The 56,694-nt window shown below is 70.9% G+C and carries 56 protein-coding genes (1 of these 56 only partly in view); 8 read left to right on the plus strand and 48 right to left on the minus strand.

The window, feature by feature from the left end; all coding sequences use genetic code 11:
* Positions 1-414 precede the first annotated feature (414 nt).
* From tyrS to infC, 15 genes are all read right to left on the minus strand, one after another.
* Positions 415-1,743, minus strand: coding sequence for a tyrosine--tRNA ligase (gene tyrS, locus ACO0E0_RS08065; RefSeq protein ID WP_422870900.1), 1,329 nt, complete (start codon positions 1,741-1,743; stop codon positions 415-417).
* A gap of 9 nt (positions 1,744-1,752) precedes the next feature.
* Positions 1,753-2,415, minus strand: a complete 663-nt coding sequence (locus tag ACO0E0_RS08070; protein WP_422870901.1) for a DNA-3-methyladenine glycosylase — start codon at positions 2,413-2,415, stop codon at positions 1,753-1,755.
* Entirely contained in the window at positions 2,412-3,854 is a 1,443-nt protein-coding gene (gene argH / locus ACO0E0_RS08075) for an argininosuccinate lyase (RefSeq protein ID WP_422870902.1), read from the minus strand. The genes ACO0E0_RS08070 and argH overlap by 4 nt, the downstream gene beginning before the upstream one ends.
* 102 nt (positions 3,855-3,956) lie before the next feature.
* Entirely contained in the window at positions 3,957-5,168 is a 1,212-nt protein-coding gene (locus ACO0E0_RS08080; protein WP_422870903.1) for an argininosuccinate synthase, read from the minus strand.
* A gap of 4 nt (positions 5,169-5,172) precedes the next feature.
* On the minus strand, positions 5,173-6,105 hold the full coding sequence (gene argF, locus ACO0E0_RS08085; protein ID WP_422870904.1) for an ornithine carbamoyltransferase: 933 nt from the start codon (positions 6,103-6,105) through the stop codon (positions 5,173-5,175).
* Complete coding sequence (locus tag ACO0E0_RS08090; RefSeq protein ID WP_422870905.1) at positions 6,102-7,334, minus strand: acetylornithine transaminase; 1,233 nt, start codon at positions 7,332-7,334, stop codon at positions 6,102-6,104. The genes argF and ACO0E0_RS08090 overlap by 4 nt, the downstream gene beginning before the upstream one ends.
* Positions 7,331-8,338, minus strand: coding sequence for an acetylglutamate kinase (gene argB / locus ACO0E0_RS08095; RefSeq protein ID WP_422870906.1), 1,008 nt, complete (start codon positions 8,336-8,338; stop codon positions 7,331-7,333). The genes ACO0E0_RS08090 and argB overlap by 4 nt, the downstream gene beginning before the upstream one ends.
* Positions 8,338-9,615, minus strand: coding sequence for a bifunctional glutamate N-acetyltransferase/amino-acid acetyltransferase ArgJ (gene argJ, locus ACO0E0_RS08100; RefSeq protein ID WP_422870907.1), 1,278 nt, complete (start codon positions 9,613-9,615; stop codon positions 8,338-8,340). The genes argB and argJ overlap by 1 nt, the downstream gene beginning before the upstream one ends.
* On the minus strand, positions 9,612-10,670 hold the full coding sequence (gene argC / locus ACO0E0_RS08105; RefSeq protein WP_422870908.1) for an N-acetyl-gamma-glutamyl-phosphate reductase: 1,059 nt from the start codon (positions 10,668-10,670) through the stop codon (positions 9,612-9,614). Before argC ends, argJ begins: the two co-directional genes overlap by 4 nt.
* 78 nt (positions 10,671-10,748) lie before the next feature.
* Positions 10,749-13,253, minus strand: a complete 2,505-nt coding sequence (pheT, locus tag ACO0E0_RS08110) for a phenylalanine--tRNA ligase subunit beta (protein ID WP_422870909.1) — start codon at positions 13,251-13,253, stop codon at positions 10,749-10,751.
* A complete protein-coding gene (pheS, locus tag ACO0E0_RS08115; RefSeq protein WP_422870910.1) occupies positions 13,253-14,293 on the minus strand; it encodes a phenylalanine--tRNA ligase subunit alpha in 1,041 nt (346 codons plus the stop codon). The genes pheT and pheS overlap by 1 nt, the downstream gene beginning before the upstream one ends.
* A 61-nt stretch (positions 14,294-14,354) precedes the next feature.
* Complete coding sequence (locus ACO0E0_RS08120) at positions 14,355-15,230, minus strand: TrmH family RNA methyltransferase (RefSeq protein WP_422870911.1); 876 nt, start codon at positions 15,228-15,230, stop codon at positions 14,355-14,357.
* Between the two features lie 142 nt (positions 15,231-15,372).
* Positions 15,373-15,756 (minus strand): 50S ribosomal protein L20, encoded by a 384-nt coding sequence (rplT, locus tag ACO0E0_RS08125; RefSeq protein ID WP_422870912.1) that lies wholly within the window; start codon positions 15,754-15,756, stop codon positions 15,373-15,375.
* 32 nt (positions 15,757-15,788) lie between these two features.
* Positions 15,789-15,983 carry a 50S ribosomal protein L35 gene (gene rpmI, locus ACO0E0_RS08130; RefSeq protein ID WP_422870913.1) on the minus strand — a complete coding sequence of 65 codons (195 nt, stop codon included), beginning with the start codon at positions 15,981-15,983 and terminating at the stop codon, positions 15,789-15,791.
* Between the two features lie 97 nt (positions 15,984-16,080).
* On the minus strand, positions 16,081-16,728 hold the full coding sequence (infC, locus tag ACO0E0_RS08135; protein ID WP_422871263.1) for a translation initiation factor IF-3: 648 nt from the start codon (positions 16,726-16,728) through the stop codon (positions 16,081-16,083).
* A 328-nt stretch (positions 16,729-17,056) separates the two neighbouring features.
* Between infC and ACO0E0_RS08140 the strand changes: the two genes are divergently transcribed.
* Entirely contained in the window at positions 17,057-17,416 is a 360-nt protein-coding gene (locus ACO0E0_RS08140) for a DUF1844 domain-containing protein (protein ID WP_422870914.1), read from the plus strand.
* Between the two features lie 6 nt (positions 17,417-17,422).
* Here the strand turns inward: ACO0E0_RS08140 and ACO0E0_RS08145 are convergent, their stop codons facing one another.
* The 6 genes from ACO0E0_RS08145 to ACO0E0_RS08170 form a co-directional block, all read right to left on the minus strand.
* Positions 17,423-18,244, minus strand: a complete 822-nt coding sequence (locus ACO0E0_RS08145; RefSeq protein WP_422870915.1) for an SseB family protein — start codon at positions 18,242-18,244, stop codon at positions 17,423-17,425.
* Positions 18,241-18,990 carry a bifunctional 1-(5-phosphoribosyl)-5-((5-phosphoribosylamino)methylideneamino)imidazole-4-carboxamide isomerase/phosphoribosylanthranilate isomerase PriA gene (gene priA, locus ACO0E0_RS08150; protein ID WP_422870916.1) on the minus strand — a complete coding sequence of 250 codons (750 nt, stop codon included), beginning with the start codon at positions 18,988-18,990 and terminating at the stop codon, positions 18,241-18,243. The genes ACO0E0_RS08145 and priA overlap by 4 nt, the downstream gene beginning before the upstream one ends.
* Positions 18,991-19,081: 91 nt before the next feature.
* A complete protein-coding gene (gene hisH / locus ACO0E0_RS08155; RefSeq protein WP_422870917.1) occupies positions 19,082-19,717 on the minus strand; it encodes an imidazole glycerol phosphate synthase subunit HisH in 636 nt (211 codons plus the stop codon).
* Positions 19,714-20,316 (minus strand): imidazoleglycerol-phosphate dehydratase HisB, encoded by a 603-nt coding sequence (gene hisB, locus ACO0E0_RS08160; protein ID WP_422870918.1) that lies wholly within the window; start codon positions 20,314-20,316, stop codon positions 19,714-19,716. The genes hisH and hisB overlap by 4 nt, the downstream gene beginning before the upstream one ends.
* Complete coding sequence (locus tag ACO0E0_RS08165) at positions 20,313-21,437, minus strand: histidinol-phosphate transaminase (RefSeq protein WP_422870919.1); 1,125 nt, start codon at positions 21,435-21,437, stop codon at positions 20,313-20,315. The genes hisB and ACO0E0_RS08165 overlap by 4 nt, the downstream gene beginning before the upstream one ends.
* 58 nt (positions 21,438-21,495) lie before the next feature.
* Entirely contained in the window at positions 21,496-21,873 is a 378-nt protein-coding gene (locus tag ACO0E0_RS08170) for a LysM peptidoglycan-binding domain-containing protein (RefSeq protein WP_422870920.1), read from the minus strand.
* 218 nt (positions 21,874-22,091) lie between these two features.
* On the opposite strand from ACO0E0_RS08170, the gene lexA reads away from it, so the two are divergent.
* Complete coding sequence (gene lexA, locus ACO0E0_RS08175; RefSeq protein ID WP_422871264.1) at positions 22,092-22,754, plus strand: transcriptional repressor LexA; 663 nt, start codon at positions 22,092-22,094, stop codon at positions 22,752-22,754.
* A 36-nt stretch (positions 22,755-22,790) separates the two neighbouring features.
* Here lexA and hflX read toward each other — a convergent pair whose 3' ends face one another.
* Complete coding sequence (gene hflX, locus ACO0E0_RS08180; protein WP_422870921.1) at positions 22,791-24,341, minus strand: GTPase HflX; 1,551 nt, start codon at positions 24,339-24,341, stop codon at positions 22,791-22,793.
* A 60-nt stretch (positions 24,342-24,401) separates the two neighbouring features.
* Between hflX and ACO0E0_RS08185 the strand changes: the two genes are divergently transcribed.
* Entirely contained in the window at positions 24,402-25,013 is a 612-nt protein-coding gene (locus ACO0E0_RS08185; protein WP_422870922.1) for a class I SAM-dependent methyltransferase, read from the plus strand.
* A gap of 171 nt (positions 25,014-25,184) precedes the next feature.
* On the opposite strand, the gene dapF is transcribed toward ACO0E0_RS08185, so the two are convergent.
* The 17 genes from dapF to ACO0E0_RS08270 all read right to left on the minus strand — a co-directional run bounded on the left by dapF (position 25,185) and on the right by ACO0E0_RS08270 (position 43,443).
* Positions 25,185-26,099, minus strand: a complete 915-nt coding sequence (gene dapF / locus ACO0E0_RS08190; RefSeq protein WP_422870923.1) for a diaminopimelate epimerase — start codon at positions 26,097-26,099, stop codon at positions 25,185-25,187.
* Positions 26,096-27,046 (minus strand): tRNA (adenosine(37)-N6)-dimethylallyltransferase MiaA, encoded by a 951-nt coding sequence (miaA, locus tag ACO0E0_RS08195; protein ID WP_422870924.1) that lies wholly within the window; start codon positions 27,044-27,046, stop codon positions 26,096-26,098. The genes dapF and miaA overlap by 4 nt, the downstream gene beginning before the upstream one ends.
* 10 nt (positions 27,047-27,056) lie before the next feature.
* Positions 27,057-28,565: a tRNA (N6-isopentenyl adenosine(37)-C2)-methylthiotransferase MiaB gene (gene miaB / locus ACO0E0_RS08200; RefSeq protein ID WP_422870925.1), complete on the minus strand. Its 1,509-nt coding sequence runs from the start codon at positions 28,563-28,565 to the stop codon at positions 27,057-27,059.
* 70 nt (positions 28,566-28,635) lie between these two features.
* Complete coding sequence (locus tag ACO0E0_RS08205; protein ID WP_422870926.1) at positions 28,636-29,271, minus strand: regulatory protein RecX; 636 nt, start codon at positions 29,269-29,271, stop codon at positions 28,636-28,638.
* Positions 29,272-29,708: 437 nt separating this feature from the next.
* Positions 29,709-30,791, minus strand: a complete 1,083-nt coding sequence (gene recA, locus ACO0E0_RS08210; protein WP_422870927.1) for a recombinase RecA — start codon at positions 30,789-30,791, stop codon at positions 29,709-29,711.
* A 347-nt stretch (positions 30,792-31,138) separates the two neighbouring features.
* On the minus strand, positions 31,139-31,363 hold the full coding sequence (locus tag ACO0E0_RS08215) for a DUF3046 domain-containing protein (protein WP_422870928.1): 225 nt from the start codon (positions 31,361-31,363) through the stop codon (positions 31,139-31,141).
* Positions 31,364-31,513: 150 nt separating this feature from the next.
* Positions 31,514-31,822 carry a helix-turn-helix domain-containing protein gene (locus ACO0E0_RS08220; protein ID WP_055952973.1) on the minus strand — a complete coding sequence of 103 codons (309 nt, stop codon included), beginning with the start codon at positions 31,820-31,822 and terminating at the stop codon, positions 31,514-31,516.
* 154 nt (positions 31,823-31,976) lie between these two features.
* Positions 31,977-32,504, minus strand: a complete 528-nt coding sequence (locus ACO0E0_RS08225) for a CinA family protein (protein WP_422870929.1) — start codon at positions 32,502-32,504, stop codon at positions 31,977-31,979.
* Positions 32,505-32,529: 25 nt separating this feature from the next.
* Positions 32,530-33,168, minus strand: coding sequence for a CDP-diacylglycerol--glycerol-3-phosphate 3-phosphatidyltransferase (gene pgsA, locus ACO0E0_RS08230; protein WP_422870930.1), 639 nt, complete (start codon positions 33,166-33,168; stop codon positions 32,530-32,532).
* Between the two features lie 2 nt (positions 33,169-33,170).
* A complete protein-coding gene (locus tag ACO0E0_RS08235) occupies positions 33,171-36,089 on the minus strand; it encodes a DNA translocase FtsK (protein WP_422870931.1) in 2,919 nt (972 codons plus the stop codon).
* 68 nt (positions 36,090-36,157) lie between these two features.
* Entirely contained in the window at positions 36,158-37,384 is a 1,227-nt protein-coding gene (locus tag ACO0E0_RS08240) for an ABC transporter permease (protein ID WP_422871265.1), read from the minus strand.
* On the minus strand, positions 37,384-38,082 hold the full coding sequence (locus ACO0E0_RS08245; protein WP_422870932.1) for an ABC transporter ATP-binding protein: 699 nt from the start codon (positions 38,080-38,082) through the stop codon (positions 37,384-37,386). The genes ACO0E0_RS08240 and ACO0E0_RS08245 overlap by 1 nt, the downstream gene beginning before the upstream one ends.
* 11 nt (positions 38,083-38,093) lie before the next feature.
* Entirely contained in the window at positions 38,094-39,209 is a 1,116-nt protein-coding gene (locus tag ACO0E0_RS08250) for an efflux RND transporter periplasmic adaptor subunit (protein ID WP_422870933.1), read from the minus strand.
* A 175-nt stretch (positions 39,210-39,384) separates the two neighbouring features.
* Positions 39,385-41,061, minus strand: a complete 1,677-nt coding sequence (locus ACO0E0_RS08255; RefSeq protein WP_422870934.1) for a ribonuclease J — start codon at positions 41,059-41,061, stop codon at positions 39,385-39,387.
* A 44-nt stretch (positions 41,062-41,105) separates the two neighbouring features.
* Positions 41,106-42,083: a 4-hydroxy-tetrahydrodipicolinate synthase gene (dapA, locus tag ACO0E0_RS08260; protein ID WP_422870935.1), complete on the minus strand. Its 978-nt coding sequence runs from the start codon at positions 42,081-42,083 to the stop codon at positions 41,106-41,108.
* Positions 42,084-42,109: 26 nt separating this feature from the next.
* The gene (locus ACO0E0_RS08265; protein WP_422870936.1) at positions 42,110-42,601 is read right to left on the minus strand and encodes a dihydrofolate reductase; all 492 of its coding nucleotides are present in this window, start codon (positions 42,599-42,601) and stop codon (positions 42,110-42,112) included.
* Positions 42,601-43,443, minus strand: a complete 843-nt coding sequence (locus ACO0E0_RS08270) for a thymidylate synthase (protein WP_422870937.1) — start codon at positions 43,441-43,443, stop codon at positions 42,601-42,603. Before ACO0E0_RS08270 ends, ACO0E0_RS08265 begins: the two co-directional genes overlap by 1 nt.
* Positions 43,444-43,565: 122 nt before the next feature.
* Here ACO0E0_RS08270 and ACO0E0_RS08275 point away from each other — a divergent pair, with 122 nt between their 5' ends.
* The gene (locus tag ACO0E0_RS08275) at positions 43,566-44,468 is read left to right on the plus strand and encodes a TIGR01777 family oxidoreductase (protein ID WP_422870938.1); all 903 of its coding nucleotides are present in this window, start codon (positions 43,566-43,568) and stop codon (positions 44,466-44,468) included.
* Positions 44,469-44,554: 86 nt separating this feature from the next.
* On the opposite strand, the gene ACO0E0_RS08280 is transcribed toward ACO0E0_RS08275, so the two are convergent.
* Both ACO0E0_RS08280 and dapB read right to left on the minus strand, forming a co-directional pair.
* Positions 44,555-45,001 (minus strand): tetratricopeptide repeat protein, encoded by a 447-nt coding sequence (locus ACO0E0_RS08280; protein ID WP_422870939.1) that lies wholly within the window; start codon positions 44,999-45,001, stop codon positions 44,555-44,557.
* Positions 44,998-45,744, minus strand: coding sequence for a 4-hydroxy-tetrahydrodipicolinate reductase (gene dapB / locus ACO0E0_RS08285; RefSeq protein WP_422870940.1), 747 nt, complete (start codon positions 45,742-45,744; stop codon positions 44,998-45,000). Before dapB ends, ACO0E0_RS08280 begins: the two co-directional genes overlap by 4 nt.
* A gap of 44 nt (positions 45,745-45,788) precedes the next feature.
* On the opposite strand from dapB, the gene ACO0E0_RS08290 reads away from it, so the two are divergent.
* Positions 45,789-46,271, plus strand: a complete 483-nt coding sequence (locus ACO0E0_RS08290) for a GNAT family N-acetyltransferase (protein WP_422870941.1) — start codon at positions 45,789-45,791, stop codon at positions 46,269-46,271.
* 332 nt (positions 46,272-46,603) lie between these two features.
* Here ACO0E0_RS08290 and ACO0E0_RS08295 read toward each other — a convergent pair whose 3' ends face one another.
* Positions 46,604-47,206, minus strand: a complete 603-nt coding sequence (locus ACO0E0_RS08295) for a histidine phosphatase family protein (protein ID WP_422870942.1) — start codon at positions 47,204-47,206, stop codon at positions 46,604-46,606.
* Positions 47,207-47,211: 5 nt separating this feature from the next.
* Positions 47,212-48,582, minus strand: a complete 1,371-nt coding sequence (locus ACO0E0_RS08300; protein WP_422870943.1) for a M16 family metallopeptidase — start codon at positions 48,580-48,582, stop codon at positions 47,212-47,214.
* 411 nt (positions 48,583-48,993) lie between these two features.
* Here ACO0E0_RS08300 and ACO0E0_RS08305 point away from each other — a divergent pair, with 411 nt between their 5' ends.
* Positions 48,994-49,602 (plus strand): TetR/AcrR family transcriptional regulator, encoded by a 609-nt coding sequence (locus tag ACO0E0_RS08305; RefSeq protein WP_422870944.1) that lies wholly within the window; start codon positions 48,994-48,996, stop codon positions 49,600-49,602.
* An 89-nt stretch (positions 49,603-49,691) separates the two neighbouring features.
* Positions 49,692-50,213, plus strand: coding sequence for a YbhB/YbcL family Raf kinase inhibitor-like protein (locus ACO0E0_RS08310; RefSeq protein ID WP_422870945.1), 522 nt, complete (start codon positions 49,692-49,694; stop codon positions 50,211-50,213).
* An 85-nt stretch (positions 50,214-50,298) separates the two neighbouring features.
* On the opposite strand, the gene ACO0E0_RS08315 is transcribed toward ACO0E0_RS08310, so the two are convergent.
* Positions 50,299-52,590 (minus strand): polyribonucleotide nucleotidyltransferase, encoded by a 2,292-nt coding sequence (locus tag ACO0E0_RS08315; protein ID WP_422870946.1) that lies wholly within the window; start codon positions 52,588-52,590, stop codon positions 50,299-50,301.
* A gap of 355 nt (positions 52,591-52,945) precedes the next feature.
* On the opposite strand from ACO0E0_RS08315, the gene ACO0E0_RS08320 reads away from it, so the two are divergent.
* Positions 52,946-54,223 carry an aggregation-promoting factor C-terminal-like domain-containing protein gene (locus ACO0E0_RS08320; RefSeq protein WP_422870947.1) on the plus strand — a complete coding sequence of 426 codons (1,278 nt, stop codon included), beginning with the start codon at positions 52,946-52,948 and terminating at the stop codon, positions 54,221-54,223.
* A 218-nt stretch (positions 54,224-54,441) separates the two neighbouring features.
* Here ACO0E0_RS08320 and ACO0E0_RS08325 read toward each other — a convergent pair whose 3' ends face one another.
* The 4 genes in view from ACO0E0_RS08325 to ACO0E0_RS08340 are tightly spaced (each overlapping or abutting the next) and all read right to left on the minus strand, a layout consistent with a single transcriptional unit that may run on beyond the window.
* Complete coding sequence (locus ACO0E0_RS08325) at positions 54,442-54,696, minus strand: hypothetical protein (RefSeq protein ID WP_422870948.1); 255 nt, start codon at positions 54,694-54,696, stop codon at positions 54,442-54,444.
* A complete protein-coding gene (locus tag ACO0E0_RS08330; protein WP_422870949.1) occupies positions 54,675-56,147 on the minus strand; it encodes a PH domain-containing protein in 1,473 nt (490 codons plus the stop codon). The genes ACO0E0_RS08325 and ACO0E0_RS08330 overlap by 22 nt, the downstream gene beginning before the upstream one ends.
* Positions 56,144-56,614, minus strand: coding sequence for a PH domain-containing protein (locus ACO0E0_RS08335; protein ID WP_422870950.1), 471 nt, complete (start codon positions 56,612-56,614; stop codon positions 56,144-56,146). The genes ACO0E0_RS08330 and ACO0E0_RS08335 overlap by 4 nt, the downstream gene beginning before the upstream one ends.
* Positions 56,611-56,694, minus strand: the final stretch of a protein-coding gene (locus ACO0E0_RS08340; RefSeq protein WP_422870951.1) for an ABC transporter ATP-binding protein. 801 nt of this gene lie beyond the right edge of the window; 84 of the gene's 885 nt are visible here — the last part of the coding sequence; the start codon falls outside the window, past its right edge; the stop codon is at positions 56,611-56,613. The genes ACO0E0_RS08335 and ACO0E0_RS08340 overlap by 4 nt, the downstream gene beginning before the upstream one ends.

Here is a 56,694-nt window from a genome sequence, read left to right on the forward strand (position 1 = left end):
GAAACACCCATCGCACGAGGTCAATAAATTGGCATTGACAATGTGCACGCTGTTGAGTTCTCAAGGACCAGACGCACTCGACCATCCACCCGCAGGCTTCAGCACCGAGGCTGTGTCTTCGTTGCCACCGATTCGCATCGCCCACGCCGATCGGCGTGGTCACTGGCTCATCCCGGAGGAGAGGATCGGTGGACTTTACATCCTAAGCGTCGAAGCCAGCCAGCACAAGGCCGGATCTGAACTTCGGTGGAGGATGGTCCCCTCTTCAGGCCGACGTGCTCCGAGACTTGCATCTCAGCCGCTCCGCCGCACCTTTGGGGTGACGAGTAAGAACTCTACGCGGCAGCCCCGGACCGGTCGAATCATGCGCGCAGCCCGGGCGTGTCGTGGGCCCGATGCCCGCAGCCGCGCGGATCAGGCGGTGACGGTCACGCCGGCGAGTGTCTTCTTGCCGCGACGGAGCACGACCACGCCCCCAGCGAGCACCGAGGACGACAGGAGCGTCACCGGATCGGTGACCCGCTCGTTGTTGACCGAGACACCGCCCTCGGCGATCGCGCGCCGCGCCGCGCCGAGCGACGCCACGAGGCCGGTCTCCACCAGCGCGCGCGCGACGTCGACGTCCGGGCCGACCGTGGCGGAGGGCAGCTCCGAGATCGCCGCGCGGAGGGTGTCCGCATCGAGGGCACGGAGGTCGCCGTTCCCGAACAGCGCGGCCGCGGCATCGATCGCGGCCTGCGTCGCGGTCTCGCCGTGCACCAGGGCGGTGACCGCGAACGCGAGCGCTCGTTGTCCTTCGCGGCGGAACGGTTCGTCCGCGACGGCGCGCGCGAGCCGGTCGATCTCGGTGCGGGGCAGGAACGTGAACGCCTTGAGGCGCTCGACGACGTCGTCGTCGGCCGTGTTGAGCCAGAACTGGTAGAAGGCGTACGGCGTCGTCATCGCGGGGTCGAGCCAGACGGCGTTCCCTTCGCTCTTGCCGAACTTCGTGCCGTCGGTGTTCGTGATGAGGGGCGTGCCGAGCGCGTGGACGGTGGCGCCCTCGGCTCGTCGGATCAGCTCCGTGCCGCTCGTCAGGTTCCCCCACTGGTCGCTGCCGCCGGTCTGCAGCGTGCACCCGTACCGGAGGAACAGCTCCCGGTAGTCCATGCCCTGCAGGATCTGGTAGCTGAACTCCGTGTAGCTGATCCCCGCGTCCGAGTTCAGCCGCGCGGAGACGGCGTCCTTCTTGATCATCGTGTTCACGCGGAAGTACTTGCCGATGTCGCGGAGGAAGTCGATCGCGGACATCGGCGACGTCCAGTCGAGGTTGTTCACCATGCGGAGCGCGTTGTCCGCGCCCGGCTCGGTCTCCGTCGCGCTCAGGAACCGGGACACCTGGTCGCGGAGACGGACGACCCAGTCCTCGACCGTCGCCCGGTCGTTCAGGGTCCGCTCCGCCGTCGGCCGCGGGTCGCCGATCAGGCCAGTCGAGCCGCCGACGAGCCCGAGGGGGCGGTGGCCCGCGAGCTGCAGTCGCCGCATGAGCAGCAGCTGGTAGAGGTTGCCGCAGTGCAGGCTCGGCGCCGTCGGGTCGAACCCGCAGTAGTACGTGATCGGCTCGCCGTCGAGGGCGTCCTTCAGTGCGGTCTCGTCGGTGGAGACCTGCACGAGACCCCGCCAGGCGAACTCGTCCCAGATCGAGGGGAAGGACGGGTCGTTCTGTTGCCGCGTCAGGACGTCGGGAGCGGTGTCACTGGACATCCGCCCATGTTAGTGGCCAGCCGGTGCGGGGTCGGGAGGCCCGTCGAGCGCCTGTGGATGACGCCGGTACGCCGACACCGTCGGGTCCCCCGCCAGCCAGAACCGCCACGGGAACCCGGCACCGCCGGCGAGACCGCGGATACCGGTCCGGGGACCGGTGCTGATGCCGGACGGGAGGTCCTGGGCGGCCGCGAGGCGTGCCTCCAGACCGTCGACCGGCGACAGCCGGACCGTGTACGGGCCGGTCCCGTCCACCGTGCTCGACCCGTCGTCGTCGAGCAGCGCGCCGAGCGCCTGGCCGAGGTTGCCCGGCCCGCGGGCCAGGCCGACGTCGGTGACCCGGTCGCCACGTCGCTCGCGTGCGACGTCGAGTCCGTCGACCACCTCGCCGGCGCGCAACAGCGATCCCGACGCGACCCCGTCCGGACCACTCACGATGTTGCAGCAGGTGTGGATCCCGTACGAGCGGTACGCGTACAGGGTTCCCGGCGGCCCGAACAGGTGCCGGTTGCGCGTCCGCACCCCGCGGAAGGCGTGCGATCCGGGGTCGGTCTCGCCCATGTACGCCTCGACCTCGGTGATCCGGATCGTCACCCCACGGCCGGAGATCGTCGCACCGAGGAGCGCCGGTGCCACGGCGAGCGCCGGCAGGTCCAGGAGACTGAGGTTCATCGGGCCAGCGGAGGGACCTCGGTGAGTGCCTTCACCTGGGCGGTGAGGGACTGCAGCTGCTCGGCGACGCGCTCGGGTGCGGTCCCACCGACCCCCGACCGGCTCCGGACGCTGCCCTCGGCGGTGAGGACCTCGCGCACCGCGGGCGTCAGGTGCTCCGAGACGCCGCGGTAGTCCTCGTCGGTCGGCTCGTCGAGCTCGATCCCCCGCGACTCGCAGAACTGCACGAGCGCTCCGGAGATCTCGTGCGCGTCCCGGAACGCGACCCCCTGCCGGACGAGCCACTCGGCGACGTCCGTGGCCAGCGAGAACCCCTGGGGTGCGAGGTCGGCCATCCGCTCGGTGTCGAAGGTCAGTGTCGCGACCATCCCGGCGAACGCGGGCAGCAGGACCTCGAGCTGTGTCACGGAGTCGAAGACGGGCTCCTTGTCCTCCTGCAGGTCGCGGTTGTACGCCAGCGGCAGCCCCTTGAGCGTCGCGAGGAGGCCCGTCAGGTTCCCGATGAGCCGCCCGCTCTTGCCGCGTGCGAGCTCGGCGATGTCCGGGTTCTTCTTCTGCGGCATGATGCTCGACCCCGTGGAGAACGCGTCATGCAGTCGGACGAACCCGAACTCCTTCGTGTTCCAGGCGATGATCTCCTCGGCGAACCGGGAGAGGTCGATGCCGACCTGCGCCGTGACGTAGGCGAACTCGGCGACGACGTCCCGCGACGCCGTCGCGTCGATCGAGTTGTCCGTCGGACGGTCGAGTCCCAGTTCGCGCGCGACGAGCGCCGGGTCGAGCCCGAGCGAACTGCCGGCGAGCGCACCCGCGCCGTACGGACTCGAACCCGCGCGGGAGGCCCAGTCCCGGAACCGCTCGAGGTCGCGGACGAGCGGCCAGGCGTGCGCGAGGAGGTGGTGCGCGAGGAGCACCGGTTGGGCGTGCTGCAGGTGTGTGCGACCGGGCATGATCGCCGAGCCGTGCGCCGTCGCCTGGGCGGTGACCGCGTCGATGAGCCCGACGACCTGGTGGCCGATGGTCCGAGCGTGGTCGAGCAGGTACAGCCGGACGAGCGTCGCGATCTGGTCGTTCCGGCTCCGTCCCGCCCGCAGCTTGCCGCCGAGTTCCGGACCGAGGTCCGCGATGAGCAGGCCCTCCAGTGCGCCGTGGACGTCCTCGTCGTCCGGACCCGGCTGCAGGGAGCCGTCGGCGAACGACGCCGCCAGCCGGTCGAGCCCCTGCAGCATCTGATCGAGCTCGTCGCTCGTCAGGTACCCCGCCGCGGCGAGCGCCCGTGCATGGGCCCGACTGCCCGCGATGTCGTACGGCGCCAGCTGCCAGTCGAACTGGGTCGAACGGCTGAGGGCTGCGAGCTCGGCGGACGGACCGTCGGCGAAGCGCCCGCCCCAGAGGGAGCCCGCGTTCGTGGCCGGCCGGTCGTCGTGCTGTTCCGTCATGGTCTCTGCTTCCGTGGTGGTGCGTTCGTGCGGGTGTCGGTGGTGCTGGGTCTCGGGAGTCCGGTCCGGCTGCCTGCCGGGTCGCGGACCTGCTCGGCCGGGTCAGTTCGCCCGGTCCCGTCGCGCCGCGATCCTGCCCGGCAACGACCAGATGTCGGCGAACCCGCGGGATGACGAGTGGTCGAGGGAGCCGTCGGTGTCGTGCGTCGCGAGGTCGAAGTCGTACAGGCTCTGGTCGCTCCGCCGGCCGATGATGGTCACCTGGCCGGCGTGGAACCGCATCCGGACTTCCCCGGACACGTACTGCTGCGTCGACTCGATGAACGCGTCGAGGCCGCGCTTCAGCCCGGAGAACCAGCGTCCGTCCGAGACGAGGTCCGCCCAGTCGCCGTCGACACCCCGCTTGTACCGGATGACGTCCCGCTCGAGCGTCAGGCTCTCGAGTGCCTCGTGCGCCGCGACCAGGGCGATCGCCGCCGGTGCCTCGTGGACCACGCGGCGCTTGGAGCCGACGAGACGGTCCTCGACGACGTCGACGCGGCCGACGCCGTGGCTGCCGCCGAGTGCGCTCACCTCCTGCACCAGTCGCAGCGGGCTGAACCGCTGACCGTCGAGCGCGACCGGGACGCCCTGCTCGAACGTGACGGTGACCTCGTCCGCCGGATGCCCCGTCGCCGGGTCCTGGGTGATCGTGTACAGGTCCTCGTCCGGGGCGACCCATGGGTCCTCGAGCAGGGTGGTCTCCACCGAACGGCCCCAGACGTTCTGGTCGCTCGACCAGTACCCGTCGACGCCCTCGGACCGGTCGAGCCCGGCGACCGGGAGACGATGCTCGCGGGCGTAGGCGACCGCCGCCTCCCGGGTCAGCGACAGGTCGCGGACCGTGGAGACCGATGCCAGGTCGGGAGCGACCGCCGCGACCGCCGCCTCGAACCGCACGTGGTCGTTGCCCGTGCCGCTGCACCCGTGCGCCACCGTGTCGGCGCCGAGCTGCTGCGCGGTCCGGGCGACGTGCCGCGCGATGAGCGGACGGCTGAGCGCCGACACGAGCGGACAGCCCTCCCGGGTGGACGCGTTCGCCTTGAGCGCCGGCATGAGGTACTCGTCGGCGAGCTCGTCCTTGGCGTCCACGACCATCGACTCCACTGCGCCGCAGTCCAGGGCGCGCTGACGGACGGACTCCATGTCCGCACCGCCCTGGCCGACGTCCACGGCGAGCGCGACGACGTCCTTGCCGGTGACGTCACGGAGCCAGCCGATCCCGACGGAGGTGTCGAGACCCCCGGAGTACGCGAGCACGACGCGGTCCGCCATCGGGTCAGCCGGCGTCGTTGTTCGCCAGGAGCCAGGCGAGCAGGGCCTTCTGGGCGTGGAGTCGGTTCTCCGCCTCGTCCCAGATGATGCTCCGCGGACCGTCGATGACCTCGGCGGTCACCTCGTACCCCCGGTCGGCCGGCAGACAGTGCATGAACACGGCGTCCTCCGCCGCGTGCGCGAGCAGGGCGTCGTCGACGCGGTAGTCCCGGAAGATGCTCACACGGAGCGCCTTCTCGTCCTCGCGGCCCATCGACACCCAGGTGTCCGTCACCACGACGTCCGCACCGGCGACCGCGGCGACCGGGTCCGTGACGACGAGCGCCGAACCCCCGGTCGTCGCCGCGATCCGCTCCGCGTCCGCGACGACGGCGGCCGACGGCGCGAACTCCTCCGGTGCGGCGACCCGGACGTGCATGCCCGCGGTCGTCCCGGCGAGCAGGTACGACTGCGCCATGTTGCTCGCGCCGTCGCCGACGAACGCGATCGTCTGGCCGGCGAGCGTCCCGCGGTGCTCCCGGATGGTCAACAGGTCGGCGAGGAGCTGGCAGGGATGGAAGTCGTCGCTCAGGGCGTTGACGACGGGCACCGTGGTGCCGTCCGCCATCTGCTCCAGTCCCGACTGCCCGTAGGTGCGCCAGACGATCGCGGACACCATCCGCTCGAGCACCCGCGCGGTGTCCGACGGGGTCTCCTTGCCGCCGAGCTGGCTCGATGCGGTGGCGATGGTGAGTGGGCTGCCGCCGAGGTCCGAGATGCCGACGTGGAACGAGACGCGCGTCCGGGTGGACGACTTGTCGAAGATCACGGCGACGGACTGCGGACCGGCCAGTGGCTTCCGCCCCCAGCGGTCCTCCTTCATGGACTCGGCGAGGTCGAGGACGGCGGTCTGCTCGGCCTGGGACAGGTCGTCGTCCCGGAGGAAGTGACGGGTCATGCGGAGGCTCCCTGGGTGTCGTGCTCGGCGGCCACGGCCTGCATCGCGTCGGCAAGGATGGCGAGGAACCGGTCGATCTCCGCGTCGGTGACGATGAGCGGCGGCGCGATGCGGAGCGACGACTCGTTCGGGGCGTTCACGATGAGCCCCCGCTCGAGCGCCGCGGTGTTGATCGCCGGACCGACCGGCCCGGTCAGTCCGACACCGACGAGCAGTCCCTCGCCTCGGACCTCCTCGACGAGTGGGCTCCGGATCGCGGCGATGCCAGCGCGGATGCGCTCGCCCTTCGTCGTCGCGGCCTCGACGAGCCCGCTCGCCTCGATCTCCTCGAGCACCGCGTTCGCCACGCGGGTCGCGAGGGGGTTGCCGCCGAAGGTCGAGCCGTGCTGCCCGGCGGAGAAGAGCTCGGACGCCCAGCCGAAGGTGACGAGCGCGCCGATCGGGAACCCACCGGCGATGCCCTTCGCGATGGTGATCGCGTCCGGGGTGATCCCGTGGTTCTGGAACGCGAACCACGAACCGGTCCGTCCGACGCCGGTCTGGATCTCGTCGAGGACGAGCAGCACGCCGTGGCGTTCGGTGATCTCCCGGGCTGCCCGGAGGTACCCGGCCGGCAGGTCGACGACGCCGGCCTCGCCCTTGATCGGTTCGAGCACCAGCGCCGCGACGTCGTCGCCGATCGCCCGTTCGAGCGCGTCGACGGTGGAGTCGATGTGCTCGACCCCGGGGAGCATCGGCAGGAAGTCCTCTTGCAGCGCGGGCTTGCCGGTCAGTGCGAGGGACCCCATGGTCCGTCCGTGGAACGAGTTCTTCAGCGCCAGGATGCGGGTCTTCCGGCCGTCCGCGCCGCGGTTCAGGCGGGCGAGCTTGACCGCGGCCTCGTTCGCCTCGGCACCGGAGTTGCCGAAGTACACGCGGCCGGCGTCCCCGGCCCCGGTGATCCGCTTGAGACGCTCGGCGAGCTCGAGCTGCGGTGGCGTCGCGAAGTAGTTCGAGACGTGCATGAGCTTCGACACCTGATCGGTGACCGCGGCGATGACGGCCGGGTGTGCGTGGCCGAGGGAGTTCACCGCTATGCCGGCGAGGAAGTCGAGGTACTCGTTGCCGTCGACGTCCCACACCCGGCACCCGTCGCCGCGCTCGAGCATGATCTTCGGCGGCGTCAGCGATCGCATGAGCGATGCACCGAACCGGTCGTTCCAGGCTGCGGTCGTCGTGCTCGTGCTCATGATGCCGTCCGTTCGTTCGTCGTGGGGGTCTCGTCAGCGGGAACTCCGGCACGGCGACCGACCTCGGCCTGCACGTGCTCGTTCTCCGTTCGTCGTCGGGGGTCCGGGATCACCTCGGTGCCCGCCCCGCGGAGGGTGAACACCTCGAGCAGGATCGAGTGCGGGATCCGCCCGTCGATGATCGTGGCCCCACCGACACCGCCGACCACGGCGTCGAGGCACGCGGTCATCTTCGGGATCATCCCCGACTCGAGGGTCGGCAGGAGACCACGCAGCTCCTCGACCGCGATGAGGTCGATGACGGAGTCGCGGTCCGGCCAGTTCCGGTAGAGGCCGGGGACGTCGGTGAGCATGATGAGCTTCGACGCGCGCAGGGCGATCGCGAGCGCTGCCGCCGCGGCGTCCGCATTGACGTTGAGCGCCTGGTCGGGGTCGGCCTCGTCGATCGCGATGCTCGACACCACCGGGATCAGGTTGGCGTCGAGGGCCGCGAGGACCCCGCTCGGGTCGACGTCGGTGATGTCCCCGACGTGCCCGAGGTCGAACTCCTCGCCGTCGATCACGACGCCACGCTTCTCACCGGTGAACATCGAGCCGCCGTCCCCGAACACGCCGACCCCGAGGCCGGCGCCGTGCTCGTTGACGAGGTCGACGATCTCCCGGTTGACCTCGCCGGCCAGGACGTCGCGGACGACGGAGATCGCCTCGGTCGTGGTCACGCGGTAGCCGCCGCGGAACTCGGAGTCGATGCCCTGCTCCGCGAGCGCGGCCGAGATCTGCGGGCCGCCGCCGTGCACCACCACGGGGTGCAGGCCCGCGTACCGCAGGTACACCATGTCCTCGGCGAACGCACGCTTGAGGTCGTCGTCGACCATCGCGTTCCCGCCGAACTTCACGACGACGACGGTGCCGGCGTGCCGTTTCAGCCACGGGAGCGACTCGATGAGCGTCGCGGCCTTGACGGCGGCGAGCTCCTGGTCCTCGTTCATCAGTCCGCCCGCCATCAGCTGGAGTACGCGCTGTTCTCGTGGACGTAGTCGTGCGTCAGGTCGTTCGTGAGGATCGTCGCCGCGAACGGCCCGACCTGCAGGTCGATCGTCACGTGCGTCTCCCGCGGCGTCAGGTCCACGAGGTCACTCGGCTGGTCCGGAGCGCCGGCGTGGCAGACCCGGACACCGTTCATGCTGACGTCGACGGCGTAGGGGTCGAACCGCGCGTCGGTCGTGCCGATCGCCGCGAGCACCCGGCCCCAGTTCGGGTCGTTGCCGAACACCGCCGCCTTGAACAGGTTGTTCCGCGCGACGCTCCGACCGACGGTCACGGCCTCGTCCTCGCTCGCGGCGCCGACGACCTCGATCGCGATGTCGTGGCTCGCGCCCTCGGCGTCCTGCTGGAGCTGCTTGGCGAGGTCCGCGCACACGGCGGTCAGGGCCTCCTGGAAGTCCCCCACCTCCGGAGCGATCCCCGAGGCGCCGGACGCCATCAGCACGACGGTGTCGTTCGTCGACATGCAGCCGTCCGAGTCGACCCGGTCGAAGGTCACACGGGTCGCGGCGCGGAGCGCGTCGTCGAGCTGCTCCGACGGCAGCGCGACGTCCGTGGTGAGGACGACGAGCATGGTGGCGAGCCCCGGTGCGAGCATCCCCGCACCCTTCGCCATCCCGCCGATGGTCCACGTGCCGACGTCGTCGGTCTCGGTGACGACGCTCTGCTTGGCATGGGTGTCCGTCGTGATGATCGCGTCGGCTGCGTCCGCGCCCCCGTCGGTGCTGAGCGCTGCGCTCGCCATGGCGACACCGCGCAACACGCCGTCCCGGAACGTCTGGTCCCCGACACCGATCAGGCCCGTGGAGCAGACGACCACGTCGCCGGCACCGATGCCGAGCGCGGCGGCGACGGCCTCGGCGGTCTGGTGGGTCGTCTGGAAGCCGAACGCTCCCGTGAAGCAGTTCGCGCCTCCCGAGTTGAGGACGACGGCGCGCGCCGCGCCGTCCGCGACCACCTGCTGCGACCAGACGACGGGGTGCGCCTTCGCACGGTTGCTCGTGAACACCGCCGCGACGGCGTCCGACGGACCGTCGTTCACGACGAGCGCCACGTCGGGCTTGCCGCTCGCCTTGAGTCCGGCGGTCACGCCCGCCGCGCGGAAGCCCCGAGCGGCGGTGACGCCGGAGGCGTTCGTCTCGTCGGTCGGGCCGGTCCCGTCGGTCGGGCCGGTCCCGTCGGTCGGGCCTGCATGGAGGCTCGGGGCGCCCTGGTGCTGTTCGCCTGCGTCGGTCACGGTGCGACTCCGTCCATGCTGAGGCCCAGGGTCTCCGGGAACCCGAGCGCGATGTTCGTCGACTGGACCGCGGCGCCCGCGGTGCCCTTCGCGAGGTTGTCGAGGGCCGAGATCGCGACGACCCGGCCGGCCGCGTCGTCGACGGCGAGCCCGACGAGCGCGGTGTTCGCACCGATCGTGTCCGCCACCCGCGGGAACTCGCCCTCCGGCAGGAGGTGCACGAACGGCTCGTCCGCGTACGCCTGCTCCCATGCGGCCCGGACGTCCGCCGCGCTGACCCCCGGTGCGGTCCTGGCCGTCGTCGTCGCGAGGATGCCCCGCGACATCGGCACGAGCACCGGCGTGAACGAGATGCCGACGCCCGTCGCACCCGCCACCCGGAGGTTCTGCCGGATCTCCGGGACGTGACGGTGGCCCCCGCCGACCGCGTAGGCCGAGGCGGACCCCATGATCTCGGCCGCCAGGTACGTGTTCGCCAGTTTCTTGCCGGCACCGGACGGCCCGACGCTGAGCACGGCGACGATGTCGTCCGCCTCCACGACGCCGGCTGCCACACCGGGCGCGATCCCGAGGGTGACCGCCGTGACGTTGCACCCCGGGACGGCGATCCGCTTGGTGCCCTCGAGTGCGGTCCGCTGCTTGACGCCGGCCCCGCTGTCCGTCGAGTGCACCAGCTCGGGGAGGCCGTAGGTCCAGGCGCCGAAGTACTCGCCGCCGTAGAACGCGGCCCAGTCGTCCGGGTCGGTGAGCCGGTGGTCGGCGCCGCAGTCCACGACGAGTGTGTCGGCGTCCAGTTGGGCGGTGATCGCCCCGGACTCACCGTGCGGCAGCGCCAGGAACACGACGTCGTGACCGCGGAGGTTCTCCGGCGTCGTGTCCACCAGGGTGAGGTGCGCGAGCGAACGCAGGTGCGGCTGGGTCGTGACGAGCGGTTGTCCCGCGTTCGAGAACGCGGTCACCGTCCGGACCTCGAACTCGGGATGCGCGGCGAGGATGCGGAGCAGCTCACCGCCCGCGTAACCGCTGGCTCCCGCCACGGCGACGGATACGGACATTCGGTTCCACCTTGGATTCGGACTTGACGTCGAGGAAGTCGGAGGAGGCGGCCCCGGGCGAGGCTGATCGGTCGCCGATCAGTCGCGCAGGGTCGCCCCGAATCGCTCGCCGGCACGTCGGACGGCGCCGTCACGGGCCACGGAGGCCTCGGCGGCGGTCAGCGTGCGGTCCGTGGCACGGAAGCGCAGCGCGAACGTCAGGGACTTCTGTCCCTCGTCCACACCCGTGCCCCGGTAGTCGTCCACGAGGCGAGCATACTCCAGCAGGTCGCCCGCGCCGGTCCGGACCGCGTCGAGGACGGCACCCGCGGGGACGTCGGCACCGACGACGAGGGACAGGTCCTGCGTCGCGGCGGGGTACGTGACGATGGGCGTCGACACGACCGACGTGGGTGCCGCCGCGATGAGCGCATCGAGGTCGATCTCGACCACGGCGACCACACGGGGCAGGTCGACGCGCTCCGTGAACGCCGGCAGGAGTTCGCCCGCGACCCCCACCGGGACGGACTCCCCGTCCGCGACGACGGACAACGAGGCCGCCCGACCCGGGTGCAGCGACGGATGGCTCGTCTGGGTGACCTCGAGTTCCGCGCCCACGGCCCAGGCGATCAGCCGGGCGGTGTCGAGCGCGTCCGCGAGCCCGAACGGCTCCGCCGCGACACCCGGCTGCTTGACGACACGCGAGCCGGCGAACAGCGCCGACACGTGGTTCGGCTGTGCGGGGAGCGCGGCGTCCATCCCCACGATGACGGCATCCGTCGGCCGGACGGCACCCGGCGCGATCGAGTCCGTCCCGAGTGGGGCGTCCGCGGTGGGCAGGAACACCCGCGCCGTCTCGTACAGGGCGATGTCGACGAGACCGCGCGCGACGTTGCGCCGCGCGACGTCGACGAGCGCCGGCAGGCCACTGCGGCGCAGCAGGGCCAGCTCGGTGTCGAGGGGGTTCGCGAGCACGACGCTCGGGCCGCCGTCCGGGTCGATGCCGGGGAACTCGGCCTGCGTCGCCGCGGACACGAACGGCGCGCTGAGGATCTCGACGAGCCCGTCGGCGGCGAGCGCGGCAGCGACTCGTCGGCGCGCTCGTTGGGACGCCGACAGCCCGCGACCGGGGGGCGCGACGGGCAGGATGCTCGGGATGCGATCGTAGCCGACGATGCGCGCGACCTCCTCCACCAGGCTGACGTCGTCGACGAGATCGGGCCGCCACGACGGCGGGGTGACGTGCAGCAGGCGGTCGTCCTGCTCGACGGTGGCTCCGACGGCGCGGAGGGTGTCGATGACGTCGGCGTCGCGGTAGTCGACCCCGACCACCGCTGCGGGACGATCGAGCGGGAGCGCGACGGCGGCACGTGGCCGGTCGTCGACGAGCGTCGAGCCCAGGGTGTCGGCGGTCCCCCCGGCGAGCTCGACGAGGAGCTCGACGGCACGGGCGGCAGCGGCTTCGGCCACGAGCGGGTCGACACCCCGCTCGAACCGGCGGGAGGCCTCGCTCGGCAGCTTGTGTCGGCGGGCGGTGCGCGCGATCGACACCTGGTCGAACCCGGCCGCCTCGATCAGGACGTCGGTGGTGCCCGCCCCGATCTCGGTCCGGGCACCGCCCATCACACCGGCGAGACCAACGGCGCCCGTGGCGTCCGCGATGACGAGGTCTTCGGGGTCGAGCGTCCGTGTCCGGTCGTCGAGGGTGACGAGGGTCTCCCCCGCCGTGGCACGCCGGACCGTCAGACCGCCGTCGACACGCGCGAGGTCGTACCCGTGCAGCGGCTGACCGAGCTCGAACATGACGTAGTTCGTGATGTCGACCGGCAGCGAGATGCTCCGCACACCGACGAGTGACAGCCGCGCCGTCATCCACGCCGGCGTCGGACGGGTCGGGTCGATGCCGCGGACCACACGCGTCACGAAGGTGTGTGCGCCGACGTTGCCGCGGATCGGGGCGGCATCGGCGATCGTCACGGGGAAGCCGTCGCCGGTGCGGGGCGTCGGCCTGGTCGCCGGGTCGGTGAAGGTCGCCCCGGTGGCGTGCGCGTACTCGCGGGCGACACCACGGACGCTGAGGGCGTACCCGCGGTCCGGGGTCACGTTGATCTCGACCGCGGCGTCGTCGAGGCCGAGCAGCCCGATCGCGTCCGCCCCCACCGGTGGCTCCATCCCGAGGTCGGCGAAGCGCAGGATGCCGTCGTGGTCCTCGCCGAGACCGAGCTCGCGCGCCGAGGCGATCATGCCGTCGGACACGTGGCCGTACGTCTTCCGCGCGGCGATCGGGAACGGCCCGGGCAGGACGGCACCCGGCAGCGTCACCACCACGAGGTCGCCGACGTCGAAGTTGTGGGCACCGCAGACGATGCCGCGCGGTTCCGGCTCGCCGACGTCCACGCTGCACCAGTTGATCGTCTTGCCGTTCGTCTGCGGCTCCGGCTCGCGCGAGAGCACCCGTCCGACGACGATCGGTCCGGTGAGGTCGAAGGTGTGGACGGATTCTTCCTCGAACCCGACGGAGACGAGCGCGGCGTGCACGTGCTCGAGGGTCGTGTCCTCGGGGAGGTCGACGGACTCGCCGAGCCAGCGGAGTGGGACGCGCATCAGACCACCGTTCCGAACTGCTGCGAGAAGCGGATGTCGCCCTCGACCATGTCGCGCATGTCATTGAGGTCGTTGCGGAACTGGAGCGTCCGCTCGATCCCCATCCCGAAGGCGAAGCCCTGGTACTCGGCGGGGTCGATGCCCGCCGCCCGGAGCACGTTCGGGTTCACCATGCCGCACCCGCCCCACTCGACCCAGCGCGCGCCGCCCTTGGCGTTCGGCTGCCAGACGTCCATCTCGGCGGAGGGTTCGGTGAACGGGAAGTAGTTCGGGCGCAACCGGATCTCGGCGGCGTCGCCGAACATCTGCCGCGCGAAGTGCTCGAGCGTCCCGCGCAGGTGCGCCATCGTCAGGCCCCGGTCGATCGCGATGCCCTCGACCTGGGTGAAGACGGGGGTGTGGGTCGCGTCGAGTTCGTCCGAACGGTAGACGCGCCCGGGGGCGATCACGTAGAGCGGGAGGTCGCGCTCGAGCAGGGAGCGGATCTGCACCGGTGACGTGTGTGTGCGCATCAGGAGGTGACGGTCCACCGGCTCGACGAACAGGGTGTCCTGCATCGCCCGCGCGGGGTGGTCCTGGTCGAAGTTCAGCGCGTCGAAGTTGAACCACTCGTGCTCGAGCTCGGGCCCTTCCGCGATCTCCCACCCCATGCCGACGAAGATGTCGCCGACGGTCTCCTGCAGCAGCGAGAGCGGGTGGCGCGCACCGGGGTGCCGACGACTCGGCAGCGCTGTGACGTCGAGACGCTCGGCATCGATGCGCGCGGATTCTTCGGCTTCGGCCAGGACGGACTCCTGTGCGGCGACGGCCTGGTTCACCCGAGCGCGGGCCTGGCCGACGAGCTTGCCCGCGGCCGCCTTCTGGTCCGGAGCGACCGAACGCATCGTGGCGTTCATCCGGGCGAGCGTCGACTGCTCCCCGGTGTGCTCGGCGCGCGCCTGCTTGAGCTCCGCGACCGTGGTCGCGGCCTGGACGGCGGTCAGCGCGGAGTCCACCGCGGCGGCGACGGCCGGTTCGCTGATCTCGAGTGGTTCTGACACGGTTGTCAAGCCTACCGGCAGGTGGGATACCGCCTCTCCCGTCCGGGCGGACTGTGGAGGACTAGCGCGAGGCCGTGCGCTGTGCGAAGGCCGACTCGTAGAGGCACACGCTCGCCGCGGTCGCCAGGTTCATCGACTCCGCGAGGCCGTAGATCGGCACCTTCACGGCACGGTCGACGAGACGCAGGTCGTCCTCGGTGAGCCCACGCGCCTCGTTGCCGAACACCCACACGGTCGGGCCGTCGAGCATGCCCTCGGCGCGGACGGTCAGCAGGTCGTCACCGGAGACGTCCGCCGCGAGGACCGTGTACCCGGCGGCCTTCGCGCGGCTGATGGCGTTCGGGAGCTCGACGCCGACCGCCACCGGGAGGTGGAACAACGAGCCGGTGGTGGACCGCACCACCTTCGGGTTGTACGGATTGACGCTCCGGCCCGTCATGACGACCGCGTCCGCGCCGGCCGAGTCCGCAGCGCGGATGATGGTGCCGGCGTTCCCCGGGTCACGCACCTGCTCGAGGACCACGACCAGGCCGGGCCGCGCCTCCCGTCCGGCGGCGTCGGCGTCGGCGCCGTCGCCCGGCGCGGACTCCTCCACCGCACGGAAGACGTCCTTGACCGACGTCGGGAACTGCTCGCACACCGCGACGACCCCCTGGGGCGTCACGGTGTCGGCCATTGCGTCGAGCACGGCCTCGGTGACGAAGACGAGCTCGAGGCCCACGGCGTCCGCGGCCTCACCGATCTGCGCGTGCCGCTCGAGGGCCGTCGGCGTCACGAAGAGCTCCTGCAGGAGGCCGGGTCGGTACTGCAGCGCCTCGGACACCGCCTGCGGGCCCTCGAGCAGGAACAGACCGGTCTCGGCGCGGACGTCCTTCTTGCCGAGTGCGGCGACGGCCTTGACGCGGGCGGAGCGGGGGTTCTCGAGGAGTTCTGGCACGGGCTCAGTCTGACAGCCTCCGGGCGGAGCCTCACTCCACCGGGACGACGAAGGACCCGATCCCATGGCGGGATCGGGTCCTTCGTGGACATCCGGACTCCGCGGCCTCCGAGGCCGAGGGGTCCTTCGTGGACGTCCGGGACTACGCGGCCTTCGGGGCCGAGGTGTCGGCCGGGAGCGCTGCCTTGGCGGTGGCCACGAGCGACGCGAACGTCTCCGGGTTGTTCACCGCGAGGTCCGCGAGGATGCGACGGTCGACCTCGACACCCGCGAGCCCGAGGCCCTGGATGAGGCGGTTGTAGGTCAGGCCGTTCGCGCGCGACGCAGCGTTGATGCGCTGGATCCAGAGGCGGCGGAACTCGCCCTTCTTCGCGCGGCGGTCGCGGTACGCGTAGACGAGGGAGTGGGTGACCTGCTCCTTCGCCTTGCGGTACAGGCGCGAACGCTGGCCGCGGTAGCCCTCGGCGCGCTCGAGGATGACCCGACGCTTCTTGTGGGCGTTGACGGCCCTCTTGACTCTAGCCATGACGTGTTTTCCTTACGATCCGGGTCGGCGGCTCAGCGGCCGAGGAGCTTCTTGATGACCTTGGCGTCGGCCGGAGCCAGGACCTGGTCGGTGTTCAGGCGGGCCTTGCGCTTGGCGGCCTTGACCTCGAGGTTGTGACGCATACCGGCCTGCTGCTTCATGAGCTTGCCGGTACCGGTGACCTTGAAGCGCTTCTTGGACCCGGAGTGGGTCTTCTGCTTGGGCATGTGGGTGCCTTTCCGTACGGGGTGGTGGTCGCGCTGCTCACACGGATGTGATGTCGCGGGGTTCATGTGCCGCGGCGGTGCGACGGGTGCTGTGGTGCTACTCGGCCGGGGCCGTGGCGCTGTCCGCGGGGGTCGTGCTCGTCGCGGTGGTGCCGGCGCCGTCCGCGTGCGCCTGCGCACGCTTCTCTTCCTTCTGGGCGGCCTTCTTCGCGTTCGCCTCGGCCTTCGCGTCGGACTTGTTCTTGAGCGGCGACACGACCATGGTCATGTTGCGGCCGTCCTGGGTCGGGCGCGACTCGACGACACCGAACTCGGCGATGTCCTCGGCGAACCGCTGCAGGAGGCGAACGCCCTGGTCGGGACGCGACTGCTCACGCCCACGGAACAGGATCATGGCCTTGACCTTGTCGCCCGCCGCGAGGAACCCCTCGGCGCGCTTGCGCTTGGTCTCGTAGTCGTGCGCATCGATCTTCAGGCGGAAACGGACCTCTTTCAGGATCGTGTTCGCCTGGTTGCGTCGGGCCTCCTTGGCCTTCTGCGCAGCTTCGTACTTGAACTTGCCGTAGTCCATGATCTTGGCCACGGGCGGCTTCGAGTTCGGAGCAACCTCGACCAGATCCAGGTCTGCCTCTTGTGCGAGACGCAGTGCGACGGCGATGGGGACAACGCCGACCTGTTCACCACCGGGTCCGACGAGGCGGACTTCGGAGACACGGATTCGGTCGTTGGTACGGGGATCGCTGATGCGGAACTCCTCTTGTCTGCGGGTGTCCGACCGGCCGAACGGCTGGGCGGAGGCGGCGATGCAAGGAGGTTCGTACGTACGGATCTGACCCGCTGTACCCGCCCGGTGTCGGACCGCTCGGACACCGTGGGGTGTCCTGCAGTCCGACCGACCCACGTCGCGTGCAGCGGACTGCCGGACGTCGGGCGGAGCGGTGGTGACCCGGTAACCTGTGGTGCGTGGTCGCGGGTGGGAGAAACTCCTCTTTCGCGCTGCTGTGTGCGGCTGTCCACCTGCGTGGACGGCGCGCGACAGCAACTGCCGCCGAGAAGTCTAGCAGAGGAGCACCATGACCGACAGCCCGTACGACGACGAGCCCGTGTTCTCCGGGGACGAGGCCCGCGACATCGCCGAGGTCCCGGCCGTCGAGCTCATCAACACCGTCAGCATCCACCTCCTGAGCGCCGCGGCGGTCAAGGTCGGACTCGCCGACGACCCGGACTCGCAGACGGACCTCGACGAGGCCCGGAAGCTCATCTCCGCGCTCGCCGGGCTCGTCACCGCGGCGGCCCCGGAGATCGGCGACCACCACGCGAGGCCGCTCCGCGACGGGCTCCGGAGCGTGCAGCTCGCGTTCCGCGAGGCGTCGACGATCCCGGACGCGCCGGGCAAGGGCCCTGGGGAGAAGTACACCGGCCCGGTGAACTGACCGGCGTCAGCCTGCCGGGCGCAGCGCGATCCCGAGACTGTCGACGCGCTCGGCGACCCGCGGGTCGGTCCCCCAGCTCCGCTGCAGCCGACCGAGGAGTCCGAGCACCTCGTCCTCGGTCAGCCCGGGGACGAGCACGAGGCCGACGGTGAGCTCGGGCCCCGCGAACCGCGACTGCGGGTCACCCGGCGCGAGCTCGACACGGACGACGGCGGGCTCGTCCGCGACGGCGTCCGCGATCGCCTCCCCGACACGCGGGTCCTCGAAGCACGGTGTCCACGAACGGTCCTGACCGAGCGCCCACACCGCGGGTCGGCGGAGCACGAACTCGGTCGGCGAGGTCGGGTCCAGGACGACGACCTCGGTCCCCTCGCTGGCTGCGGCCATCGCCACGCGGCGCGACTCCACCGGGACCGGGCGGGCTCCGGGGTCCCAGGCGCGCATCGCGTCCACCGAGGTGAACGCCGGCATGACACGGCGACCGTCGGGGCCGGCGACCGTCACGATCGACAGTTCCTGGGTCTTGTCGACGAGCCGCCCGTCCTCGGTCGCGCCGACGTCCCCAGCATGGGCGACGAGCGGGACGAGGAGTCGGGCAGGGCGGACGGCGTCGAGGACGGCGGCGTGCGAGCCCGATCCGGACCTGACGGCCCGGATGGCGGCGAGGAGGGCCGGGTCGGCGGATCCGTCGTCGCCGGCGAAGGTCGTGTCGTGTGCCTGGAACGTCCGGCCCGCCCACGGGAGGCCGGCGCTGTCGTGGCCATGCCCGTGCGGGTCCGGACGCTCGTCGGCGGGCCCGTGCGGGTCCGGACCCTCCTGCGCGGTCACTCGGAGGCCACGTCGAGCGCCGCCGCGAGCGTGAAGGCACCCGAGTACAGCGCCTTGCCGATGATCGCGCCCTCGAGGCCGGACGGCACGAGTTCGCGGAGCGCCCGGAGGTCGTCGAGCGTCGAGATGCCCCCCGACGCGACCACCGGCCGGTCGGTCCGTGCCGTCACCTGGCGGAGCAGGTCCACGTTCGGGCCCTGCAGCGTGCCGTCCTTCGTGACGTCGGTCACCACGTAGCGGGCACACCCCGCGTCCTCGAGCCGGTCGAGCACGGTGAAGAGGTCGCCCGCGTCCTCCGTCCACCCCCGGCTCGCGAGCGTCGTGCCCCGGACGTCGAGCCCGACGGCGATGCGGTCCCCGTACGTGCCGATCACCCGGGCGGCCCAGTCCGGGTCCTCGAGCGCCGCCGTCCCGAGGTTCACCCGGGCGGCACCGGTGGCGAGGGCCGCTTCGAGCGACGCGTCGTCGCGGATGCCGCCGGAGAGCTCCACGGCGATGCCGTCGACCCGGCGGATGATCCGCCCGATGACGTCGCGGTTCTCCCCGCGGCCGAACGCCGCGTCGAGGTCGACGAGGTGGATCCACTCGGCACCCTGGTCGTGCCACGCCGCGGCGGCGTCGACCGGGTCGCCGTAGCCCGTCTCACTGCCCGCCTCGCCCTGGGTCAGGCGCACCGCGGTGCCGTCGACGATGTCGACGGCGGGCAGGAGGACGAGGGGCGGGACGCTGGCGAGTTCGTCGGTCATGGGGCCTTCCGGGAGGATCGGGGCGGTCGCTCGGGACCGGCTGCGGTCACAGGCGCTGATCGGGTTCGTCGGTGGCGCAGAGCCCGGCCGTTCAGAGGGTGCGGAGCCAGTTCGCGAGCAGCGCGATCCCGGCGGCACCGGACTTCTCCGGGTGGAACTGCGTGGCCGAGAGCGGACCGTTCTCGACCGCCGCGAGGAACCGCTCCCCGTGGGTGGCCCAGGTGGTCCGCGGACCGGCGAACGGTCCGTGTGCGTCGATGTCGAGGCTCGTCGCCGCGTACGAGTGCACGAAGTAGAACCGCTCGTCGTGCAGACCGTCGAAAAGCACCGAGTCCGCCGGTGCCTCGACCTGGTTCCACCCCATGTGCGGGACGACGTCGGCGTGCAGCTGCTCGACGGTGCCCGGCCACTGCCCGAGCCCTTCGACGTCCGCGCCGCGCTCGATCCCACGTTCGAACAGGACCTGCATGCCGACGCAGATCCCGAGGACCGGTCGGCTCCCCGCGAGACGTCGGTCGACGATCTCACCGCCCTGTACGGCTGCGAGCTGGTCCATCACGGCACGGAACGCTCCGACACCGGGCACGAGGAGACCGTCCGCGTGGAGTGCGGCCTGCTTGTCCCCGGTCACTGTCACGTCCGCGCCGGCGTGCTCCAGGGCCTTGGCCGCCGAGTGGATGTTGCCCGATCCGTAGTCGAGCACCACGACACCGGGGCGTGTCGTCACAGCGACCCCTTCGTCGACGGGATGCCGTCGATGCGGGGGTCCAGCGCGACCGCTGTGCGGAGGGCCCGGGCGAACGCCTTGAACTCGGCCTCGGCGACATGGTGCGGATCGCGACCCCCGAGCACCCGGACGTGCACCGTGAGTCCGGCGTGCATGGTGATCGCCTCGAACGCGTGCCGGACGAGCGACCCGGTGAAGTGTCCGCCGATGCGGTGCAGGGCGAAGCCGTCCGGCTCCCCCGTGTGCACGAGGTACGGCCGTCCTGAGACGTCGACGACGGCCTGCGCGAGCGCCTCGTCCAACGGGACCAGGGCATCGCCGTACCGGCTGATCCCCGCACGGTCGCCGAGCGCCTGGCGGATCGCCTGACCGAGCACGATCGCGGTGTCCTCGACCGTGTGGTGGGCGTCGATCTCGGTGTCACCGGTCGCCACGACGTCGAGGTCGATCAGCGAGTGCTTCGAGAACGCGGTGAGCATGTGGTCGTAGAACGGCACCGACGTCGAGATCGAGGAGGTCCCCGTGCCGTCGAGGTCCAGCGAGAGGGACACCGAGGACTCGCTCGTGGTCCGCGTGATCGAAGCGGTGCGCGCGGTCATGCGTCAACCCTAACGGCGGGACGGTCCGCGGTGATCGCACGCATGGCGTCCAGGAACACGGTCGTCTCGGCGGCGGTCCCGGCGCTGACGCGGAGGTGCCCCGGGATCCCGAGGTCCCGGACGATGACGTCGTGCTCCAGGAGGCGCTCGAAGACGGCGTTCGGGTCGTCCACGCCGCCGAAGAGGACGAAGTTCGACCAGGTCTCGTACGGGTGGTAGCCCATGGACCGGAGGTCGGTCACCATGCGGTCGCGCTGCACGACGATGTCGTCCACCATCCGGAGCATCTCCGGCGCGTGCCGGAGGGCCGCGGTCGCCGCCGCCTGTGTGAGCGCGGACAGGTGGTACGGCAACCGGACGAGCCGCAACGCATCGACGACTGCCGGGTGTGCGGCGAGGTAGCCGACCCGGGCACCGGCGAACGCGAACGCCTTGCTCATCGTGCGGGAGACGACGAGCCGTTCCCGACCCGGCAGGAGCGTCACGGCGCTGCGCCGGTCCTTCGGCATGAACTCGGCGTAGGCCTCGTCGACCATCACGATGCCGTCGGTGGCGTCGTACGCGGCCTCGATGGTCTCGAGGTGGAGCGGCGTCCCCGTCGGGTTGTTCGGACCGCAGAGGAACACGATGTCCGGGTGGTGTGCCCGGACAGCCGCCGCTGCCGTGTCGGGACCGATCGTGAAGTCGGCGTCTCGCTGTGCGGGGACCCACCTGGTCCCGGTGCCCGCCGCGATGATCGAGTGCATCGAGTAGGTGGGCGGGAACCCGAGGACGGAGCGGCCCGGACCGCCGAACGCCTGCATGAGCTGCTGGATGACCTCGTTCGACCCGTTCGCGGCCCAGATCTGCTGTGGGACGAGCTGCTGCTCGGGTGGCAGACCGCCGTTCAGGTAGCCGGCGAGGGCGTCGCGGAGACCGGTGAACTCGCGGTCCGGGTACCGGTTCACCGTGAGGAGCGCGGTCCGGACCGACTCGAGGATGTCATCCGCGACGTCCGCAGGAACCGAATGCGTGTTCTCGTTGACGTTGAGGGCCACACTGACGTGCATCTGCGGTGCGCCGTACGGGTTCTGCCCACGGAGATCATCGCGGATGGGGAGGTCTTCAAGAGTCAATGCCACGGACCCATGCTAGGGCGACCCCACCTGGCGGTCGGGCTGCCCGGACCGTCCGTGGACGCTACTCGGCGTCGGCGAGGGGGATGGCAATCCGCTGCCCGGCCTGGACTGCCGAACCGTCGAGGTTGTTCAGCGTCACGACGTCCTGGACGAAGTCACGCGGATCGGTGTTCGGCGCCTGTTCCTCGGCGACCTGCCAGAGGGACTCGCCCGGCTGGATGGTCACGGTCTGGAAGGCCGTCCGGTGCGTCGACGCGGTACCGGCGCCGGCCGAGGCCTGCCCGCCGTTCAGCATCACGAGCCCGACGAACAGGAGCAGCGGGATCGCCGCCAGGACCGTGAACACGACACGACCGCGGCGGGTCAGCCGGAGCCTGGGACGCGGGGCCCCGGTCGGCCGAACGGTGGTGCTGCGCTGGGAGATCATCGCTGTGCTCATGTCGTCTGCCTCTCTGAGAGTGTTCCTGCGTCGGGTGCATCGGCAGGTCCTGGTCGAACCCGTGTACCGAACATACGTTCGAACCGCCGGACATGCAAGCCCCTCGACGAGATCTGGGAGGAGAATCCATGCGACACGCTCGAACATGTGTTTGTCCGCGGTCAGTCGGCCGGATACAGTTTCGATCGACTGACACCAGTCAAGACGGCACCACCGACATTCCCGACGGAAGGCACGACGTGGCAGACGAGCTGCGGGCGCAGAAGGCCCTCACGGCCAAGCAGCAGTCGATCCTCGACGCGATCCGCGCGTCGATCGCCACGCGGGGCTACCCGCCGAGCATGCGGGAGATCGGCGACGCGGTCGGGCTGTCCTCGCTCTCGAGCGTGACCCACCAGCTCGGTCAGCTCGAGCTCGGCGGCTGGATCCGCCGCGACCCGAACCGCCCGCGGGCGCTCGAGGTGCTGGTCGACGAACCGAGGGACACCGACGGCCCGGACGTCGACGCCACGACCTTGGTCCCGCTCGTCGGTCGGATCGCCGCCGGCGTGCCTATCACCGCCGAGCAGCACGTCGACGAGATCATCCCCCTCCCGCGTCAGCTCGTCGGGACCGGTGACCTGTTCATGCTCCGCGTCGTCGGCGAGTCGATGATCGACGCCGCGATCTGCGACGGCGACTGGGTCGTCGTCCGATCGCAGCAGACGGCCGAGAACGGCGACATCGTCGCGGCGATGCTCGACGAGGAGGCCACCGTCAAGGTGTTCCGACAGCGTGACGGGCACACGTGGCTGCTGCCCCGGAACTCGGCGTTCGAGCCGATCCTCGGGGATGCGTCGACGGTGCTCGGCAAGGTCGTCGCGGTCCTCCGCTCGATCTGACCGACCCCGCCACGGCTCGGCCCCGCGTCGCCCGCGTCAGGCGGGCTGCGCCACGTCCGCCACGAACGGCGCCAGTTCGGCGACCTGCCGGCGGAACACACGGACCGCGACCCGGGTGCCCTCGGGGACGTACTCGGTCGACTCGACCGCGCCCTCGTCGTGCAGCCGGGACACGAGGTCGCCGCGGTCGTACGGCACGACGAGCGTCAGGGCGACGTCGGGCTCGGGCAACCGCGCCTCGATCGCCCGGAGCAGGTCGCCGATGCCCTCACCGGTGCGCGCCGAGACGAAGACGGCGTCCGGTTCGAGTCCGGTCAGCACGAGCCGCTGGTCGGCGTCGATCAGGTCCGCCTTGTTGAAGGCGACGATCTCCGGGATCTCCCGGGCACCGACGTCCCCGATGACGTCCCGCACGGTCGCGAGCTGCGACACCGGGTCGGGGTGCGAGCCGTCCACGACGTGCACGATGACGTCGGAGTCGCCGACCTCCTCGAGGGTGGACCGGAACGCCTCGACGAGCTGGTGCGGCAGGTTCCGCACGAACCCGACCGTGTCGGAGAACGTGTAGGGGCGGCCCCTGGTGCTCTCGGTCCGACGCACCGTGGCGTCGAGCGTCGCGAAGAGCTGGTTCTGCACGAGCACGCCCGCACTCGTCAGTCGATTGAGCAGGGAGGACTTGCCAGCGTTCGTGTACCCCGCGATCGCGACGCTCGGGACCTCGTTCCGGGTGCGTTCGGCCCGCTTCGCCTGTCGGGCCGGCGCGAACCCGGCGATCTGACGACGGAGCTTGGCCATGCGCGTGTGGATCCGGCGACGGTCGAGCTCGATCTTCGTCTCACCGGGACCGCGTGATCCCATGCCGGCACCGGCACCGCCCACCTGCCCACCAGCCTGGCGGGACATCGACTCACCCCACCCGCGGAGCCGCGGGAGCAGGTACTCGAGCTGCGCGAGTTCGACCTGCGCCTTGCCTTCGCGGCTCGTGGCGTGCTGGCTGAAGATGTCGAGGATCACCGCCGTCCGGTCGATCACCTTGACCTTGACGACGTCCTCGAGTGCACGACGCTGCGACGGGGCGAGTTCGGTGTCGGCGATGACGGTGTCCGCGCCGACCGCGGCGACGACCATCCGCAGCTCCTCGGCCTTGCCGCGGCCGAGGTAGGTGCTCGGGTCCGGGTGTGGCCGACGCTGGAGCAGTCCGTCGAGCACGACGGCACCGGCGGTCTCGGCCAGGGCGGAGAGCTCCCGGAGTGAGTTCTCGGCGTCCTGCGCATCGCCCTGCGCGTAGACGCCGATGAGCACGACGTTCTCGAGCCGCAGCTGTCGGTACTCGACCTCGGTGACGTCCTGGAGCTCGGTGGAGAGCCCGGCGACACGGCGGAGCGCCGCCCGGTCGTCACGGTCGAACTGGTCGCCGTCGCCCTGCCACCCGTGCGCGTCGACGTCGCGCGTCTGGATCGCCTGCGCCGGCGCGAAGACGCTCGACACGGAGGCGCGGGACTCGGCGTTCCGGAGCACGCGTTCGACGACGCCGTCGCCCTCGTTGTCCCCGGCGTGGGAGTGCACGGTCTCGTCCTGGTCTGTCATTGCTCCACAGGGTACCTCCGGGGTGCCCCCGACACACCAGCGGACCGGTACGGTTCATCCATGGCGAACGAGCACTACTTCTCGGCGAACCCGGAGAGCGATGCCCGACCGCGGCAGATCAGCGTCACACTCGCCGGCAGGACCATCGCCCTGACCACGGCCGCCGGCGTGTTCTCCCCGTCTCGGCTCGACGCCGGGACCCGCGTGCTGCTCCGGACCGTCCCACCGACACCGCCGACCGGGACCTTCCTCGACATCGGCTGCGGGTGGGGGCCGCTGGCGATCACGATGGCGCTCCAGTCCCCGGACGCCGACGTCTGGGGCGTCGACGTCAACGAGCGCGTGCTCGACCTGGCCCGCGCGAACGCCGCGACCGCGGGAGCGACGAACATCACGGTGAAGCTCCCCGACGACGTCCCGGCCGACCTGGTGTTCACCACGATCTGGTCGAACCCGCCCATCCGGGTCGGCAAGGACGAACTCCACTCCATCCTGTCGCGGTGGATCCCCCGGCTCGCCCCGGGCGGCGACGCCTGGCTGGTCGTGTCGAAGAACCTCGGCGGCGACTCCCTGCAGCGGTGGCTCGCCGACACGCTCGCCACGGGCTTCCACGTGACGCGGGCGACGACGGACAAGGGCTACCGCGTCATCCGGGTGCACCGCACGGCCTGACCCGGCGGCGGCAGGACGCGTCGCGTCCGGCACGACAGCCCGGACTGGAGGCGCGACCCGCGTCCGGAACGGATCGTCACCCTGCGGACGTGCACCGTGCCTCCAGGTCGAGGTGCAGCGGCGCGCATCGCCGTCGGCGGGGTGCAGGAACGCGTCCCCGACCAGCGCCGCTCAGATCGACAGATCGCCCTCGAACACGAGGTCGGCGGGGCCGGACAGCGCGACGTGCTCGCCGTCCTCGGCCGCGGACATCCGCACCGTCAGTGTTCCGCCCGGGACACGCACGCGCCACGTGTTCGGTGCCTGCGGTCCGGCCCAGTGCCGCACAGCGAGGGCCGCCGCGACGGCACCGGTCCCACACGAGAGCGTCTCACCGCTGCCGCGCTCGTGCACGCGCATCGAGATGATGCCGACTCCGTCCTGGACGAGCGGGTCCCCCGGCAGGACGAACTCCACGTTCGCACCGGCCGGCGGTGCCGGGTCGAGCACCGGCACGTAGGTCAGGTCCAACCCCGCGAGTTCGTCGTTGGTCGCGACGGCCACCACGACGTGCGGGTTGCCGACGTCGATCCCGAGTCCGGGGCGTGCGCCGTCGAGGTTCCGCGCACGGACCGCGATGTCGTCGTCACCGACCCCGTCCGAGCTGTCGAGACCCGATCCGCCGAGGCCGAGTGCCCACCGCCCGAGGTCCGCCGAGAAGCCGTTCGTGGTCCGCTGGACGTCGACGACGCCCTTGCGCGTCCCGATCGAGAGCGTGTCTCCGGACTCCAGTTCGACGAGCCCCGACTCCGTCAGGTAGCGCGCGAACACCCGGACCCCGTTGCCGCACATCTCGGCGACACTGCCGTCCGCGTTGTGGTAGTCCATGAACCACGTCGCGTCGGGCTCCTGCTCCGCGACCGACGCACCGTCCGCGATCGCCGCGGTGCGGACCGCGCGGATCACGCCGTCGCCGCCGACGCCGAGCCGCCGATCGGCGATGGCACGGATCCGCTCCGGGGTCAGGTCCACGGACGCGTCGGGGTCGGCGAACAGCACGAAGTCGTTGCCCGTGCCGTGGCCCTTGGTGAAGTGCAGATCCGTCACCCGACGATCCTACGAGACAGCGTCCCCAGGTCCTCGCGCGTCGCACCGGTCACGTCCAGCTGTTCCGCGTCGGCATAGCGCTTGAACCACGACACCTGCCGCCGGGCGTACTTGCGGGTCGCGACGGCGGTGGCCTCGACCGCCTGGCGCTCGTCCGACCGACCGTGCAGGACGTCGAGGGCCTGCGAGTACCCGATGGCACGGCTCGCGGTCCGGCCCCGCTCGATCCCGGCGTCCCGGAGCTCGGCGACCTCGTCGACGAGGCCGTCCCGGAACATCGCGCCCGCCCGCGCGTGCAGGGCGGGGACGAGCGACTCGCGGGACCGCGTGAGGTGCAGCACCCGCGCACGACGCCAGGCCACGGGCGCCGTCGGCAGGGTCGGGCGGACGACGTCGTCCCGCAGGGCCACCTCGAGTGCGCGCACCAACCGCCGGCCGTTCTGCGCGTCGATGACTGCCGCCGCCGCCGGGTCGATCGTGCGGAGCCGGTCGAGCAACGCTGCCGTCCCGGTCGTCGCCAGGTCCGACTCGAGCGACGCGCGGAGCTCGGGGTCCGTCCCGGGGAACGTCAGGTCGAACAGGACGCTCGACACGTACAGGCCGCTGCCGCCGGCGAGGATCGCGACACCGCCGCGGTCGACGATCCCGTCGACGACCCGTCGGGCCTGCTCCTGGTACGCGGCGACGCTCGCCTCGTCGGTGACCGCGAGGACGTCGAGCAGGTGGTGCACGACACCCCGGCGCTCGGTCACGGGGAGCTTCGCGGTGCCGATGTCCATCCCGCGGTACAGCTGCATGGCGTCGGCGTTCACGATCTCCGCCGTCACGCCGCGGTCACGGAGCCGCTCCGCGACCGCCACGGCGAGGTCCGACTTCCCGGTGCCCGTCGCGCCGACGACGGCGATCAGACGCCGAGGCTCGTCGGCCGTCCCCGGGTCGACGAGCACCGGCCGCCGGTCACGGGGCGCCGACACGCAGACCGGGGAGGCCGAGGGAGACCGGGCGGACACCAGCAGCGGTCCCCGGGGTGGTCGCGGTCGGCGTCGGCACACCGCACGAGGCCGCCTGCGCGCGGTCCCAGGCGTCGCCGGCGCGGGTCCGGCGCACCCGCAGCGGCTCGTCCGAGTCGGCGATCAGGTAGAACGGTGCCGCCCGGGTGACCTCGAGCGTGACGACGTCACCGGGCCGGGGCACTGCTGAGCCGGTCGGCACCGCGAAGTGCACCAGTCGGGAGTCCTCCGCCCGACCGGAGAGCCGGTGTGTCGCGTCGTCCTTCTTGCCCTCGCCCGTCGCGACGAGCACCTCCACCGTGCGACCGACCTGCTTCGCGTTCTCCTCCGCCACGATGCGGTCCTGGAGCGCGACGAGCCGGTCGTACCGGTCCTGCACGATCGCTTTCGGGACCTGTGCGTCCATGGTCGCGGCCGGCGTCCCCGGACGGATCGAGTACTGGAACGTGAACGCCGACGAGAACCGGGCGACCTCGACCACCCGGAGCGTCTCCTGGAAGTCCTCCTCGGTCTCGCCGGGGAATCCGACGATGATGTCGGTGGTGATCGCGGCGTGCGGGATCGCCGCGCGGACACGGTCGAGGATCCCGAGGAACCGCTCGCTCCGGTAGCTCCGACGCATGGCCTTGAGCACCCGGTCCGAGCCCGACTGCAGGGGCATGTGGAGCTGCGGCATGACGTTCGGGGTCTCGGCCATCGCGTCGATGACGTCGTCGGTGAACGCCGCCGGGTGCGGGCTCGTGAACCGGACGCGTTCCAGTCCGTCGATCGCGCCCGTCGCGCGGAGGAGCTTGCCGAAGGCGAACCGGTCGCCGAACTCGACGCCGTACGAGTTGACGTTCTGCCCGAGGAGCGTGACCTCGACGGCGCCGTCGTCGACGAGAGCCTGGATCTCCGCGAGGACGTCTCCGGGACGCCGGTCCTTCTCCTTGCCGCGGAGCGACGGGACGATGCAGAACGTGCAGGTGTTGTTGCAGCCGACCGAGATCGAGACCCACCCGCTGGAGGTCGATTCACGCTTCGTCGGCAGCGTCGACGGGAAGACCTCGAGCGACTCGAGGATCTCGACCTGCGCCTCGGCGTTGTGCCGCGCACGCTCGAGCAGCGCCGGCAGGGAACCCATGTTGTGCGTCCCGAACACGACGTCGACCCAAGGCGCCCGGTCGAGGACGACCGCCTTGTCCTTCTGGGCCAGGCAGCCGCCCACCGCGATCTGGAAGCCCTCGTGCTCGCGCTTGGTCTGCGCGAGCTGCCCGAGGTTGCCGTAGAGGCGGTTGTCGGCGTTCTCGCGCACCGCGCAGGTGTTGATCACGACGACGTCGGGCTGCTCGCCGTCCGCGCGGACGTACCCGGCCGCCTCGAGCGACCCGCTCAGGCGCTCGGAGTCGTGCACGTTCATCTGGCATCCGTAGGTACGGACTTCGTAGGTACGCGGTCGCGGTTCGACGCTCGACATGATCGTCACAGTGTAGATCCGGTCTCGCGTCGCGAGCGGTCGCGCGGCACCGGTCGCCGCGACCAGGGCGTCAGGAGAAGCGGACTCCGCCGCCCCGTGGACCGGCCCCGTCCAGTGCGGTTCGGACGGCGCTCCGCACCACTGCGCCGTTGTAGCCCTTCCGCATGAGGAACCCGGAGAGCCGACGCTCGGCCGTCTCGCGGTCGAGTCCGCGCATCTGCCCGGCGCGCTTGACGGCCAGCTCGAGCGCACGTTCGGCTTCGGCTGCGTCGTCGTCCTCGGGGTCGTCCCCGGCGAGGACCTGTTCGACCACTGCGGGCTCGATCCCGCGGCGTCGGAGTTCGGCGGACACGCCCTGGCGACCGAGGCCCTTGCGGTCGTGCAGCCGATCGACGAGGTCCGCCGCCAACTGTTCGTCGTCGAGGAGCCCCACCCGGGTCAGCCGATCGATCTCGTGCTCGATGACGTCGGCGTCGAGCTCATGACGACGCAGGGCCGTTCGGAGTTCGGCGGTGCTGACGCCGCGCCGTCCGAGCGTGCGCATGCTGATCTTCTCGGCATCCGCCCGTGCATCCTCGATCGATCGCGGCGCGGTCTCGTCGTCCGCGTCCGGGTTCGCGTCTGCGTCTGCGACGTGGGCACGCGCATGGTCGACGCCGTCCGCCCGCGACTCGATCGTCGACATCGCGGCTCGGAGGTCGTCCACGGTCGGGGCGACAGCTGCCGTGATCGGGACCGGCCGGCGTGTCCGGAGCTGTCCCGTGACCGGTGCCCGCCATTCATCCCCCGTCGCCCGCTCGGACGCGCCCGAGTCCGATGCGTCCCCGAACCCGTCTCGATCGCCTGACCCCTCTCGATCGCCTGACCCGTCCGCTTGAGCGGGGGACCCGCCCGCTCGAGTGAGGGACCCGGTCTCCGCCGCCCGACGGCGGTCCGTGAGCGAGGCGATCTCGTCGCGCCCGGGCTCCTCTGTGGCAGCCCAGGCGTCACCGGAGCCATCCAGCGCACCCTGCCTGCTCGCGTCGGTCAGCCCAGGCCCGGCGTCACCCGAGCCGGACCGGGCTGGACCACGGCGGGACCTCGCACCGAACAGATCGGTGACCGGTGCGAGGTCGTCGTCGGGGCGCATGCGGTCGTCGCCGCTCACGCGCCCTTCCGGATCGGGGTCCTCGGTGCTGCGAGCTTCGGCTCGATCGACTCGACCGGCGCAGCGCCCGCAGCGGGCTTGGCGCCACCCACCCCGAGCTTGGCGAGGATCTTGCCTTCGATGTCGGCCGCGATGTCGGCGTGCTGGATGAGGAAGTTCCGGGAGTTCTCCTTGCCCTGCCCGAGCTGGTCGCCTTCGTAGGTGTACCAGGCTCCGGACTTCTTGACGATCCCGTGTTCGACGCCGAAGTCGAGCAACGAACCTTCACGCGAGATGCCGACGCCGTACAGGATGTCGAACTCGGCCTGCTTGAACGGCGGAGCCATCTTGTTCTTCACGACCTTGACCCGGGTGCGGTTCCCCACGGCGTCCGTGCCGTCCTTGAGGGTCTCGATGCGACGGATGTCGAGTCGGACCGAGGCGTAGAACTTGAGCGCCTTGCCGCCGGAGGTGGTCTCCGGGCTGCCGAAGAACACACCGATCTTCTCGCGGAGCTGGTTGATGAAGATCATCGTCGTCTGGGTCTGGTTCAGGCCGCCCGCGAGCTTGCGGAGCGCCTGCGACATGAGTCGTGCCTGCAACCCGACGTGCGAGTCGCCCATCTCGCCTTCGATCTCGGCACGGGGCACGAGTGCGGCGACGGAGTCGACGACGATCAGGTCGATCGAACCGGAGCGGACCAGCATGTCGGCGATCTCGAGTGCCTGTTCGCCGGTGTCGGGCTGCGACACGAGGAGAGCATCGATGTCGACACCGAGCTTCTTGGCGTACTCCGGGTCGAGCGCGTGTTCCGCGTCGATGAAGGCCGCGATGCCGCCACCACGCTGCGCATTGGCGATCGCGTGGAGCGTCAGGGTCGTCTTGCCGGAGGACTCCGGACCGTAGATCTCGATGATGCGGCCACGGGGGAGTCCGCCGATGCCGAGCGCGACGTCGAGCGCGACCGATCCGGTGGGGATGGTGGCGACGGGAGCGCGTTCGTCGCTCCCGAGGCGCATCACCGACCCTTTCCCGAACTGCCGGTCGATCTGTGCGAGTGCGGTCTCGAGGGCCTTCTCGCGGTCAGCGGGTGAGGGCATGGTGTGCTCCTTCGTGCTCGATGTCGGTGCCTGTAGGCTGTCGGCTCCCCCGGACCGATGGGGCAGGGTCCGCAGTTCGCCAGACAAGGCTGGTGCCCGTCAAGGCTGGTGCCCGTCAAGGCTGGTGCCGTTCAGGGCGTCGGATGTGTTCCGATGGCTTCGAACCTAGGGGCGTCCACCGACATCACTGCCGAGCGTTCCGCGTCCTGTGGAGAGATCCCACCGGGTGTGCATCCGTGGAGGACGCTAGCACCGGCCGAACACATGTTCGAGCAACACGCCGAACGCGTGTTCGAACGCACGAGCTGTCCCGTACGCTCGGACCGCTTCGGGTCGCCGACGGCGGATCAGCTCTTGGGCTCCGCGAGCCCCTTGCCGTGCCGCCGCTCCAGCGGGACGTCCTGCACGATGCACAGCGCGTCCCACACCCGTCGCGCCGGCACACCTCCGGCGAGAGCGTCAACCGCGGATCGCCCACCCAGGTCGGCGAGCACGACGTCCTGCGTCACCACCCGCCCGTACGCGTCACCGAACTCCTGCTCGACCGCCCGCCAGAACTCACTCTCACGCATCCGTCCAGCGTAGGCCGCCACCGCGTCGGCCATCGCGAGCGGAACGTCGCGAACCCCGCTCCCCGACGCCGCCGTGCTCGCGCGTCGCCGCGGACACGAGAACGCCCCGGTCCACGAGGGACCGAGGCGTTCGAGATCATGTCGTGCGGGTCAGCGCACCGCGAGGTCGTTGTCGAACTCGGCGACGAGTTCGTCCGGCAGCATGTCGGGCACGGGGCTGAGCCCTTCGATGACGGCGAGCCGGTCACCGACTTCCCGCATGATGACCGAGATCGGTGTCTCGAGTGCATCGGCAACGGAGGCGAGGATCTCCGAGCTGGCCTCTTTCTGACCGCGCTCGACTTCGCTCAGGTAGCCGAGGGCGACGCTGGCCTTGCTCGCGACCTGACGGAGAGTCCGGCCCTTCTGCAAGCGGAAGTCTCGGAGCACATCGCCGATTTCCTGACGAACGAGAACCATGAGAACTCCTCCTCTCTGTCATCCTTGAGCCCGCTCGGTCCCGGTGATCGAGACGGGTCAGCAACACTACTGCCGATGGTTGGGGTTGATCGTAACCAGCGGGCCTGAGATGCCGCTTGTGAATGCCTCAGATGTAACCCGATGGAAACGCGGGCTATTCCCCACACTCCCGCTCGACGAACATGCGGAGCAGACGTGCCAGGAGTTCGGAGACCGTGGCCTGCCGGATTGCCGCCCGGTCACCGTCGAGGCGCAGTTCAGAGCTCTCGCACAGACCGTCGGCGGCGATCCCGACGAACACCGTCCCGACCGCCTTGCCGTCCTGCGGGTCGGGCCCGGCGACACCCGTCGTGCTGATCCCCCAGGTCGCGGGCGCGCCGTCGACCACGAGCCGCTCGCGGACGCCGGCAGCCATCTGCCGCGCGACCTCCGGATCGACGGCACCGTTCCGCGCGAGCAGTTCCGCGGAGACGCCGAGCAACGCGTGCTTCAGCGGTGTCGCGTAGGCGACGACGCCGCCACGGACCACGGCCGATGCACCGGGCACCGAGACGAGCTCCGCGACGACCAGCCCCCCGGTCAGCGACTCGGCCACGGCGACCGTCTCACCGCGTGCAGTCAAGGCGTCGACGACGTCGCGCGCCAGGTCTTGCGGACGGCCTGGAGGGACGGCGCCGGTCATCGGGACGGCCCCCGCAGGCGCATGGTCACGCCGCCGATCGGTTGTGCTTGAACGCCTGCCAGAGGTAGTCGAGCCCGCTCAACACCGTGGCGACGAACGCGGCGGACATCAGGACCGCATCGACCCAGTGCACCCACTCGCCGAACAGGGTCCAGAACGGGATGAGCGCCACGGTGATCGCGACGGCCTGCAGGACGGTCTTGATCTTGCCGCCCCGCGAGGCCGGGATGACCCGGTCGCTCAAGACCAGGAACCGGAAGACCGTGATGCCGATCTCCCGCACCATGATGATGACGGTCACGTACCAGGGCAGTTCGCCGAGCACAGACAGGGAGACGAGCGCACCCCCGATGAGCACCTTGTCGGCGATCGGGTCGACGAGCTTGCCGAAGTCGGTGACCAGGTTCTGGCGCCGGGCGATGATGCCGTCGGCGCTGTCGGTGACGATCGCCACCACGAAGAGCACGGCGGCCCAGATCCGGAGACTGCCGTCGGCACCGTCGTCGACGAGCAGCAGCGCGATGAACAGCGGCGCCATCAGGATGCGGACGACGGTGATGATGTTCGCGATGTTCGCGGTGGACGCAGGCCCGTCACCCGAACGGACGAGTCGTCCGCGCCAGGGGAACCGCTTGCGTTCGGTGTCGCTCTCCGAGGCGGTCATGGCTACTCCCTGCCGGTCAGTCCCCAGGCGTCCTCGTCGGACTCCGGTTCGGTCTCAGCGTATCCGCGCGACATGTCCTCCACCGGATCCCCGGATCCGCGGTGGTCCGAGCTCCAGTCGTCGGAGTGCGCCGCGGGCACGGACACCGGGTCGCTCGGCGGCGTCTCGCCCTTGATCTTCGCGATGGTCTCGGCGAGCTGCTCGACGGTGACGAGGACGTCACGGGCCTTCGAGCCCTCGGACGGGCCGACGATGTCGCGGGACTCCATGAGGTCCATGAGCCGACCTGCCTTGGCGAACCCCACGCGGAGTTTCCGTTGCAGCATCGACGTCGAGCCGAACTGCGTCGAGACGACCTGCTCGACGGCGGCCACGAGGAGCTCGAGGTCGTCCCCGATGTCGGCGTCGATCTCCTTCCGCTCCACCACGGCCTGGACGTCCTGGCGGTACTCGGGTCGGGCCTGCCGGGTCACGTGCGCGACGACCTCGGCCACCTCGCTCTCCTGCACCCAGGCACCCTGCACGCGGACGGCCTTTGACGAGCCCATCGGCAGGAACAACGCGTCCCCCTGTCCGATGAGCTTGTCGGCACCCGGCTGGTCGAGGATGACCCGCGAGTCGGTGACGCTCGTCACCGCGAACGCGACGCGCGACGGCACGTTCGCCTTGATGAGCCCCGTGATGACGTCGACCGACGGCCGTTGCGTCGCGAGGACGAGGTGGATACCGGCCGCCCGGGCCAGCTGCGTGATCCGGACGATCGACTCCTCGACGTCTCGCGGGGCGACGAGCATGAGGTCGGCGAGCTCGTCCACGACGACGAGGAGGTACGGGTACGGCTTGAGCTTCCGCTCGCTGCCGGCGGGGAGCACGATCTCGTCGTTGTTCACCGCACGGTTGAAGTCGTCGACGTGTCGGAACCCGAACGACGCGAGGTCGTCGTACCGCATGTCCATCTCCTTCACGACCCACTGCAGCGCCTCGGCGGCCTTCTTGGGGTTCGTGATGATGGGCGTGATGAGGTGCGGGACCCCGGCGTAGATCGAGAGCTCGACGCGCTTCGGGTCGACGAGCACCATCCGGACCTCGGACGGCTTCGCGCGCATGAGGAGGGACGTGATCATCGAGTTGATGAACACCGACTTGCCGGAGCCGGTGGAACCGGCGACGAGGAGGTGCGGCATCTTGGCGAGGTTCGCGACGACAAACCCGCCCTCGACGTCCTTGCCGACGCCGATGGTCATCGGGTGCTTGCTCTTGGTCGCCGCGTTCGAGCGCAGGACGTCGCCGAGGGAGACGATCTCGCGGTCCGAGTTCGGGATCTCGACGCCGATCGCGCTCTTGCCGGGGATCGGGGAGAGGATCCGGACCTCGTTCGACGCGACCGCGTACGACAGGTTCTTCGACAGCGCGGTGACGCGCTCGACCTTGACACCGGGTCCGAGCTCGATCTCGTACCGGGTGACCGTCGGGCCGCGGGAGAACCCGGTGACCTTCGCGTCGACCTTGAACTCGGTCAACACGCTCGTGATCGCCGCGACCATCTCGTCGTTCGCGGCGCTGTGGGTCGCTGCAGGGGTGCCCGACGACAGCGTCGACGCAGCGGGGAGCCGGTACGGGGCAGCGGGTCCGTCGTCGGCCGTCGTGTCCGGCAACCCGGCGGACTCCGTTGCCTGGTCGACGTCCGGGTCGACCACGGACGCAGCCGGCCGGATGATCTCGGTCGGCGCCGCGGTCGGATCGGGGCGGGGCGCGGCGACGCTCGCGGCCGACTCGGTGAAGTCCCGGAGTGCCTGCTCCGCGCGGTCGAGGTCGTCGGCGACTCCGGCGATGACGGGGTCGGTCTCGACGGAGTCGTTCAGGTTGATCGAGGCGGGAGCGGCCGGGGTCCGGTCGACGAGCCCGGCAGCGGCACCGGAGCCCGCGGCCGCCGCGGCACCAGCCGCAGACGCCCCCGCCTCCGCAGCCGCGGGCGAGAGCACGGGCGAGTCGAAGGCCGGGTCCTCCTCTCGGCCGGACTTGTTCCGACGCCACCACGGCACGTTCGTCGGGCCGTCGTCGCCGTCCGCGTCGGTCCCGAGTCCGAGCTCGTCGAACTGGTCGAACAACGCCGGGTCGTCGGACGTCCCGCCGCGCCGCAGCGGCTTCGTCGGGGCGTCCCGCTGTTGGTCGTCGGTCGTCGGCGCCGGCGCCCCGAACAGGTAGGCGTAGAGCTCATGGACACGGACACCGACCTTGTTCGGCGGCGTCTTGGTGATGATGAACAGCGACAGGGCGATCAGCACGATCGCCACGGGGGTCGCGATCCAGGCGGTGGCGATCGTGACGAGCCAGCCGATGACGACCCAGCCGACGATCCCGCCGGCCTGGGCGAGCGCCGGCATGCCGTCCGAGGCCGAGGGCTGGCCGCCGTAGACGTGGCAGAGCGAGGAGATCCCGACGACGAGGAGCCCGAGACCGATGCCGATCCGGGTGTTGTCGTGCACCGACGCTGGGTGTCGGAACAGCCACCCGGCGAACACGACCATGATCACCGGGAGCGCGAATGCCAGGCGGCCGAACAGTCCGCCGAACGTGTACGCGTCGAAGCCGATCGCGACGGCGTTCGTCGGGTTGAGCCACTCGACGACCGCACCCGCGATGGCGAGGAGGAACAGCAGGAACGGGAAGCCGTCCCGACGTTGGTCCTTCTCCAGGGACTCCTTGCCGAGCAGGCGGAACATGGCCCCGACGCCGTGCGCCGTGCCGAGCCAGGCGGTGACGAGGGGGTTCGGCTCGTCGACGGGGACCGGCGCGACCGGCAGCTTCTTCGTCGTCGCGGACGAGCGCGTCGACGACCCGCGGCTCGACGACGAGCCCGAGCGCGTCGACGAGCGGGGTGACGCGCTGCTGCGCGTGGACGACTTGGTGCCTCCGGCCATGGGTGGAACCCTAACGCCCGCTGCGGACGTTGCACGGCAGGCGTGCCGCCGTCGACGGACGCGGGCCGTCAGTACCGGATGGCATCGACCACCCGGACGCGCACCGCGACGAACGCCGGCACGAGGCCGGACAATGCTCCGACGCCGACCGAGCACGCCATCCCGATCACCGCTGCGCGCACCGGGAACGGCGGCAGCGTGACCGGGAGCCCGAGGGTCAGCGACTCCCGGACGACCGGCAGACCCATGACGAGCGCAGCCGCCATCACACCGACGGCGCCGGCCACCGCCGTCCCGACGACGTTCTCGAGCATCACCGCGACGAAGATCCGCGGCGCCGTCGCACCGACGCCGCGTCGGATCCCGATGTCGCGGATCCGCTGTCGGACACTGACGAGCGAGACGCCGAGGAGTCCGACCGCGCCGAGCAGCAGGACGAGCACGGAGACGGCCGTGATCATCACGGTCAGGGACTCGGTGCCGTCCGGACCGGTCTGGTCGGTGCGCTGCATCTCCACCTGCGCACCGTCGCCGAGCGCTTGCCGGACATCGGATCGGACACGGGCGGACAGGGCGTTCGCACCGTGGGCGGGGATCCACATCTCGAAGGTCGGCCCACCGGAGGAGTCGTCGGCCGGGCTCGACACCGTCGCCGGAGCGTCCGGGGCGAGCATCCACATCTTCGGCTCGGGGTCGAAGGTCCCGGTGTCGATCACGCCCACGAGCTGCGCGGTCGACTCCGCACGAGCTCCGGTCGTGGGCGCGATGTCGACCACCGGGTGGAGCGCGAGGTCGGGGTCGCCGAGCGCGTCCCAGAACGGGCCGTTCACAACGATCGCCGGTGCGAGCAGTTGTTCGTCCGCGACGGTGAACCACCGCCCGGTCGTGAACTCGTTCGGGTGGATCGCCCCCCACGCCCGGTCGACGAGGTGGGTACCGACCTCCCGGACGCCGTCCGGGAACTGCACGCGCCGTTGCTCGTCCTGCACCACCGACGCCTGTTCGATCCCGTACCGATCGACCGCCGCACGGAACGCCGCAGCGGCCTCCGACGGGTCGACGACGGTCGGTTCATCGGCGGTGACGGACATCGAGAAGGTCGCCGGACGACCCGCCCACCGCTCGCTCGTCGCCTGGACCGCCGCCTCCGACAACGACCCGAAGCCCGTCACCGCTGTGAGCGACGCCACCGCGACGGTCACGCCGACGAGACTCAGGACCACCCGACCGCGGTGGACACGGACCTCGCTCCAGGCCTCGAGCAGGGTCCCGATGACGGTCGTGAGCGCGCGCATCACGCCGCCACCGTCGTCGGTGCCGTCGTCGGTGCCGTCGCGTCCATCCGACCGTCCGCCATCGTGTGCACGACATGGGCCCGCGCTGCCACGGACGGGTCGTGCGTGATCGTCACGAGCGCGGCACCCGACTCCGTCGCCACGGTCTCGAGGAGCGTCATGACGGTGTCGCCCGTCGTGCCGTCGAGGGCACCGGTGGGCTCGTCGGCGAGGATCAGCGCCGGCTCCTGCACCAGCGCCCGGGCGATCGCGACGCGCTGCTGCTCGCCACCGGACATCCGGGTCGGGAGTGCGTCCAGCCGGGAGGAGAGCCCCACGCGGTCGAGCATGTCGGCCGCGACCGCGCGACGGCGCCAGAACTGCGCACCGGTCGCGTAGAGGAGCGGGACGACGACGTTCTCCAGTGCGGTCAGCCCCTGCATGAGGTTGAACTGCTGGAACACGAAGCCGATCTCGTGACCGCGGAGCCGGTCGCGCCGGCCGGAGGACAGACGGGTGGCATCGATCCCGAGGAACTCGTGTCGGCCGGACGAGGGCGCGTCGAGCAGCCCGGCGATGTTGAGCAACGTCGACTTGCCCGAACCGGAACGGCCGACGATCGCGACCCGCTCCCCGGCGTCGACGACGAGGTCGGTCCCCCGGAGGACGTCGAGCCGACCGCCGTCGGGTGACGCGAACACGCGGGTCACGTCGCGCATGTCGAGGACCGTCACCGGATCACCACCGCACCACCCGAGCTCGGGGACTCGTCCTCGGGGGCGTCCGTGCCCGGGACGAACTGGAGCACGGTGTCGCCTTCGGCCAGTCCGCCCGTGACCTCCACGAGCTTGCCGTCGTTGATCCCCAGGGTGACGTCGCGGGTCTCATGTGTCGGAGTCGATGCCGGGACCGGCGTCGATGCCGCCGAGGACCTCCCCGGGTCGCGGTCGGTCGAGTCGCGGTCGGTCGAGCCGGGGGCGGTCGTCCCGCCGTCCGCCACGACGAGCGTCACGGTCCCGGACGAGGCCGTACCGGACACCGCCGTGAGCGGCACGGTGAGCACGTTCTCGGCGACACCGGCCGGGACCGTGATCGTCGCCGTCAGGCCGGCGAACACCGTCACGTCGGCGGGCACGTCGCAGGTGAGCGAGGTGCTGTCCTTGCTCGTCGACGCGTCCGTGTCGTCGCCACTGCCCTTCTGTGCGTCCGATCCGGTGCCGGTCGTGCCGATCTGCAGGTTCGTGCACGTGAACGGGGCCGGGCCGCCCGGGATGACGACGCTCGCCTCGGACGGTCGCTGCAGGAGTCGGTAGAGGTCCGCGGCCTGCAGCGTCGCCGCGATCCGGAACGCACTCGGCGCGACGACCGCGACGGTCTCCCCCACGACGACCTGCTGGCCGATGAGTGCGTCGAGCGAACCGACCGTGCCCGCGACCGGCGCGGTGACGTCCGTGTAGGCGACCTTGGGCTTCGGTTGCGGGAGCGTCGGATCCGCCGGCGGGTCGACGGGGGTCTCGGTCTTGATCTGGAGGAGCGCCGCCCCCTGCGCCACGGCCTCGTTCGCCGTCACGCGGACGGCGTTCACGGTGCCGGCCGCCGTCGCCCTGACCGTCGTGGCCGGAACGGGCTGGACCTGCCCCTTGACCTCGACGTCGTTGCGGATGGTGGCCTTCTCGACGGGGACGACCGGGTCCTGGATGGCTCCGGTCGGTGCCCCGCCGGCAGCAGACGACCCGGCGGCCGAGTCGTCGGCGGGGAAGAACGCCAACTGGACGAGCGCAACGGCGATGACCACCGCGACGAGGAACTTGAGACCGGGCCACACCCAGCGCTTGAGGACGAGCACGCAGAAACCTCCGGAGTACGAGAACGTATCCGGTACATTAGCGGACACCGTACGCATGTGCCGTATCGGTCACGGCCCGGTGCCAGCCGGTGGTCCACCGGCAGCATGACGAGAGGACGGACCGGAGGCATGCCTCCAGTCCGTCCTCGTCGTCGCTGCGCGCGCCGCGCGGGTCCTACGCCTCGATGACCACCGGGACGATCATCGGACGGCGGCGGTGTTTCGTGTTGACCCACCGGCCGACCGTGCGGCGGACCGCCTGGGTGAACGCGTGCTGGTCGCCCGCGCCGTTCGCTGCCGTGTCCGACAACGCCTTCATGATCTGGGGACGGACCGAGTCGAACACCGAGTCGTCCTCGGCGAACCCGCGGGACTGGATCTCCGGCCCGACGATGCACTGCCCGGTCGTGAAGTCGACCGCGCAGAAGACGGAGATGAAGCCCTCCTCCGCCAGGGTGCGACGGTCCTTGAGGTCGGCGTCGGTGATCTCGCCGACGGTCGAGCCGTCGACGTAGACGTACCCGAGGTCGAGCTGTCCGGCGACCGTCGTGACCCCGTCCCTGAGGTCGACGACGATGCCGTCGGTGCCCAGGATGACGTTCCGCGGCGGGACGCCGGTCTGGATCGCCAGGTCGGCGCTCGCGTAGAGGTGCCGCTGCTCCCCGTGGACCGGCATGACGTTCCGGGGTCGCAGGATGTTGTAGCAGTAGAGCAGCTCGCCGGCCGACGCGTGCCCGGACACGTGCACCTTCGCGTTGCCCTTGTGGACGACCTTCGCACCGAGCTTGGTCAGACCGTCGATGACCCGGTACACGGCGTTCTCGTTGCCCGGGATCAGGCTCGACGCGAGGATGACGGTGTCACCGTCCCCGACCTCGATCTGGTGCTCCATGTTCGCCATCCGGGCCAGGACGGCCATCGGCTCGCCCTGCGATCCGGTGGACATGTAGACGATCTGGTCGTCGGGGACGTCCTTCGCCTTCTTGCTGTCGACGAGCACGTTCTCCGGCACCCGGAGGTACCCGAGGTCCGCGGCGATGGTCATGTTGCGGATCATCGACCGGCCCATGAACGCGACGCGGCGCCCGTTCGCAGCGGCAGCGTCGAGCACCTGCTGGACCCGGTGCACGTGGCTCGAGAAGCTCGCCACGATCACCTTCTTCCGGGCACGGGCGATGACCGACTCGAGCACGGGACCGATGTCCCGTTCCGGGGCGGTGAACCCCGTGACGTCCGCGTTCGTGGAGTCCGGCAGGAACAGGTCGACGCCGGCCTCGCCGAGCCGCGCGAACGCACGGAGGTCGGTGATCCGGTCATCGAGCGGCAGCTGGTCCATCTTGAAGTCGCCGGTGTGCAGGACACGTCCGGCGCCGGTGGTGATCGCGACCGCGAGGGCGTCCGGGATCGAGTGGTTGACCGCGACGAACTCGAGGTTGAACGGGCCGATCTGCTCGACCTGGTCCTCGCGCACGGTGAGCGTGTACGGCTTGATCCGGTGCTCCTTGAGCTTCGCCTCGACGAGCGCGAGGGTCAGCTGCGAACCGATCAGCGGGATGTCCTGCCGGAGCTTCAAGAGGTACGGGACGGCACCGATGTGGTCTTCGTGGCCGTGTGTCAGCACGACCCCGAGGACGTCGTCGAGACGGTGCCGGATCGGGGTGAAGTCGGGCAGGATGAGGTCGACGCCCGGCTGGTGCTCCTCGGGGAACAGGACCCCGGCGTCGACGACGAGCAGCTTGCCGTCGAACTCGTAGACGGTCATGTTCCGGCCGATCTCGCCGAGTCCCCCGATGGGGATGACGCGGAGAGTTCCGGGTTCGAGCGGCTGCGGCTCGGAGATCTTCGTGGGCATTCGGTCCTGACGTGCGGGCGGCACCGTGACGGCGCCGCGGATGGTCAACGGGTGGTGCCTGGCACCTTGGGGAGTGCGCCGCCGGCGGCCGCGTTGCGGTCCGGTCGGAAGTTCGAGAAGTCCGCGCCGGGGATGTCCCGGACGAACTCGAGTTCGGCCTCGATCGTCGCGGCCTCGGATTCTTCGGGTCCGACGAGCGGCAGACGGACGCGCGGGCTCGTGATGCGACCGAGCCCGTGCAGGATGTACTTGGCCGCGACGGTTCCGGGGACGTGCGTCATGACCGCGCGGACCAGCGGCTCGAGGCGCTGGTGCTCGCGGGTGGCCGTGGCGAGGTCGCCCGCGTTGACGGCGTCCACGATCGCCCGGTACGGCGTCGCGGTGATGTTCGCGGTGACGCCGATGAGCCCGGTCGCGCCGATCGCGAGGTGCGGGAGGACGTTCGTGTCGTCGCCGGAGAAGTACATGAGGTCCGTGTTGTTGAGCACCCGGCTGACCTCGGCGAAGTCGCCCTTGGCGTCCTTCACCGCGAGGATGTTCGGGTGCTTCGACGCGCGCACGATGGTCTCGTACCTGATCGGGATGCCGGTGCGCCCCGGGATGTCGTAGAGGATGACCGGCAGGTCCGTGGCGTCCGCGATCATCCGGAAGTGGGTGAGCACGCCCGCCTGGGTCGGCTTGTTGTAGTACGGCGTGACGATCATGACGCCGTCCGCTCCCGCCCGTTCGCTCTGCTTGTAGAGCTGCATGGCGTGCGCGGTCTCGTTCGACCCGCCACCCGTGATGATCTTGGCTCGACCGGCCGCGACGGACTTGCCGACCTCGACCAGGCGGAGCTTCTCCGGGTCTGTGAGCGTGCTCGTCTCCCCGGTGGTGCCGGTGACGACGATGCCGTCCGCGCCCGAGGTGATGCAGTTCTCGATGTGCTGTTCGACGCCCGCCCAGTCGACCTCGCCGTCGGCGGTGAACGGCGTCACGAGGGCGACGAGGACCTGGCCGAACGGATTCTCACGGGGGGACACGCTCCCAGCGTACCGGGAGTTGCACCTCAGCCGCGGCGGAGATCGGTGATCCGGTAGCGGAGGCCGCCGGTCGACTCGAGCCATCCCGAGTCGTCGACGTTCCGCCACTGGTGCCCGAGCAGGGGTGCGATCGTGTCACCCGCGACGTCCGTGTCGACGACGGTCTCGGAGACACGGTCGGCGTGCGGCAGGGCGTCCGCGTAGACCGCGCCTCCGCCGACGACCCAGACGGTGCCGCTCTCGGACCCCAGGTCGAGGGCGTCCCGGAGGTCGTGGACGACCTCCGCCCCCTCCGCGCGCCAGCCGGTGTCGCGCGTCAGCACGACGTTCCGACGCCCGGCAAACGGTCGGAACCGTGGCGGGATCGACTCCCAGGTCCGCCGACCCATCACGACCGTCGATCCGAGCGTCGTGGTCCGGAAGTGCACTGTGTCCTCCGGGACGTGCCAGGGGATGCCGCCCTCGGCGCCGATGACGCCGTTCCGCGACCTGGCCCAGATGAGCGCGGTCCCGGCCATCAGACGGACACGGTGCCGCGGATCGTCGGATGGGCGACGTAGTCGACGATCTCGAGGTCCTCGTAGACGTACTCGTCGATGCTCGATCGGGCGGCGATCCGGAGCTCGGGCAGTGCGTACGCGGTCCGCGACAGCTGCTCCTCGACCTGCTCGACGTGGTTGTCGTAGATGTGGCAGTCGCCGCCGGTCCAGACGAAGTCGCCGACCTCGAGTCCGGTCTGCGCGGCGACCAGGTGGGTGAGGAGGGCGTAGCTCGCGATGTTGAACGGCACGCCGAGGAACATGTCCGCGCTCCGCTGGTAGAGCTGGCAGGACAGCTTGCCGTCGTGCACGTGGAACTGGAAGAACGCGTGGCACGGTGCCAGGGCCATCGACGGGATGTCCGCGACGTTCCACGCCGACACGATGAGCCGCCGGGAGTCCGGGTTCGTCCGGATCTGCTCGATGACCTGGGCGATCTGGTCGACGTGCTCGCCGGACGGGGTCGGCCAGGACCGCCACTGCACGCCGTAGACCGGACCGAGGTCGCCGTCCGCCGCCGCCCACTCGTTCCAGATCCGCACGCCGTGCTCCTGCAGCCACGTGGCGTTGCCGTCGCCGCGGAGGAACCAGAGGAGCTCGTACGCGATCGACTTGAAGTGCACCCGCTTGGTCGTGATGAGCGGGAAGCCCTCGGACAGGTCGTAGCGGAGCTGCGCGCCGAACAGGCTCCGCGTCCCGGTGCCGGTGCGGTCGCCCTTCGGGGAGCCCTCGGTCAGGACCCTGCGGAGCAGGTCCTCGTAGGGGGTCGGCACGGAGACGTCGGGCTTCTTCGTGGTCGTGGGCGCTGCGGTGTCCGTCACGGACTCGATGCTAGGCCAGCCTGGTGACGAACGGGAGGCGCGCGACGTGCCCGAGCCGTGCCTCCAGTCCGGACCGGAGCCGACCCGAATACGGTGGAGGCTCCCGACAACTGGAGGTCCCCATGGCGGATGCCCCGCTCTCCGTCCTCGTCGCCGGCGCGTCCGGGTTCATCGGCACCCCGCTCGTGCGGGCGCTCCGCGACGCCGGCCACGACGTGTCGACCCTCGTGCGCCGCGCACCCCGGACGCCGACCGAGTTCCGGTGGTCCCCCGGCGAGCGCGCGCTCGACCCGGCGATCGTGGACGGCGCGGACGTCGTGATCAACCTCTCGGGTGCGAGCATCGGCAAGCTCCCCTGGACCGACGAGTACAAGCGGACGCTGCTGACCTCGCGGCTCGACCCGACGAACACCCTCGTCCAGGCCATGCAGCGCGCTGCGAACCCGCCGCGGGCGTTCCTCAGCGGCTCCGCGTCCGGCATCTACGGCGACCGACCCGCGGACCGTCTCGGCGACACCGCGGAGCCCGGCACCGGGTTCCTCGCGGACATCTGCGTGCAGTGGGAGGCGGCCGCGGCGGAGGCCCCGGACGCCACGCGCACGGTGTTCCTGCGCACCGGGCTCGTCCTCGGTCCGGGCGGTGGGGCGCTCGGGCCGGTGCTGCCGCTGACGAAGTTCGGCCTCGGCAGCAAGCTCGGCACCGGTGGACAGCACTGGCCGTGGGTCTCGCTCGAGGACGAGGTGGGCGCGATCGTGCACCTCTGCACCTCGACCGTGTCGGGGCCCGTGAACCTCGCGGGCCCGGAGCCTGCGGTCAGCGACCGGATCACCCGCCGCGTGGCCGAGGACATGCACAAGCCGTACCTGTTCACCGTGCCGGAGTTCGCCCTGCGGCTCCTGCTCCGGGACGCCGCGGACGAGCTGCTGCTGTCGAGTCAGATGATGCTCCCGACCGTCCTGCGCGAGGACGGCTACGTGTTCACGCACACGACGGCCGAGTCCGCTGTGGACGCGTTCCTGCGGTAGCCGTCGACGCGTTCCTGCGGTGGTCGTTCGGCGATCGGCCAGGACCGCGCTCCACGGTCCGGGCCGCGCTCCACGGTCCGGGCCGCTCATCGGACGTGGAGCAGGGCCGTCCGCATCGCAGCCCGCGCACGCTTCCGGTCCCCGGCTGCGTCGTAGACCACCCCGAGTCGGAACCAGGTCCGCCAGTCCTCCGGGGACCGCTCCACCGCATCACGGTACTTCGGGAAGAGCGCATCCGCGGCGGAGCGGTCCACGCGCCCGGACGGCCGGAGCGGAACCTCGTCGTCGGGGGTGCCGCCCTCCGCCTCGAGTCGCCTCGCAAGCCGGGTGATCCGGAACCCGAACCGCAGTTCGAACACGAGCAGCACCGCGCCGACGACCGCGACGACGAACAGCGCCACCCCGATCCCGATGCCGACCGGCAGCCCCGTCCCGATGAAGGCGACCGCACGCTGCCCGACGAGCACGATGTAGAGCACGAGCAGGACCGCCATGAGCAGCGCACCGGCGAACTGCGACGTGCCGGGCCTCATCCGATGCCCAGCACGGTGCCGAGTCCGACCGTGAGCCCGCGCATCGTGGGGAGCGCCTCGAGCGCCGCGCGCACACCGGGGGCGTAGGAGACGTCGTCCGTGGTGTCGTGTCGGATCGTCAGGGTCTCCCCCGCGCCGCTCAGGACCACGGACTGCTGGGCCTTGACGCCCGGCAGTCGGAGACTGTGCACGGGGACGCTCGCGACCTGCTGTCCGCGGGCGCGTTGATCGACGTGCGGGGCATCCACCGGACCGACCTCCCGACGCGCCTCGGCGATCAGTTCGGCCGTCCGGACGGCGGTCCCGGAGGGCGAGTCGACCTTGAGCGCGTGGTGCGCCTCGACGATCTCGACCGACGGGAACCACGGTGCGGCGATCGTCGCGAGGTGCGTCCCGAGCACGGAACCGATCGAGAAGTTCGGGACCACGAAGACCCCCTGCTCCGGCCGGTCGGCGAGAGTGGTGCGGAGCGACGCGAGTCGGTCCGCCGACCAGCCGGAGGTCCCGACGAGGACGTTCGCACCGCTCGCGAGCGCCTTCGTGACGATCGCGGGGCTCAGTGCCGGGACGGTGACGTCCACCACGAGCGCGGCTCCGGCGAAGACCGACGGGTCCGCCGTGTCGACACCGTCGCGGGACGACAGCGACGCGACGAGGTCATACCCGTCGAGGTCGTCGACGACGGCGCAGACGAGTCCGCCGAGTCGACCGGAGGCGCCGACGACGGCGACGGAGATGCTCATGGCTCAATCCAACCACTCCCCGGGTCGGTCCTAGGATCGGGACCGTGGTCACCGTGCGCGCCGTCCCCGCCGATCTGCCCGACGTCGATCTGCTCCTCGACCGGTACCTCGACGAGCGTGCCGCGACGTTCCCGTCGGCGCAGGGGACGTACCGTCGCACGCGGACGCCCGCGGCGGAGTTCGAGGACGGCATGTTCGTCGTCGCGTACGACGGCGACGTCCCCGTGGGGTGTGGAGGACTCCGGCGCATCCCGGACAGGGTGGGCGAGGACGGCTCCCGGGAGGTGCGGTACGAGGTCAAGCACGTCTACGTCGACCCGGCGGGCCGGGGCCTCGGTGTGGCCAGCGCGATGATGGACGTCCTGGAGCGGGCCGCCGCCGACCGTGCCGCGACGAGCATCGTCCTCGACACGAACGACAGCCTCGTGGCGGCCGGCGCGATGTACGTCTCCCGGGGGTACGAGCGCATCGCGCCGTACAACGACAACCCGAACGCGACCGCCTGGTTCCGGAAGCCCGTCGCCTGAGCCGAGTCGGTAGCGGGGCGGGCGGGCGCCCGCACGCGCGAGCGTGTGCGTGTGCGTGTGCGTGTGCGTGTGCGTGTGCGTGCGCGCGTGCGCGCGCGAACGTGCAGTTCCGCCCCGTTCCCAGGCGCGACACGCGGCGAAACCGCACGCTCGGCGCCGCGTGCGTGACCGGCGGGACGGGAGGCGCGCACCCGGCCCGACCATCGCCTCCCGGCCGCGGGGTGCTGACCCGCGCGCGCGAGCGTGCAGTTCCGCCCCGTTCCCGAGCGCGACACGCGGCGGAACTCCACGCTCGGCGCCGCTCGGCACGGGCAGCTCGGTGCGGCCCCGCGCTAGATCGGCTGGTGGACCGGCAACCCGGTCCGGAGCTCCACCGGCAGGTGCGACAGGTCGTTCAACGTGACGAGCTCACCGGGCTTGGCCGACCGGACGCGGATGATCGTCAGCGCGGTGTGCGCCACGTTCGTGCCCATCCAGCGCCAGGCCGGCGCCTGGAACACCTCGCGCACGAACCACGCGATGACCGCGTTGTGGGTGATGAGGAGGTCGTGCCGGTCGTCCATCGACGGCGTGAACCACTCGGCGACCGCATCGTCCATCTGCGCCTGACCGGCTGCCAGCTCTTCCTCGGTCACGCCGCCGAAGAACGACTTGTACGCCATCGGCATGTCCGGCGTCGGTCCGGACGGCACGCAGTCGAACAGGAGCGTCGACGGCTTCGGCGCCATGGACGGCAAGCGCTCGTGCATGATCCGCGCGGTCTCGGTCGGCGCTTCGAGCGGGGAGTGCGACACCGTGTCGAACGGCACACCGCCGAGCCGGTCCGCGATGAGCCGTGCCTGCCGCTTGCCGCGTTCGGACAGCTTGCCGTCGCGGAGCCCGTGCTCCGCGTCCTGGTGCTCTCCGTGCCGGACGAGGTAGAGGTAGTGCGACATGGTGTTCAGCTGCCGTTCCCGCCGGTCGCGACGCCCGGGCCGGCGTGTGCCTCGGCGGTCGCCGACTGGATCGCGTCGCGGTCGACCGCACCGACGACCGCGGTGACGACCGGGCGGGTGAGGAGGTCGCGTGCGAGCTCGAGGACGGCGCCGGTCGTGACCCGGTCGACACGCTCGAGCGCCGTGGCGAGCTCGGTGAACTCGCCGACGCCGAGCTCGGAACGACCGAGCCGCGTCATCCGGGCGTCCGAGTCCTCGAGCGAGAGCGTCAGCGCGCCCTCGATCTGCCCCTTGGCGCGGGCGAGCTCATCGGCCGTGATGCCGTCGTCCGCCATCTTGCGGAACTCGTCGTCGATGATCCCGAGCACGGCCGTGACGTTCTGCGGCGCGCACCCCGCGTAGACGCCGAAGGCGCCGTTGTCCAGGTACGCCGGCGCGAAGGACGACACCGCGTACGCGAGACCCCGGCGCTCACGGACCTCTTGGAACAGCCGCGAGGACATCCCCCCGCCGAGCACGGCGTTCAGCACGCTGAGCGCCGGTCGTCGTTCGTCGCGGAGATCGAGACCGTGCGAGCCGAGGATGATGCTCACCTGCTCGGTGGGACGCGCCAGCACCTGCAGGCTCGCGTCGACCGGCTCGGCCGCGGGTTCCGGGATGCGTCGGGCGTGCGGCGTGGCGTGGTCGGCCCCGGCGAACACCGCCGCGACGAGGTCGCGGAACCGGTCGTGGTCGACGGCCCCGGCGGCAGTGACGACGATGCCGTCGGGTGCGTAGTGCTCGCGGTAGTGCGCCATGACGTCGTCGCGGGACACGGCGCGGATGCTCTCGGGCGTGCCGCCGATCGGCCGGCCGAGCGCGTGGTCGGGGAACGCGGCGGCGAAGAACGACTCGCCGGCGAGGTCCGCGGGGTCGTCGGCCGCCATCGCGAGCTCTTCGAGGATGACGCCGCGTTCGATGTCGAAGGCGTCGGGTTCGAGCACCGAGTTCGTCACCATGTCGCCGATCACCGCGACCGCCATGGGGACGTCGGCGTCGCGGACCCGGGCGTAGTAGCAGGTGTACTCCTTGGCCGTCGCCGCGTTGTGCTCCCCACCGACCGCGTCGAAGGACACGGCGATGTCGAGCGCGGTCCGCCCCGCGGTGCCCTTGAACAGGAGGTGTTCGAGGAAGTGCGTCGACCCGTACTGACCCGGCCGCTCGTCCCGCGAGCCGACACCGACCCAGTACCCGACGCTCGTCGAGTGCGCGGCCGGCACCGACTCGGTGAGGACGCGGACCCCGGACGGGAGGACGGAGCGCCGGACGAACGTGCCACCAGACGTCAGGAACGAGGTGTCCGGGTCTTGGAGCGGGAGCGGCACGGGCTGGTTCATCGTGATGAGCCTACTGACCGGTTCCCGCACGTGGTCAGGAACGGCCGGATCTGTGGACACGGGATGGAGTCGGGAACGCCCCCCTCGAAGTGGGGTACAGAAATAGAGGATAGACCGACTCGTCTGTCTGTCCTCACTGTGGTACAGTTTTGCTCAACGGATCGACAGCCCCCCTAGATGTCGATCCGTCGGCGCCCTGGACACACGAGTCCTGGCACGGCACATGTCCCCCCGCAGTGTCGTGACAGCCGAGTTGTCCCAAGGAGCCACGCTGTGACGGTCGATTCCCCCCAACCGGCCGTCCAGCGTCTCCTGGGACAGGCCTCTTCCCCCGGAGGCCCGGCTCAGGCCGGCCAGGCGCCGTACACCGCGACACCGGCAGGGTCGAGCTCCGCTCCCCGTGCCGGTGCCGTGGGAGCCGTTTCGCCCGGCCCGGCGGTCGATGCCGCGCCTCTCGGCGCCGGTCAGCCCCGCGCCGGCGCCAAGGCCCGCATCCTCGAGACGGCCGCCCGCCTGTTCTACGAAGAAGGCATCCACGGCGTCGGCGTCGACCGGCTCATCTCCGAGGCGAGCGTGACCAAGGCCACCTTCTACAAGCACTACGGGTCCAAGGACAACCTGATCCTGGCGTACATCCGGACCAGCCACGAACAGGCGGTGTCCGCGTTCGAACAGATCGTCACCGAGGCACCCGACGCCCGCTCGGCGCTCCGTGACTGGGTCACGGCCATCGTCGCCCGGACCGACGAACCCGGATTCCGCGGATGCGCGTTCCTGAACGCCGCCGCCGAGTACCACGATCCGCGGAGCCCCGTCCGCGAGGTCGTCGCGATGCACCGCGACTGGTACACGGAACGGCTCGGCGACCTGTTGCAGGCCGGCGGACACGAGCTGCCCGGCGACGGTGCGGACGAACTCATGCTGGCGCGCGACGGCGCGATGGTCGGTGCCTACGCCGGCGACTCCATCGCGGCCACAGCAGCTCTGGCGCGCGTCGTCGAGCGCGTCATCGGCGCCTGACGACCGGCAGACCACCGGACTGGAGGCGCGGGACGGGCCCGCCCCGCACCTCCAGTCCGTCTTGCGGTCGCGGGTGTTGGCTCGTCGGCATGACCAACGATCCCAACTGGCGCCTCCCCGAGGTGCCTGCCTTCAGCCTGACGAGTCCGGACTTCACCGACGGCGACACGCTCCCGACCTCGGCCCGCGGCGGCGACGTCGGCGGCGCCGACCGGTCACCCGCCCTGGAGTGGTCCGGCGCACCCGAGTCGACGCAGAGTTACGTCCTCACCGTCTACGACCCCGATGCGCCGACCGGCTCCGGATTCTGGCACTGGGCAGTGTCGGACATCCCCGCCGCCGTCACGTCGCTCGACGCCGACGCGGGGGCCGGTGCGTTGCCTGAGGGCTCCACTCGCCGACGCAACGAGTACGGCACGGACACGTTCCTCGGCGCAGCACCCCCGGCCGGACACGGGCCGCACCGGTACTTCTTCACCCTCAGCGCCCTGGACGTGCCGACCCTCGAGGTCCCGGCCGACGCGACCCCCGCCATCGTCGGCTTCATGCTGCGCGACCACCTCGTCGGACGGGCGCAGCTCGTCGGCATCCAGGAGACGCCCGCGTCCTGACCGTGACGCGGTCCGACCGCGGAGGCGTACGACGCGAGAACGGCCCCCGATCCAAGCGGATCGGGGGCCGTTCTCGCGAGCCGGTCTAGCTCTCGACCGTGAGGTCCTCGGACTCCTCGGTCGCAGCACTCGAGTCGGTGTCCGCGTCCTCGGTGACCACCGGGGCGAGCGAGAGCTTGCCGCGGTCGTCCACCTTGGTCACCTCGACCAGGATCTTCTGGCCGACGCCGAGGACGTCCTCGACGTTCTCGACACGCTTGCCACCGGCGAGCTTGCGCACCTCGGACACGTGCAGCAGACCATCGCGGCCCGGGAGCAGCGAGACGAACGCTCCGAACGTCGCGATCTTGACGACCGTGCCGAGGAACTGGTCCCCGATCTCCGGGTTCGTCGGGTTCGCGATCGCGTTCACCTGCGCACGAGCGGCCTCGGCCGACGGACCGTCGACCGCACCGATGTAGACGGTGCCGTCGTCCTCGATCGAGATGTCCGCGCCGGTCTCGTCCTGGATCCCGTTGATCGTCTTGCCCTTCGGGCCGATCAGCTCGCCGATCTTGTCGACCGGGATGTTGACGCTGATGACGCGCGGCGCGGTGTCGGCCATCTCGTCGGGGGCGTCGATCGCCTCGGTCAGCACGCCGAGGATGGCCGAGCGGGCCTCCTTGGCCTGCTTCAGCGCGGCATCGAGGACCGTCGAGGGGATGCCGTCGAGCTTCGTGTCGAGCTGGATCGCCGTGACGAACTCGCTCGTGCCGGCGACCTTGAAGTCCATGTCACCGAGGGCGTCCTCGGCTCCGAGGATGTCGGTCAGCGCCGCGTAGCGGGTCTGCCCGTCGACGGTGTCGGAGACGAGACCCATCGCGATGCCCGCGACCGGGGCGCGGAGCGGCACACCGGCGTTGAGGAGCGACAGGGTCGAGGCGCACACGGAGCCCATCGAAGTGGAGCCGTTCGACCCGAGGGCCTCGGACACCTGGCGGATGGCGTACGGGAACTCCTCGCGCGACGGCAGCACCGGCACGAGCGCGCGCTCGGCGAGGAAGCCGTGACCGATCTCGCGACGCTTCGGCGAACCGACGCGACCGGTCTCACCGGTCGAGTACGGCGGGAAGTTGTAGTGGTGGAGGTAGCGCTTCTTCGTGACCGGGCTCAGCGAGTCGATCTGCTGCTCCATCTTGAGCATGTTCAGCGTGGTCACGCCCAGGATCTGGGTCTCACCGCGCTGGAAGATCGCCGAACCGTGGACGCGCGGGATCACGGCGACCTCGGCGTCGAGCGGACGGATGTCCGCCAGCCCACGGCCGTCCATGCGGACCTGCTCGGTGAGGATGCGGCCGCGGACCACCTTCTTGGTCACCGACTTGTACGCACCGGACACCTGACCGTTGGCTTCGGCCGGGAGCTCCCCGGACTCGACCTTGGCGGCGACGACGCTCTTGACGCGGGCCTTCAGGGCGTCATCGGCGTCCTGGCGCTCGAGCTTCGCGGCGATCTTGTAGACGTCCCCGAGCTCGGTGAGCGCGGCGTCCTCGACGACCTTGTAGACCTCGTCCGTGTACGGCAGGAAGACCGGGTAGTCCTGGATCTCCTTGGCGGACTGGGCGGCCATCGCGGCCTGCGCCTCGACGAGGAGCTTGAGGAACGGCTTCGCCGCCTCGAGGCCCTGCGCGACGACGGCTTCGTCGGGCTTGGTGGCACCGCCCTGGATCAGGCCCCAGGCGTGCTCGGTGGCCTCGGCCTCGACCATCATGATCGCGACGTCCTCGTTGCCGGCGTCGTCGGTGACGACGCGTCCGGCGACGGTGAGGTCGAACACGGCGTCCGCGAGCTGCGTGACCGTGGGGAACGCGACCCACTGGTCGGCGCCGTTGCCGTTGCCCGGGATGAGAGCCAGGCGGACGCCGGCGATCGGGCCGGAGAACGGCAGACCGGAGATCTGCGTCGACGCCGAGGCCGCGTTGATCGCGAGGGCGTCGTAGAACTCACCCGGAGCGATGCTCAGGACGGTGATGACGATCTGGACCTCGTTGCGGAGTCCGTCCACGAACGACGGACGCAGCGGCCGGTCGATGAGCCGGCAGACGAGGATGGCCTCGGTGCTGGGGCGGCCTTCGCGGCGGAAGAACGAGCCGGGGATCTTGCCGGCGGCGTAGGACCGCTCCTCGACGTCGACCGTCAGCGGGAAGAAGTCGAAGCCTTCGCGCGGGTGCTTGCCGGCGCTCGTCGCGCTCAGCAGCATCGTCTCTTCGTCGAGGTACGCGGCGACCGCGCCCTGGGCCTGCTGCGCGAGCCGGCCCGTCTCGAAGCGGACGGTGCGGGTGCCGAAGCGACCGTTGTCGATCACTGCCTCGGCGAACTTGATTTCGGGACCCTCCAAAAGGGTGCCTCCTTGTACTCCATGGGCGCACGCGGACGCGCGCTCGGTGTGCCCGGTGCCGTCGTCGACGCCGGTCCCACTCGAGACAGGGCGGATTTCGAGGACACGTGAGTGCACGTGCGCTCCCACACGACGCGGGACGCATGCCTGGCCAGCAGTAGAAGCACACGGACACTTGTTCCGGATGCCACCACCGATGACCAGCTTCGTGCCGGCCTGCTCGAATGGTGTTGCGATGTTGTTCGCGGCGGACATGGTCCACCGACGGTCAGACTCTACCATCCGGCCCGTTCTCACAGCAGGACACGCCCACGCGCGCGGGGAGGTTGCCGAGTGCTGCCGCTACCCTGACCCCATGCGTCACTCCCTCCTCACGCATGTCGCGGTGCGGCCGCGTGCGCTCGTGACGACTGTCCCGGTCCGGCCGCGTGCGCTCGTGACGGCCGGCACGGTCCGGCCGCGTGCGCTCGTGGCGGCGACCGTCGGCGTCGGCGCCCTCGTCGTGGCGTTGCTCGGAGCGATCCCGGCGCACGCCGACACCCAGTACCCGACCTGGGCCGACGTCCAGGCCGCCAAGGGCAACGAAGCGGCGACCCAGACCGAGATCGGGAACGTCCAGACCGCACTGCAAGGCCTCCAGGCGGCGGCGGCGCAGAAGTCCTCCGACGCCCTCGTCGCGAGCGCGGCTGCGGCGGCCGCCGAGACCGCGCTGCAGTCCGCGACACAGACCGCAGACGACCTCACCGCCAAGGCCGCCGCCGCGTCCGAGACCGCGTCCCGCGCCAAGGACCGTGCCGGCCAGCTCGCCGCGAACCTGTACCGAGACGGCAGCGGCGACACGGTGTCGAGCCGGATCGCCGCGTCCCACGACCCGAGGGAGCTGCTCTACCAGCTCGGGACGCTCGACCAGCTCTCGAACACGTGGGCGGGCGTGATGAGCGACGCTTCGGTCGCGGCGAACACGGCGACGAGCCTGCACGAGCAGGCCGCCCGTGCCGAGGCCGCCCGCAGGCAGCTCGCCACCGCCGCGGAGGCCAAGTCCGACGCTGCCGACCAGGCAGAATCGGACGCGAACGCGGCGGTCGCGTCGACACAGAGCCACAGCGACGAGCTGTACGCGCAGCTCGCGTCGCTGAAGAACACCACCGCGCAGGTCGAGCAGCAGTACGCGGTCGGCCAGGCGGTCGCCGCACAGGCGGCGGCGGTGCAGCGTCAGAACGAACTCGCGGCGCAGCGGGCGGCGGCTGCGGCGGCGCGCAGCGGAAGTACGATCGTGAACTCCGGCGGCAGCTCCTACCCCGACCCGACCGGCGTCCCGGTCGACCCCGCCGGGGCGAAGGCCTACGCGAGCTCGCAGCTCGCCGCCCACGGCTGGGGGCAGGACCAGATGTCGTGCCTGGTCTCACTGTGGACGCAGGAGTCGGGGTGGCGGGCGAACGCGCTGAACAGTTCGAGCGGCGCGTACGGGATCCCGCAGGCGCTCCCCGCGTCGAAGATGGCCGTGGCCGGCGCGGACTGGCGGACCAACCAGAACACCCAGATCGACTGGGGTCTGGCCTACATCAAGAGCTCCTACGGCAGCCCCTGCGGCGCCTGGAACCACGAGATGAGCGTCAACCCGCACTGGTACTGAGCCTGGAGCCCGGTCAGCGAGCCCGTTCGTGTGCGCGGCCCGGCCCTGCGCTCGGCCCGTCGGTGCGCGCGGCCCTGCGCGCGGCCCTGCGCGCGGCCCGTCCGTGTGCGCGGCCCTGCCCTGTGAGCGGCCCTGCGCGGCCGGCCCTGTGCGCGGCCCCGCCCTGTGAGCGGCCCTGCGCGCGGCCCGTCGGTGCGCGCACGCTGCAGTCAGCGCCATCATTGACGCTCGCGCCGACGCCGACGGTCAGCGCCGGCTCCGACGGCGACGATCGTGATGATGAGTCCGATGCACGCCAGCACGACGTCCCGGACCGTCGTCAGATCGCCACGGACCGCGACCACCGCGACTGCGATGACCCACCCGACCGGGAACACGAGCCACACACCCGCGGGCAGGAAACGACCAGTCACCCATGCTCCGCCGAAGAACGCCACCGCGGTCCCCCAGATCACAACCTCGACGAGACCCATCCTGACTCCCTTCGCTCTGGTGGTCCGCTTCCGGCCCCGCCCATCGATCGGAGCAACCGGCGCTGTCGTCCGGCGATGCGGATCCGGTGAGACCGCGCACCCCGGACGGAGACGACGAGCACCCCGAACCCGGTTCCGGGCCACTCGAGCAGCGTCGTGTGGTCGATGTCCGATGCCCGGACGATCCAGTCGGACACGGTCCACCGACCGCGGCGCACGACCAGCCATCGCTCGCCGCGGGACGAGAACGGTTCCGCGCTGCCGGAAAGCCGATCGACACCACGGAACGCGGCCCACCCTGCGAGTGTCACCGACGCCATGACGACGGCACCGACCCACACACCGCGATGCCCGAGCTCGGCACTGGTCATCACGCCGACGACGAACAAGGTCGCGGCGACGATGGCCCTTCCGGGTCGTCGGTGCCTGCCACGCCGCAGACCGGTCAGTGCAGCGATGGCGCTCACGGAATCGTCGACCCGGGACGAGGGGGCGAGCAGACCGTTGGTGATCCGCCCCGCCTCACCGACACTCACGAACCGGACCTGCATCCGTCGCAGGGCACTCGCGACGACGGGTTGGCGGAGCCTGATCGCCGAGATCGAAGCCACCGGGATCGCACGCTCCTCGCGGTGGAGCAGGCCTGCGCTGCAGTGCAGCATCCCGTCGGCGAGCCGGACACGGAATGCGCGATAGCGGACCCACGACGCGACCGTCCCGTACAGCACCGACAGAACGAGACCCATGACGCAGACGGTCAGGAGCACGGTCCCGGACATCGCCGACGCAGCGAGGATGCTCTGGAACGAAAGCGATCCCCCGGTCACTGTGTTCCAGCTCTGGAGCGCGCCGTAGGCGGCGGGGACGACGAACACGAACCGACCGGAACACAGCCCCACCATCAGGAAGTCGATGCCACGCGGAGGCGGGGTCAGCTCGCGACCAACGCGCTCCTCGACGACTCCTGGTCCTGGCTCCTCGGCGAGGATCGGCGTGGACCGGCGGCGAGCGCGTTCGTAGAGCCGCAGCACCCGTGCTGCCTCGGCGGCGGAGACGCCTGGCAGCACGATCGAGCTCCGCTCCGATGCAGCAATCGAGAAGCGGATCTCCCGTGCACCCGCGACCCGGAACGGGAAGTCGTCCCGCACGGACACGGCGATGACCGACGCCCAGTCGACGTCTTGTCGCACCCGGGACAGCAGTCCTCCGTGCACGACCAGACCGCGGTTGGACGTGCAGTAGCGAACCGTGGACCAGTCGAAGGTGATCTGGTAGAGGCGCGTGAAGCCGTAGTACGCGGCGAACCACACCAGGGGCCCACGGACCGGACCGTGCACGGTCATGATCGAGACGACCAGTGCTGCTGTGACAGCCCAGGACGATCGGAGCACGACGAGAGCTCGCGCGAGCAGCAGCCGCGCGGTCGGCCGTCGGAGAGCGGGCCTGGTCACTGCTCGATCCCGCGTCCGTGCAGCACCACGACGTCCGACGAGGAGAGCGCTGGCAGGACGATCTCACCGGCCGGGGTGACGATCGCGCACTGCACGAGGTCGAAGCGTCGGAGCAACGGACCGGAACGGGTCCGGACCATCGTGACCTTCGCCGCACGGATGCGGTCGACGCGGACGATCAGCCCGCCCCGACGGACGAGCAGGTCGTTCGCACCGATCGTCAGCCGGAACCGCCGTGCGGACAACGGCAGCAGCACAGACCACTCCACCGCGCTCCACACCACGGTCACGAGGCCGACCACGAGGACGATCGTGTGGACCAGCGAGGACGAAGCCGCATTCCAGACGACGAGGCAGAGGACGACCGTCAGTACCGCTCCCGCGACCGTCGAGACCCGACCGACCGTGACCGTCGTGCGCGGACACCGGATGTCCCGCGGCATCGGACGCGGATAATGGTCCGTCATCCCGCACGTCGAACAGTCGACTGGTAGAAGTCCTCCAACGACGACTGTTCGGCGTCGAGTCGGACGAGTACGGCACCGGC

It is taken from the genome of Curtobacterium phyllosphaerae (assembly GCF_049341865.1).
Classification (GTDB): Bacteria; Actinomycetota; Actinomycetes; order Actinomycetales; family Microbacteriaceae; genus Curtobacterium; species Curtobacterium phyllosphaerae.

Coding starts and splice junctions, on each gene's coding strand:
- priA (WP_422870916.1), bottom strand. CDS start 18,990: ATGACCGACGAACTCGCCAGCGTCCCGCCCCTCGTCCTCCTGCCCGCC.
- ACO0E0_RS08255 (WP_422870934.1), bottom strand. CDS start 41,061: ATGCCCACGAAGATCTCCGAGCCGCAGCCGCTCGAACCCGGAACTCTC.
- ACO0E0_RS08170 (WP_422870920.1), bottom strand. CDS start 21,873: ATGAGCACAGCGATGATCTCCCAGCGCAGCACCACCGTTCGGCCGACC.
- rpmI (WP_422870913.1), bottom strand. CDS start 15,983: ATGCCCAAGCAGAAGACCCACTCCGGGTCCAAGAAGCGCTTCAAGGTC.
- dapB (WP_422870940.1), bottom strand. CDS start 45,744: ATGAGCATCTCCGTCGCCGTCGTCGGCGCCTCCGGTCGACTCGGCGGA.
- hisB (WP_422870918.1), bottom strand. CDS start 20,316: ATGACCGCGCGCACCGCTTCGATCACGCGGACCACGAGCGAGTCCTCG.
- ACO0E0_RS08215 (WP_422870928.1), bottom strand. CDS start 31,363: ATGCGTGAGAGTGAGTTCTGGCGGGCGGTCGAGCAGGAGTTCGGTGAC.
- ACO0E0_RS08245 (WP_422870932.1), bottom strand. CDS start 38,082: ATGCGCGACGTGACCCGCGTGTTCGCGTCACCCGACGGCGGTCGGCTC.
- ACO0E0_RS08070 (WP_422870901.1), bottom strand. CDS start 2,415: ATGAACCTCAGTCTCCTGGACCTGCCGGCGCTCGCCGTGGCACCGGCG.
- ACO0E0_RS08300 (WP_422870943.1), bottom strand. CDS start 48,582: ATGAACCAGCCCGTGCCGCTCCCGCTCCAAGACCCGGACACCTCGTTC.
- hflX (WP_422870921.1), bottom strand. CDS start 24,341: ATGACAGACCAGGACGAGACCGTGCACTCCCACGCCGGGGACAACGAG.
- ACO0E0_RS08185 (WP_422870922.1), top strand. CDS start 24,402: ATGGCGAACGAGCACTACTTCTCGGCGAACCCGGAGAGCGATGCCCGA.
- pheT (WP_422870909.1), bottom strand. CDS start 13,253: ATGCGCGTCCCACTCCGCTGGCTCGGCGAGTCCGTCGACCTCCCCGAG.
- ACO0E0_RS08240 (WP_422871265.1), bottom strand. CDS start 37,384: ATGCGCGCGCTCACGACCGTCATCGGGACCCTGCTCGAGGCCTGGAGC.
- ACO0E0_RS08080 (WP_422870903.1), bottom strand. CDS start 5,168: ATGGCGGACCGCGTCGTGCTCGCGTACTCCGGGGGTCTCGACACCTCC.
- argH (WP_422870902.1), bottom strand. CDS start 3,854: ATGACGGAACAGCACGACGACCGGCCGGCCACGAACGCGGGCTCCCTC.
- pgsA (WP_422870930.1), bottom strand. CDS start 33,168: ATGACCGCCTCGGAGAGCGACACCGAACGCAAGCGGTTCCCCTGGCGC.
- recA (WP_422870927.1), bottom strand. CDS start 30,791: ATGCCCTCACCCGCTGACCGCGAGAAGGCCCTCGAGACCGCACTCGCA.
- ACO0E0_RS08265 (WP_422870936.1), bottom strand. CDS start 42,601: ATGGCCGGGACCGCGCTCATCTGGGCCAGGTCGCGGAACGGCGTCATC.
- ACO0E0_RS08280 (WP_422870939.1), bottom strand. CDS start 45,001: ATGAGGCCCGGCACGTCGCAGTTCGCCGGTGCGCTGCTCATGGCGGTC.
- ACO0E0_RS08335 (WP_422870950.1), bottom strand. CDS start 56,614: ATGACGGACCATTATCCGCGTCCGATGCCGCGGGACATCCGGTGTCCG.
- ACO0E0_RS08310 (WP_422870945.1), top strand. CDS start 49,692: ATGACCAACGATCCCAACTGGCGCCTCCCCGAGGTGCCTGCCTTCAGC.
- rplT (WP_422870912.1), bottom strand. CDS start 15,756: ATGGCTAGAGTCAAGAGGGCCGTCAACGCCCACAAGAAGCGTCGGGTC.
- ACO0E0_RS08090 (WP_422870905.1), bottom strand. CDS start 7,334: ATGAGCACGAGCACGACGACCGCAGCCTGGAACGACCGGTTCGGTGCA.
- argF (WP_422870904.1), bottom strand. CDS start 6,105: ATGACCCGTCACTTCCTCCGGGACGACGACCTGTCCCAGGCCGAGCAG.
- ACO0E0_RS08295 (WP_422870942.1), bottom strand. CDS start 47,206: ATGTCGCACTACCTCTACCTCGTCCGGCACGGAGAGCACCAGGACGCG.
- ACO0E0_RS08235 (WP_422870931.1), bottom strand. CDS start 36,089: ATGGCCGGAGGCACCAAGTCGTCCACGCGCAGCAGCGCGTCACCCCGC.
- miaB (WP_422870925.1), bottom strand. CDS start 28,565: ATGTCGAGCGTCGAACCGCGACCGCGTACCTACGAAGTCCGTACCTAC.
- ACO0E0_RS08275 (WP_422870938.1), top strand. CDS start 43,566: ATGGCGGATGCCCCGCTCTCCGTCCTCGTCGCCGGCGCGTCCGGGTTC.
- ACO0E0_RS08140 (WP_422870914.1), top strand. CDS start 17,057: ATGACCGACAGCCCGTACGACGACGAGCCCGTGTTCTCCGGGGACGAG.
- ACO0E0_RS08320 (WP_422870947.1), top strand. CDS start 52,946: ATGCGTCACTCCCTCCTCACGCATGTCGCGGTGCGGCCGCGTGCGCTC.
- ACO0E0_RS08325 (WP_422870948.1), bottom strand. CDS start 54,696: ATGGGTCTCGTCGAGGTTGTGATCTGGGGGACCGCGGTGGCGTTCTTC.
- tyrS (WP_422870900.1), bottom strand. CDS start 1,743: ATGTCCAGTGACACCGCTCCCGACGTCCTGACGCGGCAACAGAACGAC.
- ACO0E0_RS08225 (WP_422870929.1), bottom strand. CDS start 32,504: ATGACCGGCGCCGTCCCTCCAGGCCGTCCGCAAGACCTGGCGCGCGAC.
- argC (WP_422870908.1), bottom strand. CDS start 10,670: ATGTCCGTATCCGTCGCCGTGGCGGGAGCCAGCGGTTACGCGGGCGGT.
- ACO0E0_RS08220 (WP_055952973.1), bottom strand. CDS start 31,822: ATGGTTCTCGTTCGTCAGGAAATCGGCGATGTGCTCCGAGACTTCCGC.
- argB (WP_422870906.1), bottom strand. CDS start 8,338: ATGGCGGGCGGACTGATGAACGAGGACCAGGAGCTCGCCGCCGTCAAG.